The sequence below is a fragment of the Taibaiella chishuiensis genome, assembly GCF_003014535.1.
Classification (GTDB): domain Bacteria; phylum Bacteroidota; class Bacteroidia; order Chitinophagales; family Chitinophagaceae; genus Taibaiella; species Taibaiella chishuiensis.
In genome coordinates, this window is record NZ_PYGD01000001.1 from 230686 (window position 1) to 288356 (window position 57671).

The 57671-nt window shown below is 51.0% G+C and carries 51 protein-coding genes and 1 other RNA gene (1 of these 52 running past the window's edge); 27 read left to right on the top strand and 25 right to left on the bottom strand.

The genetic code is table 11. The features are described 5' to 3' along the window. The first annotated feature begins 34 nt into the window (after window positions 1–34). The 6 genes from B0I18_RS00955 to B0I18_RS00980 all read left to right on the top strand — a co-directional run bounded on the left by B0I18_RS00955 (window position 35) and on the right by B0I18_RS00980 (window position 6489). On the top strand, window positions 35–469 hold the full coding sequence (locus B0I18_RS00955) for a helix-turn-helix domain-containing protein (protein ID WP_106522011.1): 435 nt from the start codon (window positions 35–37) through the stop codon (window positions 467–469). 73 nt (window positions 470–542) lie between these two features. Continuing rightward, window positions 543–1277, top strand: coding sequence for an SDR family oxidoreductase (locus B0I18_RS00960; RefSeq protein ID WP_106520779.1), 735 nt, complete (start codon window positions 543–545; stop codon window positions 1275–1277). 82 nt (window positions 1278–1359) lie between these two features. Next, window positions 1360–1773: a RidA family protein gene (locus tag B0I18_RS00965; protein WP_106520780.1), complete on the top strand. Its 414-nt coding sequence runs from the start codon at window positions 1360–1362 to the stop codon at window positions 1771–1773. 125 nt (window positions 1774–1898) lie between these two features. Then, on the top strand, window positions 1899–2084 hold the full coding sequence (locus B0I18_RS00970; protein WP_106520781.1) for a CsbD family protein: 186 nt from the start codon (window positions 1899–1901) through the stop codon (window positions 2082–2084). Window positions 2085–2102: 18 nt separating this feature from the next. Then, window positions 2103–2843, top strand: coding sequence for a response regulator (locus B0I18_RS00975; RefSeq protein WP_245882023.1), 741 nt, complete (start codon window positions 2103–2105; stop codon window positions 2841–2843). A gap of 166 nt (window positions 2844–3009) precedes the next feature. Beyond that, window positions 3010–6489: a T9SS type B sorting domain-containing protein gene (locus B0I18_RS00980; protein ID WP_181358283.1), complete on the top strand. Its 3480-nt coding sequence runs from the start codon at window positions 3010–3012 to the stop codon at window positions 6487–6489. Between the two features lie 719 nt (window positions 6490–7208). Here the strand turns inward: B0I18_RS00980 and B0I18_RS00985 are convergent. Continuing rightward, window positions 7209–7637, bottom strand: a complete 429-nt coding sequence (locus B0I18_RS00985) for a hypothetical protein (protein WP_106520783.1) — start codon at window positions 7635–7637, stop codon at window positions 7209–7211. A 261-nt stretch (window positions 7638–7898) separates the two neighbouring features. Here B0I18_RS00985 and gyrB point away from each other — a divergent pair, with 261 nt between their 5' ends. The 3 genes from gyrB to B0I18_RS01000 all read left to right on the top strand — a co-directional run bounded on the left by gyrB (window position 7899) and on the right by B0I18_RS01000 (window position 12984). After that, window positions 7899–9881: a DNA topoisomerase (ATP-hydrolyzing) subunit B gene (gyrB, locus tag B0I18_RS00990; protein ID WP_106520784.1), complete on the top strand. Its 1983-nt coding sequence runs from the start codon at window positions 7899–7901 to the stop codon at window positions 9879–9881. 318 nt (window positions 9882–10199) lie between these two features. After that, complete coding sequence (locus tag B0I18_RS00995; RefSeq protein WP_181358284.1) at window positions 10200–12206, top strand: BatD family protein; 2007 nt, start codon at window positions 10200–10202, stop codon at window positions 12204–12206. Window positions 12207–12261: 55 nt separating this feature from the next. Continuing rightward, window positions 12262–12984, top strand: a complete 723-nt coding sequence (locus tag B0I18_RS01000) for a tetratricopeptide repeat protein (RefSeq protein WP_181358285.1) — start codon at window positions 12262–12264, stop codon at window positions 12982–12984. A gap of 135 nt (window positions 12985–13119) precedes the next feature. Here the strand turns inward: B0I18_RS01000 and B0I18_RS01005 are convergent, their stop codons facing one another. From B0I18_RS01005 to B0I18_RS01035, 7 genes are all read right to left on the bottom strand, one after another. Further along, window positions 13120–14802 (bottom strand): NAD+ synthase, encoded by a 1683-nt coding sequence (locus B0I18_RS01005; protein ID WP_106520787.1) that lies wholly within the window; start codon window positions 14800–14802, stop codon window positions 13120–13122. Window positions 14803–14893: 91 nt separating this feature from the next. Continuing rightward, window positions 14894–15472 (bottom strand): anthranilate synthase component II, encoded by a 579-nt coding sequence (locus B0I18_RS01010; RefSeq protein ID WP_106520788.1) that lies wholly within the window; start codon window positions 15470–15472, stop codon window positions 14894–14896. Further along, window positions 15453–16001: a CvpA family protein gene (locus tag B0I18_RS01015; protein WP_106520789.1), complete on the bottom strand. Its 549-nt coding sequence runs from the start codon at window positions 15999–16001 to the stop codon at window positions 15453–15455. The genes B0I18_RS01010 and B0I18_RS01015 overlap by 20 nt, the downstream gene beginning before the upstream one ends. A 13-nt stretch (window positions 16002–16014) precedes the next feature. Beyond that, complete coding sequence (locus B0I18_RS01020; protein ID WP_106520790.1) at window positions 16015–16467, bottom strand: GatB/YqeY domain-containing protein; 453 nt, start codon at window positions 16465–16467, stop codon at window positions 16015–16017. A 92-nt stretch (window positions 16468–16559) separates the two neighbouring features. Continuing rightward, window positions 16560–18062 carry a RagB/SusD family nutrient uptake outer membrane protein gene (locus B0I18_RS01025; RefSeq protein ID WP_106520791.1) on the bottom strand — a complete coding sequence of 501 codons (1503 nt, stop codon included), beginning with the start codon at window positions 18060–18062 and terminating at the stop codon, window positions 16560–16562. A 35-nt stretch (window positions 18063–18097) separates the two neighbouring features. Beyond that, window positions 18098–21325: a SusC/RagA family TonB-linked outer membrane protein gene (locus tag B0I18_RS01030; RefSeq protein ID WP_106520792.1), complete on the bottom strand. Its 3228-nt coding sequence runs from the start codon at window positions 21323–21325 to the stop codon at window positions 18098–18100. A 171-nt stretch (window positions 21326–21496) separates the two neighbouring features. Continuing rightward, window positions 21497–23293, bottom strand: a complete 1797-nt coding sequence (locus tag B0I18_RS01035) for a T9SS type A sorting domain-containing protein (RefSeq protein ID WP_106520793.1) — start codon at window positions 23291–23293, stop codon at window positions 21497–21499. Window positions 23294–23675: 382 nt separating this feature from the next. Between B0I18_RS01035 and B0I18_RS01040 the strand changes: the two genes are divergently transcribed. The 3 genes from B0I18_RS01040 to B0I18_RS01050 all read left to right on the top strand — a co-directional run bounded on the left by B0I18_RS01040 (window position 23676) and on the right by B0I18_RS01050 (window position 26472). Continuing rightward, a complete protein-coding gene (locus tag B0I18_RS01040) occupies window positions 23676–24014 on the top strand; it encodes a PadR family transcriptional regulator (RefSeq protein ID WP_106520794.1) in 339 nt (112 codons plus the stop codon). Window positions 24015–24056: 42 nt separating this feature from the next. Further along, complete coding sequence (locus B0I18_RS01045) at window positions 24057–25922, top strand: PspC domain-containing protein (protein WP_106520795.1); 1866 nt, start codon at window positions 24057–24059, stop codon at window positions 25920–25922. Between the two features lie 121 nt (window positions 25923–26043). Next, the gene (locus tag B0I18_RS01050; protein WP_106520796.1) at window positions 26044–26472 is read left to right on the top strand and encodes a YybH family protein; all 429 of its coding nucleotides are present in this window, start codon (window positions 26044–26046) and stop codon (window positions 26470–26472) included. A gap of 73 nt (window positions 26473–26545) precedes the next feature. Here the strand turns inward: B0I18_RS01050 and B0I18_RS01055 are convergent, their stop codons facing one another. Then, window positions 26546–27853 carry a dihydrolipoamide acetyltransferase family protein gene (locus tag B0I18_RS01055; protein ID WP_106520797.1) on the bottom strand — a complete coding sequence of 436 codons (1308 nt, stop codon included), beginning with the start codon at window positions 27851–27853 and terminating at the stop codon, window positions 26546–26548. A 167-nt stretch (window positions 27854–28020) separates the two neighbouring features. Between B0I18_RS01055 and B0I18_RS01060 the strand changes: the two genes are divergently transcribed. From B0I18_RS01060 to pepT, 5 genes are all read left to right on the top strand, one after another. Further along, on the top strand, window positions 28021–28377 hold the full coding sequence (locus B0I18_RS01060; RefSeq protein WP_106520798.1) for a BlaI/MecI/CopY family transcriptional regulator: 357 nt from the start codon (window positions 28021–28023) through the stop codon (window positions 28375–28377). A gap of 22 nt (window positions 28378–28399) precedes the next feature. Further along, complete coding sequence (locus tag B0I18_RS01065) at window positions 28400–29701, top strand: M56 family metallopeptidase (RefSeq protein ID WP_106520799.1); 1302 nt, start codon at window positions 28400–28402, stop codon at window positions 29699–29701. A 187-nt stretch (window positions 29702–29888) separates the two neighbouring features. Continuing rightward, window positions 29889–30884: a sugar phosphate nucleotidyltransferase gene (locus tag B0I18_RS01070; protein WP_106520800.1), complete on the top strand. Its 996-nt coding sequence runs from the start codon at window positions 29889–29891 to the stop codon at window positions 30882–30884. 57 nt (window positions 30885–30941) lie between these two features. Next, complete coding sequence (locus tag B0I18_RS01075; RefSeq protein ID WP_106520801.1) at window positions 30942–31931, top strand: NAD(P)H-dependent flavin oxidoreductase; 990 nt, start codon at window positions 30942–30944, stop codon at window positions 31929–31931. A gap of 59 nt (window positions 31932–31990) precedes the next feature. Then, on the top strand, window positions 31991–33235 hold the full coding sequence (gene pepT / locus B0I18_RS01080; protein WP_106520802.1) for a peptidase T: 1245 nt from the start codon (window positions 31991–31993) through the stop codon (window positions 33233–33235). Window positions 33236–33319: 84 nt separating this feature from the next. Here the strand turns inward: pepT and B0I18_RS01085 are convergent, their stop codons facing one another. The 3 genes from B0I18_RS01085 to B0I18_RS01095 form a co-directional block, all read right to left on the bottom strand. Then, window positions 33320–34822, bottom strand: coding sequence for a hypothetical protein (locus B0I18_RS01085; protein ID WP_146146623.1), 1503 nt, complete (start codon window positions 34820–34822; stop codon window positions 33320–33322). Between the two features lie 297 nt (window positions 34823–35119). Then, entirely contained in the window at window positions 35120–37057 is a 1938-nt protein-coding gene (acs, locus tag B0I18_RS01090; protein ID WP_106520804.1) for an acetate--CoA ligase, read from the bottom strand. Between the two features lie 175 nt (window positions 37058–37232). Beyond that, window positions 37233–37727 (bottom strand): DinB family protein, encoded by a 495-nt coding sequence (locus tag B0I18_RS01095; RefSeq protein ID WP_181358286.1) that lies wholly within the window; start codon window positions 37725–37727, stop codon window positions 37233–37235. A 209-nt stretch (window positions 37728–37936) separates the two neighbouring features. Between B0I18_RS01095 and B0I18_RS01100 the strand changes: the two genes are divergently transcribed. Next, window positions 37937–38701 carry a DUF4290 domain-containing protein gene (locus tag B0I18_RS01100; protein WP_106520806.1) on the top strand — a complete coding sequence of 255 codons (765 nt, stop codon included), beginning with the start codon at window positions 37937–37939 and terminating at the stop codon, window positions 38699–38701. Window positions 38702–38782: 81 nt separating this feature from the next. On the opposite strand, the gene B0I18_RS01105 is transcribed toward B0I18_RS01100, so the two are convergent. After that, window positions 38783–39805: a homocysteine S-methyltransferase family protein gene (locus tag B0I18_RS01105; protein ID WP_106520807.1), complete on the bottom strand. Its 1023-nt coding sequence runs from the start codon at window positions 39803–39805 to the stop codon at window positions 38783–38785. Window positions 39806–39966: 161 nt separating this feature from the next. On the opposite strand from B0I18_RS01105, the gene B0I18_RS01110 reads away from it, so the two are divergent. The 3 genes from B0I18_RS01110 (at window position 39967) to B0I18_RS01120 (ending at window position 42803) form a co-directional block, all read left to right on the top strand. Further along, window positions 39967–41016 carry a sensor histidine kinase gene (locus B0I18_RS01110; RefSeq protein ID WP_106520808.1) on the top strand — a complete coding sequence of 350 codons (1050 nt, stop codon included), beginning with the start codon at window positions 39967–39969 and terminating at the stop codon, window positions 41014–41016. Further along, the gene (locus B0I18_RS01115) at window positions 41013–41705 is read left to right on the top strand and encodes a LytR/AlgR family response regulator transcription factor (protein ID WP_106520809.1); all 693 of its coding nucleotides are present in this window, start codon (window positions 41013–41015) and stop codon (window positions 41703–41705) included. Before B0I18_RS01110 ends, B0I18_RS01115 begins: the two co-directional genes overlap by 4 nt. A gap of 90 nt (window positions 41706–41795) precedes the next feature. Beyond that, window positions 41796–42803 carry a dioxygenase family protein gene (locus B0I18_RS01120; protein ID WP_106520810.1) on the top strand — a complete coding sequence of 336 codons (1008 nt, stop codon included), beginning with the start codon at window positions 41796–41798 and terminating at the stop codon, window positions 42801–42803. 93 nt (window positions 42804–42896) lie between these two features. On the opposite strand, the gene B0I18_RS01125 is transcribed toward B0I18_RS01120, so the two are convergent. Next, on the bottom strand, window positions 42897–43283 hold the full coding sequence (locus B0I18_RS01125) for a DUF1398 family protein (protein WP_106520811.1): 387 nt from the start codon (window positions 43281–43283) through the stop codon (window positions 42897–42899). A gap of 1 nt (window position 43284) precedes the next feature. After that, window positions 43285–43725, bottom strand: coding sequence for a (4Fe-4S)-binding protein (locus B0I18_RS25260; protein WP_106520812.1), 441 nt, complete (start codon window positions 43723–43725; stop codon window positions 43285–43287). Between the two features lie 225 nt (window positions 43726–43950). Here B0I18_RS25260 and ssrA point away from each other — a divergent pair. Next, window positions 43951–44326: a transfer-messenger RNA gene (ssrA, locus tag B0I18_RS01135) on the top strand. Between the two features lie 79 nt (window positions 44327–44405). Here ssrA and B0I18_RS24890 read toward each other — a convergent pair. Then, window positions 44406–44666, bottom strand: coding sequence for a hypothetical protein (locus B0I18_RS24890; RefSeq protein ID WP_146146624.1), 261 nt, complete (start codon window positions 44664–44666; stop codon window positions 44406–44408). A gap of 283 nt (window positions 44667–44949) precedes the next feature. Between B0I18_RS24890 and B0I18_RS01145 the strand changes: the two genes are divergently transcribed. The 3 genes from B0I18_RS01145 to B0I18_RS01155 all read left to right on the top strand — a co-directional run bounded on the left by B0I18_RS01145 (window position 44950) and on the right by B0I18_RS01155 (window position 47846). Then, complete coding sequence (locus tag B0I18_RS01145; protein ID WP_106520814.1) at window positions 44950–45438, top strand: DUF4822 domain-containing protein; 489 nt, start codon at window positions 44950–44952, stop codon at window positions 45436–45438. 119 nt (window positions 45439–45557) lie between these two features. After that, window positions 45558–46409, top strand: a complete 852-nt coding sequence (locus tag B0I18_RS01150; protein ID WP_106520815.1) for an AraC family transcriptional regulator — start codon at window positions 45558–45560, stop codon at window positions 46407–46409. Window positions 46410–46487: 78 nt separating this feature from the next. After that, entirely contained in the window at window positions 46488–47846 is a 1359-nt protein-coding gene (locus B0I18_RS01155) for an amidohydrolase (RefSeq protein WP_106520816.1), read from the top strand. A 75-nt stretch (window positions 47847–47921) separates the two neighbouring features. Here the strand turns inward: B0I18_RS01155 and B0I18_RS01160 are convergent, their stop codons facing one another. Beyond that, on the bottom strand, window positions 47922–48224 hold the full coding sequence (locus B0I18_RS01160; protein ID WP_106522013.1) for a winged helix-turn-helix transcriptional regulator: 303 nt from the start codon (window positions 48222–48224) through the stop codon (window positions 47922–47924). A 166-nt stretch (window positions 48225–48390) separates the two neighbouring features. On the opposite strand from B0I18_RS01160, the gene B0I18_RS01165 reads away from it, so the two are divergent. Next, the gene (locus B0I18_RS01165; protein ID WP_106520817.1) at window positions 48391–49311 is read left to right on the top strand and encodes a ClpXP adapter SpxH family protein; all 921 of its coding nucleotides are present in this window, start codon (window positions 48391–48393) and stop codon (window positions 49309–49311) included. A 151-nt stretch (window positions 49312–49462) separates the two neighbouring features. Here the strand turns inward: B0I18_RS01165 and B0I18_RS01170 are convergent, their stop codons facing one another. The 4 genes from B0I18_RS01170 to B0I18_RS25015 form a co-directional block, all read right to left on the bottom strand. Then, a complete protein-coding gene (locus B0I18_RS01170; RefSeq protein ID WP_181358287.1) occupies window positions 49463–50344 on the bottom strand; it encodes a T9SS type A sorting domain-containing protein in 882 nt (293 codons plus the stop codon). A 198-nt stretch (window positions 50345–50542) separates the two neighbouring features. Further along, the gene (locus tag B0I18_RS01175) at window positions 50543–52150 is read right to left on the bottom strand and encodes an ABC-F family ATP-binding cassette domain-containing protein (protein ID WP_106520819.1); all 1608 of its coding nucleotides are present in this window, start codon (window positions 52148–52150) and stop codon (window positions 50543–50545) included. Window positions 52151–52327: 177 nt separating this feature from the next. Continuing rightward, window positions 52328–53035, bottom strand: coding sequence for a dioxygenase family protein (locus B0I18_RS01180; RefSeq protein ID WP_106520820.1), 708 nt, complete (start codon window positions 53033–53035; stop codon window positions 52328–52330). A gap of 62 nt (window positions 53036–53097) precedes the next feature. Beyond that, on the bottom strand, window positions 53098–53235 hold the full coding sequence (locus B0I18_RS25015) for a hypothetical protein (RefSeq protein ID WP_181358288.1): 138 nt from the start codon (window positions 53233–53235) through the stop codon (window positions 53098–53100). 118 nt (window positions 53236–53353) lie between these two features. On the opposite strand from B0I18_RS25015, the gene B0I18_RS01190 reads away from it, so the two are divergent. Further along, the gene (locus B0I18_RS01190) at window positions 53354–54394 is read left to right on the top strand and encodes a bifunctional transcriptional activator/DNA repair enzyme AdaA (RefSeq protein ID WP_106520822.1); all 1041 of its coding nucleotides are present in this window, start codon (window positions 53354–53356) and stop codon (window positions 54392–54394) included. Between the two features lie 53 nt (window positions 54395–54447). Here the strand turns inward: B0I18_RS01190 and B0I18_RS01195 are convergent, their stop codons facing one another. From B0I18_RS01195 to B0I18_RS01210, 4 genes are all read right to left on the bottom strand, one after another. Then, entirely contained in the window at window positions 54448–55200 is a 753-nt protein-coding gene (locus tag B0I18_RS01195) for an SDR family oxidoreductase (RefSeq protein ID WP_106520823.1), read from the bottom strand. Between the two features lie 27 nt (window positions 55201–55227). Next, complete coding sequence (locus B0I18_RS01200; protein WP_106520824.1) at window positions 55228–55968, bottom strand: SDR family oxidoreductase; 741 nt, start codon at window positions 55966–55968, stop codon at window positions 55228–55230. An 83-nt stretch (window positions 55969–56051) separates the two neighbouring features. Further along, complete coding sequence (locus tag B0I18_RS01205) at window positions 56052–56984, bottom strand: AraC family transcriptional regulator (RefSeq protein WP_106520825.1); 933 nt, start codon at window positions 56982–56984, stop codon at window positions 56052–56054. 63 nt (window positions 56985–57047) lie between these two features. Then, window positions 57048–57671 carry the 3' portion of a DUF3592 domain-containing protein gene (locus tag B0I18_RS01210; protein WP_106520826.1) on the bottom strand. The gene runs 159 nt beyond the window's last position, so 624 of the gene's 783 nt are visible here — the last part of the coding sequence; its start codon lies off the right edge, out of view; its stop codon occupies window positions 57048–57050.

Consider the following 57671-nt stretch of genomic DNA (forward strand, 5'->3'; position numbering starts at 1 on the left):
GATCCGGTACGTATTGCCCGCTACTTTTGTATGTATGAAACCGCTCAAACATGCATCCGGCGCCAGGCCGGCATCCCGGCCTTCATTCCGCCAGCACCAGATTACCGGCCAGTTCCTGGCCCGGCTCGATCAGCACCTTACCGACCTGCGCAATGGTGTAGCGCAACATAGCCTCGAGATCAGGGAAGTGGCGGCGCAACTCTTTATCCATCCCACACACCTCAGTAATACCATAAAAGAGGTGTTGGGCAAACCAGCATGCCTCGTATACGAAGAGAAACTGCTGCAACTGGCCAAAGAATTGCTGGAAGGCCCGCAGCCCGTCAATCATATTGCCTTCGCACTCGATTACGATCCCTCAAATTTTACCCGGTTCTTTAAGCGTTTCACCGGCATTACCCCCAGGCAGTACCGTAATGAGTTGTTGTACCGGCACGCTGCCGAAAATCCGGAAAAGGATACCATTTAATCTGTAAAACGGACCATTTTACCGCGAGGCGCTCTGCTACTTTTGTCTGGTCAACCAACAATAAAAAAAGAACATGGCAACAACACAGAAAACAGCGCTTATAACCGGCGCCAACAAGGGCATAGGCCTGGAAACCGCACGGCAACTGGCCTTACAGGGTTATTATAGCTACCTCGGATGCCGGGATAAGGAAAGGGCCGAGGCAGCAAAAGCCGGCTTACAGGCCGCAGGGATAGATAATGTAGATTACCTGCTCTTCGATGTAACGGATGCAGCCTCGCTGGCTGCCGCCGCACAGGAGTTGGAGCGCCGGGCAGGCAGCCTGGATATCCTGGTCAATAATGCCGGTATCTCGGGTATCATGCCGCAGCCTTCCAGTACCGTAAGTATGGACAATATGCGCCAGGTATTTGAGACCAATTTTTTCGGTGTTGTGCAGACCACACAATACTTCCTGCCGCTACTGCACAAGTCGGCGCAACCCCGTATCGTCAACGTGTCCAGCGACCTCGGTTCGCTTACCCTCAACCACGACCCGTCCTGGCCTTTCTACGACCTGAAGCTGGCGGCCTACAATGCTTCCAAAACGGCGCTGAATGCCTATACGGTAACCCTGGCTCACGAACTGAAGCAAACGGCTTTTAAAGTGAATGCGGTTAACCCCGGCTTTACGGCTACCGATATGAACCAGCACCAGGGTATCATCGGCGTAGAAGAGGCCGCGGCCGTAGTGATCCGCTACGCCCTGCTGGATGCTGAAGGACCTACGGGTTTATTCTTCAGCGATTACGGTGCAACGCCCTGGTAAGCCGGACGGTTTATATACCTGCCGCCCGGGGAATATACTAGCGGCCGGTGAGTTTTACTGTTTTAACTTTTATCTTTGCGTCATGTCACAAAAAATCTCTACCGATAAAGCCCCCAAGCCCGTAGGCTTGTACCCGCATGCCAGACGCTCCGGCAATCTCCTCTTTCTCTCCGGCATAGGACCGCGTACGGTTACCGACGAAATTCCGGGATTGAAGCTCGACAAGAACGGGAACTTCCTCGAGTTCGATTTCGAAGCGCAATGCCGTAACGTATTCGACAATGTGCGCATCGTACTGGAAGAAAGCGGCAGCAGCTGGGATAAACTGATTGACGTAACCGTTTTTCTCGTAAATATGAAGCGGGATTTTGCAACATACAACAGGGTTTATGCAGAGTATTTTAAAGACAACCAACCTTGCCGTACGACCGTGGAAATCAACTCGCTGCCCACGCCCATCGCCATCGAGCTGAAGTGTATCGCAGAGATTGACTAAGCCGTACCCCGGCGGATTAACATAAGCTTAGCCCCCGCTTTGCCAACCAATTGTTTAAAGGACTGTTAGTATATACCCACGGTGCACCAGGTGGAATACTTTTCAAACTTTAAAAATTTAAAGCTATGAACGCACAGACCCTTAAAGGCAACTGGAACGAATTAAAAGGCAAGCTGAAACAAAAATATGCCGACCTTACAGACGACGATCTGCTCTATGCAGAAGGTAAAGAAGATGAGCTGTATGGCAAACTCCAGCAAAAATTAGGAAAAACCAAAGAAGAGCTGCATAAGGAGCTGGACTCCCTGTAGCGATTCCGGGAAAACGAATTGAGCCTTCCGTTATTTACGGAAGGCTTTTTTATGGGTTGCCCTGCTGCCGTACAGAAATTTCTCGTTAAATTTGAGCATTCCATTCCTGTTTACATCATGAGCCAGCCCGCCCACAATGCAGATATCCGCGTCGTTATTATCGAAGACGACGAAACCATACGCGATGCCTACACCTACCTGATTAACGAAGCGCCGGGATATACCGTTGCCAATGCTTATTCCTCGGCAGAAAATGCGCTGAAAGGCATCAAGGCCGATGATCCGCATGTGGTACTGCTGGACGTGGAATTGCCCGGCATAAACGGGCTGGAAGCCATACCCCGTATCAAGGCACAGGTCGAGGACGTGTATATCATTATGCTGACGGTATATGAACACCAGCAAACCGTGTTCGATGCCCTGAGCCGCGGCGCTGCCGGTTACCTGACCAAAAGCACGCCTCCCGCAAAGATTATCGATGCACTGGGCGAAGTGCTGGATGGCGGCGGCCCTATGAGTGTGAACATTGCCCGTATGGTGGTCAACTCGTTCCAGAAAAGCCAGGCCTCCCCGCTGACGCGCCGCGAGACGGAAATACTGGAGCAGATCGCCGATGGTAAAACCCGCAGCAGGATCGCGTCAGAAATGTTTATCGACCTGGAAACGGTCAAATCCCACCTGAAAAACATCTACTCTAAACTGGATGTGCACTCGCGCGCCGATGCCATCAAAACGGCCAAACAAAATAAATATATATGACCGTGCTGACCAGCAAGGCTTGCAGCCTTATGCCCGGCCCAACATATTTATGTTAGCATCCTGTCTATTATAGGGGATTGGGAGAAAAAAACAGTATCTTCATCTCTCCTTACAGATAAACGATTTCATGCTGATGAGCCGGATATTTATACTTATAGCTCTTTTTTTGCTTCCCTTTACTGCAGGCTTTGCACAGCAGGCCCCCCTGCAGTTTATCGCCAACGAAGGTCAGTGGGAGCAACCCTTTCTCTACAAAGGCCTTTCGGCCAATGCCGATATCTACCTCGAACACGAAGGCATTACCTATGTAGTGGGCGCCGAACATAACTGGGACCTCGTTCACGATTATAAAGACGGGGCAATTACCACGCCACCGGTATTGAAATTCCACGCTTACAAAATGAAATGGCTGGGCGCCAACCCTAATGCGGTAACCCAGACGGCCAAGAAACAGGCTTACTACCACAACTACTACCTGGGCCAGGACCCTAAAAGATGGAAGAGCCGCGTAGGCATCTACGGCAATATCGACTACAAAGACCTCTACCCCAATATCGACCTGCACCTCAGCTCAGAAAAAGGACATCTCAAATACGACTTTATTGTTAAACCCGGCGCCGATCCGCGTTATATACGCCTGGCCTTCGAAGGTACAGACGGCATGAAGATCAGCCAGGGCAACCTGCTGATCCAGACTTCGGTGGGTACCGTTACCGAAATGGCGCCCTACGCCTACCAGTATATCAATGGCGTATTGAAAGAAGTGCCCTGCCAGTACAGCCTGAATGGCCGTGAACTGCAGTTCCGCTTCCCTAAAGGTTTTGACGCCTCTGAAAACCTGATTGTCGATCCGGTAATCACCTTTGCCACACTTACCGGTTCTGTAGCCGATAACTGGGGCTTTACCGCCACCTACGATCACCAGGGCAACTTTTACGCGGGCGGTATCGTTAACGGTGCCGGTTACCCCACTACAACCGGCGCCTTCCAGCTTACCTTTGCCGGTGGCACCCCGGGCACAACCATGCTTTGCGATGTGTCCATTACCAAATTCAATGCAGCGGGTAGTTTACCCCTGTTCTCCACCTACCTGGGCGGCAACCAGAACGATATGCCGCACAGCCTGGTGGTAGACGAATCCAATAGCCTGGTCGTGGCCGGTAAAACGTTGTCGCTCGACTTCCCCGTGGTAACCGGATCGTACGACACCCAGCATAACGGCAGTTACGATATCTTCCTCAGCAAGTTTAATGCAACGGGCACCGCGCTTGTAGGTTCTACCTTCCTGGGCGGCAGTGGCGACGATGGGATCAATGTCGCACCCGGTTTTTCGGCCAACCAGACCAGCCTCAAATTCAACTACGGCGATGATTCCAGGAGCGAAGTAATCGTGGACAGGCTGGGTAATATCTACCTGGCCGCCAGTACGCAATCCAACAACTTCCCCGTAACGTCCAATGCAGCGAAAAGCACCCTGGGCGGTACACAGGACGGTATCTTTGCCAAGTTTAACCCCAGCCTGACCACACTCACCTACAGCACCTTTATCGGGGGCAGCGCCAACGATGCCGCTTATGTGCTGACCCTTGATACCGCCGAGTCGCATGTGTATGTGGCCGGGGGTACGCAGAGCAACGATTTCCATACCGCCGTTACCACCGGCGCCTATAAGAGTACGTACCAGGGCGGCCTGGCCGATGGCTACATCTGCCGCTTTCTCAACACAGGAGCCTATACCCTGCAAAAAGCCACGTTTATCGGCACGGGCGCTTATGACCAATGTTATGGCGTACAGACCGACCACGAGAACCGGGTTTATGCCATGGGCCAGACCCTCGGCGCATTCCCCGTTTCCTCCGGTGTTTATTCCAACCCCGGCTCGCCCCAGTTCCTGATCAAGCTCGACAGCATGCTCAGCACCAGTGTGTATTCAACAGTATTCGGAAGCGGGCCCAGCACATCGCCCAATATTTCGCCGGTAGCCTTCCTGGTCGATACCTGTCAGAATGTATATATCTCCGGTTGGGGCGGTCCTATCACCCCCGGCAGCTCTACCGATAACCTGCCCATCACCACGGATGCCTTCCAGCCCACTACCGATGGCAGCGATTTCTATTTTATCGTATTCAGTAAAAATGCGTTGAACCTGTTGTTCGGTTCGTTCTTCGGTTCGCCCAACAAGGCCGAACACGTAGATGGCGGCACCAGCCGGTTTGACCCACAGGGCGTGGTATACCAGGCCATTTGTGCAAGTTGCGGCGCCGGCTCGGCTTTCCCCGCCACGCCGGGCGCCTACGCCGCCACGAAGGGTAGTACAAACTGTAACCTGGGTGCGGTAAAAATTGCCTTTAACCTGGGCAGTGTAAATGCACAGGCCAACGCCAACCCCAGCCTTACCGGCTGCGCGCCGCTCACCGTTAACTTTGGCAATACCAGCTCTAACGCTACTTCCTATGCCTGGGATTTTAATGATGCGGGCTCAACCTCCACCGCCGCGACCCCTACGCATACCTTTATAAATCCCGGCGAGTACAATGTACGCATGGTGGCCATTAACCCCAATGCCTGTAAAACACACGATACGGTATACCTGAAGATCGTGGTGAGCACCGATACCATCCATGCCAATTTCAATTATAAACTGGCCGATACCTGTACCAATCCCAAGCTGACCCTGATAAACGGCTCGCAGCCAATGCAGGGGCGCACCCTGGCCGATGCTACCTTCAAATGGTATTTTGGCGACAATACTTCTTTTACCGGTCCTAACCCGCCGCCCCATAACTACCCGACCCCGGGCACCTATACCCTGATGATGGTGATGACGGATACCGCGGCCTGTAACTCCCCGGATACCCTGATCCGGACCTTCTCGTTCGAACAACTGTTCGTGAATGCCGCCTTCCAGCTGCCCGACACCTTCTGCGCCGGCGATACCCTGCGTATTACCAACAGTTCGGTAAACGGCACCAGCTATAACTGGACTTTCGGCGATGGCAGCAATTCGACAGATCAGCACCCATCGCATATTTTCCAGAGCCCGGGCACTTATACCATCCGGCTGGTGTCTTCCAATCCCAATTCCTGCAACAAGGTAGACTCGGCAAGCCGCACCATTACCATTAATCCCAACCCTAAAGCCGCCTTCTCGTATACCCCGCTGATACCGGAAACCAATGTCCCCACCCGGTTCGTGAACCAATCGCAGAATGCGGTGCGTTACCAGTGGTCGTTCGGCGATGGCGGCGGCAGCGTAGAGATCAACCCGGAACACCAGTACGCCCGCACCGGCTCGTATACGGTATGCCTTACCGCGTATAATACCGTGGGCTGCTCCGACAAGGTGTGTAAAACCGTACAGGCCGATGTGCTGCCGCTTGTCGACGTGCCTACCGGCTTTAGCCCTAATGGCGACGGTTCCAACGATATCCTCTATGTACGGGGTTATAGCATTGCGACCATGGATTTCAAAATATTTAACCGCTGGGGTGAGCTGGTATTCCAGAGCCAGAACCAGAACAAGGGCTGGGACGGCACCTATAAAGGCAAGGCCCAGGAAATGGATGCCTATGCCTATACCCTGCAGGTTACCTTCCTGGATGGCAGCACCCAGAACAAAAGAGGCAATGTAACACTGCTGCGCTAGCGCTAAAGGACAATACAGGATCAAGTGGAATATCTGGGGGAGCTCCGGTATACTTACCCTGATTTTTATTCTTCTTTGTCTTAATACAAAGAAGCAAAAATCAAGACTGTAGAAAAAGTGCTAAAAATGCCTTGTAAGCCTAAAAGAAATAAGTCCGGGCGGTAGTAAAAAATGGACGAAGGAATGACGAACGAACTAAAGTACAGGGCCAGACTGTGGGAACTGTATTTCTTTCTATACGGCGTCCTGCTGCATTTATTCGCTGTATTTTTTTATTTTCTTATTGGTGCTCATGAGCGCTACGCGGTTTATTAACGCCCTTTTTCTAAAGGTCGGTATGTTTGGCTGTTTCCTGGCTTGACGTCCCGGCAGTGTATGTAACGGGTATTGAGCAAAGCATGCTTACGTGGTTGGTGGCCAGATGTTACGACCAATATACACCCGTTCGCTGCGTCGCCGTATCGCTGCGAGAAAAAACGTATTCCACTGCTGCAAATGGTCGTAACTGCCAAGCTATGTAGATTCGTAGCAAGACACTGCGAATAGCTAAGCAAATAAATAAGGATATGGCAGAATGATGATTCGTTTTAAGAACAAGGCTTTTTATTAATCCCCCAGAAATTCTGCTTGATCCACAATACATCCATACATGACGAAAGCCGGACCTCTGGGGTCCGGCTTTCGTATAATCAGCTTTGTTACAAGCCTGGGAAATTCAATTACATAGCAGCTTTAGCGGCTTCAGCCCACTCTTTGCCTAATTGTTGGAAGTACTCGGTGAATTTCTGAGTTTCTTCTGGTTTCAGTTTTTTCATCCACTCAGGCATGTTAGCGTTTACTTTCTGCGCTTTAGCAGCCAGTTCAGATACTTTAGCCTGGTCTTTATTTTTCAGAGCGGCAACGTAATCAGCGATCAGCGTTTTGTATTCGGCCAGACCTTTGTTTACATCTTCGTTAGAAAAAGAAGGAGTTTCTGCTGCAGGAGCGTTAGCAGCAGGAGCTTCCGGTGCAGTAGCTGCTGGTGTTTCAGCTGGTTTTTCAGTTTCAGTAGCAGCTGTTTCTTTAGCAGCGTCTTTGTTTTCGCCGCAAGATACCATAGTTACAGCGGCAAAAGCCAGGGCTGCACAGGATAAGATGATTTTTTTCATGATTGTAAAATTTTAGCAAAGGTAGAACAGATGAGAATAATTCCAAATAAAGCTCGTGTTTACAGCATATTTAAGAATACTTTAAGAATAATTATACCTGTGATTTTGGCCTTTGTTTTATTAGTTTTTTAAATCATTTCTCTTGCTGATGCCCTTATTTTTTCGTATTTTTGCTCGTTAATAAAAGGCTGTTTTCCTGAGTGCAGAAGCAGCTTTTAAATTGTGTTTTTATCCATAAGGGTTCGTTTCTAAAACGTCATAATGAGTACAGAAAATCAAGAAGTAATTACACCCGCCATACCACCTAATTATGGCGCGGACAGTATCCAGGTTCTGGAAGGATTGGAAGCGGTTCGTAAGCGTCCGTCCATGTATATCGGTGATATCGGGATCAAGGGATTGCACCACCTGGTGTACGAGGTTGTAGATAACTCCATCGACGAGGCGCTTGCAGGGTATTGTAAGAACATTACTGTTACCATCAAACCCGACAATTCGATAATGGTAGAGGATGATGGCCGTGGTATTCCAACGGGTATCAATTCCAAAGAAGGCAAATCGGCTCTCGAGATGGTAATGACCATGCTGCATGCCGGGGGTAAGTTTGACAAAAACACGTATAAAGTTTCCGGCGGTCTGCACGGTGTGGGTGTAAGTTGTGTGAACGCACTCAGCGATCCCCTGCATGTAACCGTACACCGCGAGGGCAAAATATTTGAGCAGGAATACCGAGAGGGCGTTCCCCAGTACGAAGTACGGGAGATCGGAACTACCGACCGTACCGGCACCATCGTACATTTCAAACCCGATGGTACCATCTTTAAAGATACCGTTTACCATCGCAATATCCTGGCTGCCCGTTTACGCGAGCTCTCCTTCCTGAATAAGGGTATCCGTATTATCCTGGTAGACGAACGCGCCGATGAAGAAAACGGTGATGTGCCGCGCGAAGAGTTTTATAGCGAAGGCGGTATCGTAGAGTTTGTACAACTGCTCGACAGCAATGGCAAACGCGAACCGCTTATTCCCAATACCATTTATGTAGAAACGCACGATGCAGACAGCAATGTAGCCGTAGACGTGGCGCTTACCTACAATACCTCTTACAACGAGCATATCTTCTCGTACGTAAACAACATCAACACGATCGAAGGCGGTACCCACGTAGCGGGCTTCCGCAGGGCGATAACCCGTGTGTTCAAAGCCTATGGCGATAAGAACAAACTGTTCGAAAAAGCCAAAGTCGAAATTACCGGCGACGACTTCAGGGAAGGATTGAGCGCGATCATTTCGGTTAAGGTACCCGAGCCTCAATTCGAGGGCCAGACCAAAACCAAGCTGGGCAACAACGAAGTAACCGGCGTAGTGGACGGCTGCGTAAGCCGTGCGCTCGACGCTTATCTCGAAGAAAACCCGAAAGCAGCAAAAGTCATTATCGACAAAGTGATTATTGCCGCCCAGGCGCGCGCTGCAGCCAAGAAAGCCCGCGAAATGGTACAACGCAAAAGCGTACTTACCGGCGGCGGTCTGCCCGGCAAACTGGCCGACTGCTCCGATAAAGATCCCGAGCGTTGCGAACTGTACCTTGTCGAAGGTGACTCGGCCGGTGGTACTGCCAAGCAGGGCCGCGACCGTAGCTACCAGGCCATCCTGCCGCTCAGGGGTAAGATCCTGAACGTGGAGAAAGCACAGGAACATAAAATCTACGAAAACGAGGAGATCAAGAACATGTATACCGCCCTGGGCGTAACCGTTGGTACCCCCGACGATCCCAAGGCCCTGAACCTGACCCGGCTCCGTTACCACAAGGTAATCATCATGACGGATGCCGACGTCGATGGTTCGCACATCGCTACCCTGATCCTTACCTTCTTCTTCCGTTATATGACCACTCTGGTAGAACAGGGCTATGTATACCTGGCCCAGCCGCCGCTGTACCTCGTTAAAAAAGGTAAGGAAGGCATTTACTGCTGGACGGAAGACGAACGTAAAGCAGCAGTGAGCAAACTGGCCAACGGCAAAGAAGACAGCGTAAGCATACAGCGCTATAAGGGTCTTGGTGAGATGAACGCAGAACAGCTCTGGGATACGACCATGAACCCAGAGAGCCGTAACCTGAAACAGGTTACCATCGAAAGCGCTGCCGAAGCCGACATGGTATTCTCCATGCTGATGGGCGAGGAAGTAGGCCCGCGCCGCGAGTTTATCGAGAAAAATGCCAAGTACGCCAAAATCGACATTTAAGTTTATAAAAAGCATAATAAAAAAAGTCCCGGTCGACCGGGACTTTTTTCATAACAGGCGTCTGTAATCCGTCACCCCGTTCTGCTTTTAAACCGTACATTCGGTAGTTTATTACTAACTTTAGACGCCGTCTCCTGCCCGGCAAAGGAAAATGGAACGGATGAGCATAAACAAGATTTGTAAATCAACATGTATATTCGAGGTTAAAATGCCTGAAATCCTTACCAGAAAAGCATTTAACGCTGATTTAACTGCATGCTGATATACAATTTTTATTTTCGTACGTTATTAAAGCACTAGAGTCCCATTATCGATATGATGCTTAAGAAGAGTTTTGCCTGGATCTTTATACTGATTGGCCTGCATATCAGCACCTTTGCCCAGGAAGTTGTTTTTACGGCGCAGGTAAGCAGCCAACGGGTAGGTACCAAAGACCAGCTACAGGTAACCTATACCTTAAGTAATGCCCGGGATGCCGGCAATTTCCAACCGCCTTCGTTTTCAGGATTCTCCATAGAAGGCGGCCCCTACCAGTCCAACAATACCAGTATCAATGTCGTGAACGGGCAAACCCGCCAGACCTCCGCCGTGAGCCTGACCTATGTACTCCGTCCGTTGCGCGCCGGCAGCGTTACCATTCCCCCGGCCAAGGTCGATGTAGGCGGGAAAACAATCTCCTCCAACAGCCTGAAGCTTGATGTGGTTAATGGCGCTATTGCAGGCGGCAGGCCGCAGCAACGCGCCGCCGATCCCTTCGACGACGATCCCTTTGCCGCTATGCGCATGATGCAGCAACGGATGATGCAGCAACAGCAGCAATACCGCCAGCAGCAGAACCAGGCACGCCAGCAGCAAAGCGCTGAACTGCAAAGCATGGACGAGAAAAATATTTCGAAGAACATCTTTATCCGTGTTGATGTCGATAAAACCAATCCTCATGTAGGCGAGCAGATAACGGCAAGTTATAAGTTGTATACCCGGTTGCCGATGACGGTGAACCTGACCCAGCTGCCTTCGCTGAACGGCTTCTGGAGCCAGGACTTCCAGATTCCCAACCCGCCCAAAGCACGCGAAGAGGTTGTAAACGGGCAACGTTACCAGGTATTCCTGCTGAAGCGTTCCGCCCTGTTCCCGCAGCAGGATGGCGCCCTCGAGCTGGATGCCGCCAAGGCCGAAGGTGTGGTAAGGGTATTACAACAGGTTAAAGGCCGCAACCCTTATGCCGACGACCCTATGTTCGGATCTTTCTTTATGGATGATCCCTTTTTTAATGACGATGCCTTTGTTGGCTACAATTACAAAGATGTACCGGTAAAATTATCCAGTCCACCGGTAAAGATCAATGTACGCCCCCTGCCCGCAAAAGACCAGCCGGCCTCCTTTACCGGCGCTGTGGGCGACTTCAGTATACAAGCCAGCCTGGATAAAAAGACACTCAGTACCGATGATGTGGCCACCCTTACCTTTACGGTATCGGGCAGCGGCAACCTCAAGCTGATCAGTAACCCCAAGGTAGCCTTCGCCGGCGAATTGGGCGTAAGCGATCCGCTGGTAACCGATACCATTACCGGTCGCAATCCAGCGATTACCGGCAGCAAGATATTTACCTATACCATCAGCCCGCAAATGCCGGGCGACTTTACCATTCCCCCCATACCCTTTGCCTATTATGATGCGGGCTCGGGACAGTACAAAACCGTACAAACCCAGCCGTTTAAGCTACAGGTGACCAAGGGTAAAAATTATAACCCGGCCATAGCCAGGGACCAGGCCATACCCGGCGATATTCATGACATTACAAAAGGCGAGCTTCAGCCGGATACCGTACAGCGCCCGCTTGCAGGACGTGCAGGCTACTGGGCTCTTTACCTCTTACCCATACTGGCATTTACGGGCCTGCTGATCTGGAAACGCCGCCAGGATGCCTATGCCGGAAACACCGCCTTGTTCCGCAATAAAAAAGCCAATAAGATTGCCTGGAAACGCCTGGCTACCGCCCGTAAACTGCTGCCCCAACAGGAGCACAAGGCCTTTTACGAAGAAGTATCGAAAGCCATATGGCTGTACCTGAGCGACAAACTGGCGATACCCCTGTCCAACCTCTCGAAAGATAATGTGGCCAGCGAACTGGAACATAAACAGGTACCTGCCAGCCAGATCGAGCAGGTAAGCCACCTGATACTCGAATGCGAAATGGCCCTCTACAGCCCTTCGGGCGGGCAGAAACAGCGGCAACACACCCTGAACGAAGCCTCCACAGTGATCGGCGCCCTGGAACAAGTATTGAAAACCAAGAATAATACCACATTACAACATGCCGGCTAATCAGCGTCTGACCACATCGATTTTTAGAACAACGGCGGCCATAATCCTCCTGTTCTTGCTGCATAACATTACTTATGCCGTAACAACAGATAATAAAAGCCTGTGGCAAACCGCCAACACCTTATACGCGCACAAACAATACGATAGCGCCGCAGTATATTATGAAAAGCTTCTGTCCGGGGGCGTTAATAATGCCGATATACACTACAACCTCGGCAATACCTATTACCGGCTCAACAAAGTGGGCGGGGCCATTCTTCATTACGAGAAGGCGCTGCACCTCGATCCGCATAGTAAACAGGTAAGCGATAACCTGGCCCTGGCGAAAGGTCGTGTACTGAACCCCTTACCCGAGTTCCCGCCTATCTTTTTTATACGTTGGTGGAACGGCCTGGTACAGTCGCTGTCTCCGGATGTATGGGCCTGGCTGAGCCTGCTCGCCTTCTGCGCGGTACTGACGGTCATTTATTTTGCCCGTGTCCGTAAGGAGCAATTCAGTCATTCGGGCCGCTGGTTGTCGGTAAGCGTGGTTACCCTGCTGGTTTGCGGCTGTATGGCCTTTTTTACCTACGATGCCCGCCAACACAGTGGCAAGGCTGTAGTGATGCAGGCCGGCATCAGTTTCTTCGAAGGCCCGCAGTCCAACAGTAAAGTACTGGGTACCCTGCCTGAAGGTACCGTGGTACAGATCAACCAGGAGGAGGGCAACTATTACAATGTAAAACTGCCCAATGGCCGGGAAGGCTGGATAGCGGCGCAGGATCTCAGTAAGGTATAACCGGTAAGCAACGATATACGGAGCTGGTCTTTTTTAAGGACCAGCTTTTTTATGTGCTGCCCGGATGGCCGGAGATAAAAAACGGGAGCAAGCCGGCGCCGGCCTGCTCCCGTTGAAGGGGGAATAACGTTATGTTTAGCTGAAATAACGGGCTACAATAGGGATCCTGCGGCCTATACCAAAGGATTTGGAAGACACCCTGATGATCGGGCAAAACTGGTTACGCTTGTATTCGTTCCGGTTTACCATTTGCAGGATACGGTGTACCAATGCCTCGTCGAAGCCCTGGGCCACGATCGCCCCGGCGCCCTGCCTGCGTTCCACATACTGGTACAGGATCGCATCCATAATCGCATAGTCGGGCAGGCTGTCGCTGTCCTTCTGCCCGGGTCTGAGCTCGGCCGAAGGCGGCTTGGTAATAATATTTTCGGGAATAATCTCACCATCTTTATTGATAAAGCGGGCCAATGCAAAAACCTGCATTTTGTACAGGTCGCCCAATACGCCCAGGCCACCAGCCATATCGCCGTAGAGGGTGCCATAGCCGGTAGCCAGCTCGCTTTTGTTGGAGGTGTTCAGCAGGATATAATTAAACTTATTGCTCAGGGCCATAGCCAATGCGCCTCTTATCCGCGACTGGATATTTTCCTCTGCAACATTGAAAGGCCGGTCTTCGAATATGGGTTGGAGCGATAATTCGAACTGGTCGAATATAGGTTTGATCGGTAGAATATCATACCGGTTGGCCAGGTTTTTAGAAAGCTGCTCGGCGTCGCTTACCGAATGATCGGTAGAGAATTGGGAGGGCATCAGCAAGGCATGCACATTTTCGGGCCCGAGAGCCCGGCAGGCCAGGGCCAGGGTCACTGCACTGTCGATACCACCCGAAGAGGCGACGATAGCCTGTTTAAAGCCCATCTTTTCGAAGTACTGGCGAATACCCATTACCAGAGCATCATGAATACGGTCGATATGAAGCAAGGGTTCGAAAACAGGAGTAGTTAAAGCCGTTCCGGGCAATACGGCCGGTGCATGTACAGGCTGTTCCGTAAAGCCGCCCTGCAGGTCCCAATGGACTGCTGCCAGCTCTTCCCGGAAATAGCCCATTTCCTTAACCAGGTTGCCTTCGGCATCGCATACCAGCGAACCGCCATCGAATACAATCTCGGTTTGCGAGCCCACCGTATTACAGTAGATCATGGGCAAGCGGTAGCGGGCCACATTCTTCTTAACCACGGCCAGGCGGTTTTCGGCATGTACATAATCGAAAGGCGAAGCACTGAGGTTGATCATGATATCGGGCTGTTCGGCCATAAGCCGGTCCATTGGCCGCGAACGGTACAGGGGATTGTCCGCTATATCCCAGATATCCTCGCATATGGTAACTGCCAGCTTCTTGCCTTTAAAGGGCACCACGGCCCACTCGTAGGCCGGTTCGAAATACCGGTATTCATCAAACACGTCGTAATTGGGCAATAGCGTTTTATGAATCACTTGCTGGATACGGCCTTCAGCCAGGAAATAAGCGCTATTGAAAAGGTCCTTACCTTCTACCTGCGGATTGCGCGAGGGGGCGCCTACCAGCACGGCAATGCCATTTGCCTCACGACTGATCTCATCGACAGCCTGCAGGCAGGAATCCACAAAATCTTCGAATTCGAGAAAATCCCTGGGCGGATAACCACATACTGCCAGTTCGCTGAATACGACCAGGTCGCCGCCTTGTTCTTTGGCTGCCCGTATGGCGTCGATAATTTTCCGGGTATTGGCTTCAAAATTTCCGATATGGTAATTCTGCTGTGCAAGAAATATCTTCAAGGGTCAATTGATTTTAAAGACAAAGTTAGTGCATATCCCGCAGGCGCTATCCAGCCCGGGGGCAATTAACCAATTTCTAATCCGCATCCGTTTATATGCCCTGGTTCCGGCATAACCGGTCCCAGTTGTACAATAGCTGTTTGCCCTCCGGCGTGAGTATCGATTCGGGATGGAACTGGATACCCGTGCAGGGATAAAGGGCGTGGGTCATCACCATCAGTTCCCCTTCGCCGGTAAAGGCCAGCGGCTGAAGCCCGGTATTTTCCCAGTCTTTGAGCAGCAGGGAGTGGTAACGCATTACTTCGAAAGTACCCGGAATATCCTGGAAAAGCGGGTGCCCGTTATGGCGTACCAGGCTGGTTTTACCATGTACGGGCCTGTGCGCCTTTACCAGGCGGGCGCCGAAAAACTGGCCCAACGCCTGGTGCCCCAGGCAGATACCCAGTATCGGGATACACTGGTGGCAAGCTGCAATAACTTGGTTGGTAATACCGGCAGATGCAGGGGTACGGGGGCCCGGAGACAGGATGATCCGCGCAGGTTGCAGATCCAGCAAGGCCTCCAGGCTGATTTCATCATTGCGGAATACCCGGACATCATCATGCAGCTCCAGCAGGTAATGATGCAGGATATAGGTAAAAGAATCGTAGTTATCTAGCAGTATCCACATGTTGTGCGGGGAGATGATCATTAATACGGTCGAACAGATGTCCCAGATCATCGAATATCGTTTTGGCAAAAGGGAACAGCTTCCCGATCAGGGCGAACAAAGCAGGTGCAAACGGCTCTACCAGGGCATACACCTTAGACTGGGCCTGGGTTTCCGGCCTGATTATCCCCATCTGGTTCAGGAGCCATAACAGCGAACTGAATACGAAGCTAACAATACAGCCGTATAACACAGCGCCGCTCAGGCGGTTCACAAAACCAAGGGCTACAGCCTCCACACTCTTCTCTATAAGTTTGGCGCCCAGGCGTACCAGCCATACGATCAGTATAAACACCAGGATATAGGTAAGGAACACGGCCCATTGGCTGTTATTAAACAGCAGCCCGGATACGGAACCCGAAAGCTTGAGGGCGCCCATTACGCCTGCAATAATTGCAAAGAACGAGAAAAGGGCTACCACAAAACCTTTGTTGTAGCCCCTTATCATAAACAGTACTAAAAATAACAGGTAGATGACATCTATCGCCATGATACAGGAAAAATTAGGAGGCCAGCAGTTTCTTCACGGTATCGGCGATCGCCTTACCATCGGCCTGACCGGCAAGGCTTTTGTTGGCGGCACCCATTACCTTACCCATATCAGCGGGAGAAGTAGCGCCCGTAGCGGCTATAATCTCTTTTACCTTAGCGGTAAGCGCCTCTTCGGATAATTGCTGCGGCAGGAATTGCTCAATAATGGCCAGCTCTTCCTCTTCTATTTTAGCCAGGTCTTCCCTATTCTGTGTACGGAATATATCAAGCGAGTCTTTACGCTGTTTGGACAGCTTTTGCAGCATTTTCAGCTCTTCCGCTTCGGTTAATTCCTCCTTAGCGCCGGTAGCCGTTTTTTCCAGCAGTATGGCTGCTTTAATCGCACGCAGGGTACGCAGCGCCGCTTCGTTCTTGTCGCGCATCGCCTGCTTCAGTTGTTCCATTATTCTTGCTTCGAGTGACATAGGCAAATCATTGTTTTTTTTTGAATAGGCAAAAATAAAATTAGCCGCCCAATTTTCCAATCGGGCGGCTAAAATATAGTCAGTTAACTGAATTATGGATTCTGATCAGACTCGTTCATATTGATGTTAGCATCAAGTTCAGACTGAGGGATCTTCCATACAAACTTGTTATCGCTAGCTGGCAGGGTCATAGTCTGTGCTTTGGCGATATCGTGGTTGCCAGAGCCGCTAGGACGCTCCAATGGTTTTTTCAACCTCTGGATGTCGGAGTAAGACATACCTTCCAGGTACAGCTCGATACGACGCTGCAGGTAGATTTCCTCTTTCAGTTTATTGCCTGTACCGGTATAGTAAGCACCGCCGGCATAGGTATAAGCCTTGTTACGCTTTTGGATCAGTGTTTCCAGGGCAGTAACCGCAGCAGCGTCCTGACCTGAGTTAGCCAGAGCTTCGGCCTTGATCAGGTACATTTCAGCAAGACGCATGTACAGGTTGTCATATACCCATGTGTTCGGAGTAGCAAGACGGAATTTAGTTTGTTTACGGTCGCTTGCGAAAGTTTTCCTACGAACGTCGGTAGTAGGGATTTTATCAAACAACTGTTTTGTGATCTTCCTCCAGGCAGCACCACCACCGGCATAGCTCTGGTTGCTGGTTCCGTCTACGAAAGACATGAAACAAACAATCTGGTAAGCACGGGTCTGGTCGGGAGTTAAGGCAGAAGCCCACATCCACTCAGAGTTGGTAGAAGAGTTGAAGCCTCCGAGGTATGCAGTGGTGTCCATCAGTTTGGATTCACCACCCGTGCTGCTGATCGCAGCAGAAGACATTTCATTTGCTTTAGTCCAGTCTTCCATAGTCAGCGCTACTTTGGCATAGATACCTTGAGCAGTTGCCAGGGAGATGTAAGACTTATTGGTGCTGGTAGTACCTTTTGCCAGCAGATCAACCGCCATTTTCAGATCGGTAGTGATTTGCGTGTAAACTTCGCCAACTGTGCTACGACGCGCACCTTCTGAAGTACCGGAAGTCGGTGTCAGGTAGATAGGCAGACCAGGATTGCTTTGACCCAGGGAGTACGTTTTACAGAAGTAGATTGACAGGCGGTAGTAAGCCCAAGCCCTGTAAGCCAGTGCCTGACCTTTGATGTTGTTTTTATCAGCATCAGGTCCTGCAGCGCCATCGATACGAGCCAGCAGGTTGTTGGCAGCATTCACCACTTTGTAGTAGAACGCCCAGGGAATTGCAATTACTGCATAAGTAGGCCTTACGATACCGGTATAGTCATACCAACCGGTAAACCAGTCAAAGTTGTTCGCGTTACAAACCACGTCGTTACCCATAACGTCGTCAGCCAGATCCACAGTTTTGGCACCGAAGTCATTGTGACGGTCGTTGTCGCCCAGTGCCGGAGCACGGTCAGACATTACACGGTTCATACCATCCAGCACCATATAGGCGCCGGTGGTCGTGGTATAAAGGTTTTCGTCTGTCGCAGCATCAGACGGCTGCGTATCCAGTACGCTTTTTTTACATCCCGCCAGTGTTGTACCCACGGCAAGAGCAAGGATTAAAAATTTATTTGATATACGCATGTTCAATGTTTTTGTTATGAATAATAGCTTAACAATTATAATCCCAGATTCAGACCAAACATGATGGTACGTGCAGGAACATAAACATAAGAAGCTTCACCATCAAAGGTAGCCTGAGGGTTCATACCTTTACGCTTAGACCAGAAAGCAGCGTTATCGACTGCAACATAAGCCCTTAAAGAGCTCAGTTTAGCTTTGCTAGCCAGAGCAGGAGAGAAGGTATAGCTCAGGTTTACGTTACGCAGGTTCAGGTAAGACGCGTCTACTAACCAACGGGAGCTAGCCTGGCCGATGTTCGGGTTGTTATACTCCAGACGTGGCAGGGAAGCACCGGTATTTTCAGGAGTCCAGCTGTTGGCAACAACATCTTTGTGGAAGTTGGTCTCACCAATGTTGATCTGACCACCACCCATCAAGCCAGAGTAAGTACCGTCGTAGTATTTACCACCTACACCATAAGTGAAGAGGAAAGACAGTTCGAAACCTTTGTAAGACAGGGTGTTTGTAATAGCACCAGAGAAGTCAGGCATTGCAGAACCCATGTATTTCCTAGAGTTGATCGCTTCAGAATAAACAGCAGTTGTTTTCCTTGTTCCATCTTCAGCAGTATAGTAGTACAGTTCATCACCATTGGAAGCATCTACACCAGCGCTTTCAACCAGGTAGAATTCATAACGGGAGTGACCAGCTTTCAGCATGATGTTACCAGAGATAACGGAGTCACGGCCCGGAGGCATTTTGCTGATCGCATTTTTGATTTTAGTCCAGTTCAGACCAATATCCCAACGGAAGTCTTTAGACTTAACAGCAGCAATATTCAGGTTGATCTCAACGCCCCTGTTGTACATGTTCGCGATATTCTCAACACGGGAAGAGAAACCGGTAGAACGTGGGAAAGGACGGTTGTACAGCAGGTCGTTGTTACGACGATCGAAATAGTTGAATTCAACATAGATACGGTCAAACAGGTTTGCTTCGAAACCAGCATTCAGTTGTTTCTGTTTTTCCCAGGTCAACAGCGTGTTAGGCAGGGATTTAGGAATAGCAGAAGAGTTGTTACCGTTTGGTTTATCCAGGGCATACAGACCTTGCCAAGCATAGTAGTTCTGAGAACCGTCAGCATTCAGGATCTGGTTGTTACCCTGTGTACCATAGCTTACTTTCAGTTTCAGCAGGTTCAGCCAGGAAACATCTTTCAGGAAATCTTCCCTGCTGATGTGCCATGCACCACCAACACTCCAGAAGGTACCCCAACGGGAATCTTTATAGAAACGGGAAGAACCATCCCTCCTTACGTTTGCACTCAGGAAGTATTTGCTATCGTAATCGTAGTTAGCAGAAGCCAACCAGCTTTCCAGTGTTTCGTCATAAGTCCTGGAGCTTGTAGATACTACAGTAGTTGCTACAGCCAGATCACGGAAGTCAGGGCCAGGGAAACCGGTTTTAACACCTTGTACATAGTTGCTGTTATAGCTATAGAACTCGTGACCAGCAGTTAAAGACAGGTTGTGTGCGCCCATCTGTTTCTGCCAGGACAATAACTGGTTCCAGGTATAAGTGATGTCGTTCTGTGCATATTTGCTCAGGAAGCCTTTTGTACCTTTAGACTGACCGTGCAGCATGCTGCTGTAAGAATAAGCGCTTACACCAACATAGTTCAGGTTCAGGTTGGTAGAGAAGGTAAAGTTTTTCAGGAATTTAGCCTGCAGGTAGGTAGCCAGTACAGAGTTGATAATTTTCTGTTTGGTATCACCCAGGGCCATAGAACCCAGGATGTTGTCACCAGGCAGACTTGGTTTGGTACCGATACTACTTTCAGGATCGTTAGCAACTGAACCCCAGTCATATTTGTATTCGCCGGTCAGTGGATCGATTTGTTTGTTACCTGCGCTATCGCGGTAGTAAACAGGATAGATCGGAGCCATCTGTAAGGCCTGGAAAGAAGGGTTACCACTGCTGGAACCGTCTTGTCCGAAATAACGCTGGTTAGATAAAGAACCAGACAGGTTGATACCGGCTTTCAGCCAGTCTGTAACCTGGGAGTTTACATTGATACGGGTAGTGAACCTGTCGTAGTTGGAGTATTTGATAAAACCATCTTCTTTCAGGTAACCGAATGACAAACGGTAGTCGGAAGTTTCGCTACCACCATCAACTGCCAGGTTATAGTCCTGACGGAAACCGGTACGCTGTAATTCTTTGAACCAGTCATCCTGGTATTTCAGTTTCGCATCCTGGTTGAAGTGACCGAATGTATCGAGCAGTTCGTAGTTTTTCTTATCGAAAGCATTGTAACCCAGACGGTCTACGATACCTTCGCCAGAATAACCGGCAGCCAGGTTCCTGGCATTGCTCTGCCATTTAGGTACCTGGGCAGCGATCTGTGCAGGAGTAGCATTAGGGTTGTTAGTTACGTAGTCGTTCTTGTACGTAGTCATCAGCTGATTGTAGAAAGCCTGCCATGCGTTTACATAGTAATCTTTCTGATCAGTAACGATATCGTAGTTAGGCAGCGCACGCTGAACAATACCCACTTTACCATCTACGGTAATCCTTGGTTTAGAATTCCTTCTACCTTTTTTAGTAGTGATGGCGATTACACCGTTAGCACCACGGGAACCGTACAGAGATGTTGCAGTCGCGTCTTTCAACAGGGTGATAGACTCGATATCCTGTGGGTTCAGTGAAGTGATGTCACCAACATAAGGCGTTCCGTCCAGTACATACAGGGGAGCATTGCTGGAGCTTAAAGAACCAGTACCCCTCATACGTACACCGGCACCGCTACCTGGCTGACCGCCACCGTTGGTAACCTGGATACCGGGAGCCGCACCTTCGATCGCTTTCGTGATGTCAGATACAGGCATTTTATCAATTTGTTTGGAGGTGATACGGTCCGCAGCACCTACATATTTTTCTTTAGTAACAGGAGGGCCGTAAGGTACGGTGATCTCCGCTTCATTCAACATAGTTGAAGATACTTCCAGGTTTACAACGACGCCTTCGCCGCCGTTAACCACTACACGGCTATAACCAGTAGCGCTAATCTCCAGTTTGCCGCTTTTTCCTTCCGGAATTTCCACTTCGAAATTACCATCGGCGTCGGTAACAGTACCAGTAGAGGTTCCCACTACTTTAACTGCCGCTCCGGGTACTGGCTCTTTCTTTTCATCAAGTACCGTTCCTCGGGCCTTGGTCTGTGCCATTACAGCTTGCACGCCACTCCATAGGAAGAGTGCAAACAGAAGTAACATTTTTTTCATACGCTTTGTTATTTGTTAAAAATCTACTTTTAGTTAAAAAATTAATCTAAAAAAACCGTGGCAAATTTAATAAAAAATTAAACTCTACAAAACAGTATTTTAACTATTAGTAAAAAATTGCCATACCATATGAATATGGCAATTTTTTACTGTTCAACTGAGTTAAAATGATTACCTGTTTAAAACAACTTTTTTACTAACTGTTGCTTTTGCTGTAGAAATCTGTAACATGTATACGCCGTTAGCGTACTGGTTCATATCCAGGATAACGTTGCCGTTACGGGTAGCTTTAACAGCGTAGCTGCCAACTTTAGCACCCAGGATATTTACGATCGTTACATTCAGATCCGAAATAGTAGACAGGTTGAACTTCATGTTCACCATACCTGTAGACGGGTTCGGGAAAATAGCAATACCGGAATTCAGTTCTTCCACATCTTTCACATCACTTGGATTCAGAGAGAAAGGAGAATCGTTACAGGTACCGCCGCCTACCAGTTTGGCCATTTCCATAGTGGTAGCGCCGGTGCTGGCAGGATCCAGGTGTGGTTTCAGCTTGGATGCAGAAGTACCATCGCCTTCAGGATATTCCCAGTTGCGGTCCAGCCTGCTGTACAAGGCCCTCCTGTTGGAAGAGCAGGGAGAAGAACCGCTACCGCCGCTCAGGTCGCCGATGATACGGCCGTTGGAAGCATTGAAGATAGAGCTACCGGAAGAACCGGGCTGAGAACCACCTTCAGAGAAAGCTACCTGCCAGTGTGTATTAGGCACGGTGTTCTGGTTGAAAGTACCGCTACCAATCAGTCCTGTCATTTTGGAGAACTTCTTACGGTCGCCTGCAGGATGGTGGAAAGAAACCCATAAGGTATCGCTCACGACCCCGGTACGATCCCAACCACCGAGATAAGTATCCCAACCTGGTAATTGGTTGTTCTGATCCCTTAAGCGCAGCAGCAGCCAGTCACCTGTAAAGGCAGGATTCTGTTTGCCCACTTCGCTGGCAGGATAATCGGAACGGGCCAGGAAATTGGCGCCGGTAAGTACTTTATTGGTAGGAGTACCGCCACCGCCGGCACAGAAACCGGATTGCAGACCGAAGGTAAACTCCCATTGGTTGAAGTAAGAATCTGATTTACCATTACCGTCATCGCAGTGCATCGCAGTCAGGAAAAGCGGGGCACAGTTTTTAGCGGTATTGTTGATCAGGTTACCGGAACAGTAACCGCCGCTGGTACCATCTGTAATCCAGATGTGCGCAGCAGTTTTGCTGATCTGCTCCCAGGGTGCAGCCGTAGGACACGCCGCATTGATCTGGCAGGGATCGGAATCACCGAGAGAATACTGGGTAGGTTTAGCAACTACGTCGCCTTCTTCAGGAGTAACGTATTCGCCGATGAAAGCGGTAGCGCCACGGTACAGGCCGTAAAGCTGGGTAATGTGAAACTCGATGTCGTTTACATTAACACCGGCATCGATATCCATTTCCAGGTTGATGACGTCGCCCTGGATCATTTCATGACCCATGGTTTTTTCCGGAACGTTGGAACGGTAGTCGAAACCGCCTACCAGTTGTTTACCATTTTCGTTGGTAATGTAATAAGTTACACCCTTTGGTACCTGGAAGGCCTTATAAAGGGGTTTGATTGCAACAGAAGTAGGTACTGAGAATTTTGCTCTCCAAACCTTGCTGCCGTCAGGCAGGTAGGTAAACGTACCTGAATTACTCAAAGTAATGTCAGTATTAACTGCTAATGCCACTCTGAACTTCCCTGGCCTGTCGATAAACGCCGCATCCTCCTTCTTGGCACTTTCAAAATCCGGGGTTGCCAGCGTCACCAGCGGAACCTTCTGGTTCTCCAGCGCAGCACGACTGGTCACGCTTTTAGGAAAGCCGCCAATGTTGTACTGTGCATGCACACCGCCCCAAACCGTGAGAGAAAGAAAAAGGGATAAAAATACTTTCTTCATAAATTTTTTATTTAATCCTAAAAATTTTTGAGCGAGTAAATGTAGGGATTATAGCCGCAATAGCCAAAAATTAAATTATATTTTTGTTTGCTTAATTTTTACATTATTGTTAATAATCCTCCCCATCTTCCCCTCTATAACAGACCCTTCAAAACGCAAAAAGTACTAGCAATATCAGGCATTTAAGTCAAAAAAAGTGCGCACTTACTAATAAAGACCATATTACACAAGTACACAATTGGCTAAAAATGTTAAAATAATCATAAATACAGTACTATGTATTGCACAATACCAAGCAATGTATATATCTTTGCATTGTAAAGTTAACAGCGTGATCGGCTGTTAACTTTACAAGCCTAGGTCTTAACGTAAATTATCAGCAATGAATACAGAGAACACACAGTCGCAGATGCGGAAAGGTGTATTGGAGTTTTGTATTCTTTCCATTATCCGGCAATCGGAGGTTTATCCATCCGAAATTATCGAACAGATGAAAAATGCCGGACTGAGCATCCTGGAAGGAACACTTTACCCACTACTGACCCGGCTGAAAAATGCAGAATTACTCAGCTATCGCTGGGAAGAAAGTGCTTCGGGACCACCCCGCAAATACTTTAGCCTTACCGAAAAGGGCGCAGCGTTTTACCTGGAACTGGAAAGTACCTGGAAACAACTCGCCGATGCAGTAAACCAGCTTACCCAGGCACGCCCGGGCAGCTAAATACCCTGGATTGCTACTACTCACAAGCTTAATTCTAAAACAATGAACAAGATAATCAATATAAACCTGGCAGGAAGACTGATCCCTATCGACGAATCGGCCTACGACCTGCTCCGCGATTACCTGAACCGGCTCAAAGCCTTCTTTTCCCGCGAGGAAGGCGGCGACGAGATCCTGCAGGATATGGAAGACCGTATCGGCGAACTTTTCCAGGATAAACTGAAAAAAAACAGCCCCTGTATTACCGCCGCCGATATCAGCGAGATGATTACCATTATGGGCAGCCCCGAGCAGATCGAAAACGAAACCGCCGAAGAAGCGCAACCCAAAAGCGAACAGCGCAAAGCCGGTAATGACCACCAGGCATCTGCCGGACGTACCCGCCAGCGTCATCTCTTCCGCAGCAAAAAGGAACAAATGGTGGGCGGCGTATGCGGCGGCCTGGCCAGCTATTTCAATATCGATCCGTCGATCGTAAGGGTAGCGCTGGTGCTGATTACGCTTGCCTGGGGCACCGGTCTTATCGTTTACCTCATTCTCTGGGCCCTGTTGCCCCTGGCCGAAGAAGAGCCTAACCTGCCCAAGAGAAGGCTCTACCGCAATCCACGCCAGAAAGTGGTGGGAGGCGTTTGCTCCGGTATCGCGGCCTATGCCAATATCGATCCCATTATTCCGAGGGTTGTATTTGCAGCCCCGCTTTTAGGCATTATATTCTTCGGCATACTGGATAACGGGATCTTTTTCTTCCCGGTACTCGTAGGCGGCCTGCCCACCCTGGTTTTACTGTACATCATTCTTTGGGCCTCCTTACCGGAGGCCACTACCGTTGCGGAAAAACTGGAGATGCGCGGTGGTACCGTAGACGTACAGAGCCTGAGCCAGGCCATGAAATCAAACGAAGAGGGTATAGTACCGGTAAGGCGTTCCGGACTGCGCAGCGCCTTTTCCCTGCTGATCAAGATCTTCGTGTTCTTTATATTGGGCATTATCCTGCTGGCCCTGGCCGGTATTATCGTAGCGGTGATCGCCACCTTCTTCGGCCTGGCTACCACCTCCGCATTCCTATTCCCGCTCAGCGGTCTGATTACAGAAAGCGAAACCCAGAAATGGGTACTCTGGATCTCCGTAGTGCTGGCGCTTGTACTGCCTTTTATTACGATCATCAGGTTACTGGTAAGACTGGTAACCGGCCGTAAAAAGAAAACGAGCAAACTCTACAATGCGATCGCAGGCATCCTGTTCAGTGCCGGTGTATTCGGTGTATTCTGGGTGGCCAGCTCCATAGGCCGCGACTTCAAGACCAGCTACCGTAAAACCTATCCTTTAAGCCTGGCACAACCCACCAACGACACCCTTACCATCCGCCAGATGATTATGGACGACGGCGGGGAAGTAGACGGGGAAGAAATGGGCTGGGACCATGAAACAGAGGGTATCCGTTTCCGCGACGATACCACGATTGCCATCAGCAACCTGAGTTTACGCATCCGCAAAAGCCCCGATAGCCTCTATCACCTGGAAGTGCAGAAAAGTGCTTACGGAAAAAACTCGCGCAGGGCGCAATTGCTGGCCGAACCGCTCCAGTTTATCTACAAACAGGAAGGCAATGTACTCTACCTGCCCAAAGATTTCACCCTGCCGAAAGGACATCCTTTCCGCGGCCAGAAAATGCGGGTTGAGCTGCAGGTACCGGAGGGCAAGGTGTTCAGAACAGAAGACCTGGTCGACAACTACTATACCGACCGCTCCTTTGTCGTAAAAAGAGGCAAGTTCCGCTATGAGGCCAACAATTATCCCAGCTGGGACGACGACAATTATTACAAAATGGGCAAAGATGGCCCGGTGGACCAGGATGAGCGGTTTAAGGATACCGACAATAAAGACACCACGGACAACGGAGACCGTTAAGGAACAAAGTTTTTTACGTCTGAAGCTATGTAGTAGTAGTTTTCATAAAATGGGGGTGTATTCTTACACCCCTTTTTGCTGCCCCGCAGGCAGGCCGTATATTTGAACAAACGAAACACTTATGCATCCATTCAGATCCCTGGTTCTTTTTTTACTCCTGGCGCCTATGTTGTGCCGGGCTGGAAACGGCGACGAGCAGGCCGTACGCCGGGTATTGGCACAACAAAGTGCCGCCTGGAACACCGGCAATATAGAAGCTTTTATGGCCGGCTACTGGCGCAGCGACTCGCTCATGTTCGTGGGTAAGAACGGGGTTACCTACGGCTGGACCAATACGCTTAATAATTACAAAAAAGGATACCCCGATACTGCCACGATGGGAAAGCTCGAATTTACCCTCATCAGCGTAAAACAGTTATCGGACCGGTATGTGGAAGTGATCGGGAAATGGCACCTGCAACGCAGTATCGGCGATGTAGGGGGCCACTTCAGCCTGCTGTTCGAGCACATTGGCGGACAATGGCTGATCGTAATCGATCATACCAGCTAAGGGGGTCAAAATCACAAAAAAATAAAGGGGAGCGCATGGCTCCCCTTTATTTTTTATATCCGGTTATCTTAGATTAGATCTCGCGGTTACCGTCGAAAGCCTCCAGTTCGTTGGCCACAGCAGTAAGGAAGCTGGCGCCAAGCGAGCCGTCTACGATACGGTGGTCGTAGCTGAGCGACAGGTACATCATATGGCGGATGGCAATTACGTCGCCGTCTTTGGTTTCGAGTACCATAGGACGCTTCTTGATGCTGCCCACCGCCAGGATCGCCACCTGCGGCTGGTTGATGATCGGTGTGCCCATCAGGCTGCCGAAGGTACCCACATTGGTAAGGGTAAAGGTACCGCCCTGCGTTTCGTCTGCTTTCAGCTTGCTGGAGCGGGCGGCGTTGGCCAGGTAGTTCACATCTTTGGTCAGTCCGAGCAGGTTTTTGGTATCGGCGTTTTTAATTACCGGTACGATCAGGTTACCGCTGGGCAGGGCCGCGGCCATACCGATATTGATATCTTTCTTGATGATGATCTTGTCGCCATCGAGGCTGCAGTTGATCATCGGGAACTTCTTGATACATTTTACGATTGCTTCGATAAAGATCGGGGTAAAGGTGATCTTTTCACCGTTCTTGGTTTCGAATGCTTTCTTGCTTTTATCGCGCCACTTAACCAGGTTGGTCACATCGGCTTCGGTAAAGCTGGTAACGTGCGGCGAAGTAGCCTTGCTGCGTACCATATGGTCGGCGATCAGCTTGCGCATACGGTCCATCTCTACGATCTCTACGTTATTGCCATAATTGCCGGAGGCCTGGGGCACATGGGTTACGGCAGCTGTAGGCGCCGGGGCGGCCTGAGGGGCAGCGGCAGGTTGTGCAGCCTGCGGAGCCGGGGCAGCACCCCTGTTGGCTACGTAATTCAGGATATCCTTTTTGGTTACGCGGCCTTCGTTACCGGTGCCGGGTATGTTTTCCAGCTCAGCCATACCGATACCTTCCTTGGAAGCGATATTGAGCACGAGCGGGGAGTAGAAACGGTTGCCCCCGGTAGTACCGGCAGCAGCAGGAGCTGCGGCTACAGGTTGCGGCTGGGCTGCGGGTTGCGCGGCAGCCGGTTGTGCTGCAGGAGCCGGAGCCGAAGCAGTGGCCGCTGCGCTATCGATACGGGCAATAACGGTACCAACGGGCACAACGTCATTTTCCTTGAATAAAATTTCAGTAATGGTTCCGGCGGCAGTAGAAGGGACTTCGCTATCCACCTTATCCGTAGCGATCTCCAATACGGTTTCGTCCATTTTAACGACGTCGCCAACTTGTTTATGCCACTTTAAGACGGTAGCTTCCATTATACTTTCACCCATTTTGGGCATTACTAAATCTACTATAGCCATAAGATCATTTTTCAAAAAGAATGCTGCAAAAGTAGGGATTTGACTTCGAGTGTGCAAACGTTACCGCAAAACATATTTTTGAGGAAATATATCCCATAAAAAATAATTCTACGAAAAATTCGTAGAATTACGAAAGTTTCGTAGATTTGTATTTCAAACCATTACCAATGGAAAAATTATCTGCCGCCGAAGAGGAAGTCATGCTGGCGGCCTGGCAAACAAAAGGCGGTTTTATCCGCGATTTTATGGCACATATGGACACCGATGTGCCTTATACCACCATCGCTTCTACCGTTAAGAACCTGGAGAAGAAAGGGTATCTCAGCAGTTCGAAGCAAGCCAACAGTTATTATTACGTGCCGGCTATAGCCCAGGAAGACTATAACCGCACCAATCTATCCGATGTGGTCCGGCATTACTTCGCCAACTCTTATAAAGACATGGTCGCATTTTTTGCGAAAGACAAAAAGATAAGTCCAGAAGAATTACAGGAGATCATCAAACTCATAGAAAAGCAACCTTAACCGTTAAGCCCAAGCCTTTGTTATGCCGTTAATCATTATACTACTCAAAGTCAATATCACCCTGGCGCTGTGTTACCTGCTGTATTATGTGCTGTTGCGCAAGCTTACTTTTTACCAGCTCAACCGGGCGTTTTTCCTGGGCAGCCTCGTATTGAGCGGCATCATGCCCCTGATCCGGATCAGGCTGGAAGCGCCTGCAAGCCCCGCGCCGGCCATCCTGGTGGGTACCAGCCTGGATCGCCTCCCCGTCAGTATGCCCGCAACCTACGACTATAGCAGTATCGTACAATGGCTCTTCTTATCGGGTCTTGTTTTTATGGGTTTTGGAGTCGTGTTCCAGTTACTCTCTATAGCCCGCCTCTACAAACGGTCGCGGCGTATCGAATTACAGGGTTTATCGCTCAGGCAATTACCAGAACCGGGTAACCCGTTTTCCTTTTTCCGGAGCATCTTCCTCCACCCCGGCCAGCATTCAGCTACCGAGCTCAATCTGGTCATTGCCCACGAGCAGGTACATGTGCGCCAATGGCATAGTATCGACATCCTGGTAGCCGCCATCGCCAGGGCTTTTTGCTGGTTTAACCCCATAGCCTGGCTCCTGCTGAAAGCCATGAAACAAAACCTGGAATTTATTGCCGACCACGCCGTACTCCAGGAAGGCGCAGCGCCCAAAGCTTACCAATACAGCCTGCTCCGCATCAGCCAGGACGGGCCATCGGTAGCATTTGCCAACAATTTTAATTTTTCTCATATCAAAACAAGAATCATCATGATGAACAAAAAGCGATCCAGCCCGATCCAACTGACCCGTTATATGGCAGTAATACCCCTCGCACTTACACTGGTGTGCAGTTTTGGGATATCCATGGCCCAACAGAAGAAAGTCTCGGTTAAAGATCAACCGGCAACCGAACAACAAACCGTAACCCAAGAAAGGCAGGCAAAAGCCAATGCCCAACCTGCTGCTGCGCCTAAAGAAGCCACCTTCAGCACCAGGACCAACCACGGCGAGGTGACCATACAACGCGTAGCACCGGCTGCAGCCGCAGCACCGGTAAGCGCTGCCACCGTGCAAACCCCGCCCCCGGTAGTAAGCCAGGAAGGTGCCGCATTAGATGCCATGCTCGCCAAAGACCGCCCGGTAGTAGTGTTCGATGGCGCGAGAATATCGTACGATGAGATGAAGCAGATCGACCCGAAAACCCTCAAAAGCGTTACCATACTGAAGGGCGCCGATGCACTGGCGCTCTATGGCGACGAAGCTAAAGGCGGCGTTATCCTGATCACCTCTAACCCGCCAGAGCAGAAACAGTCTGTGAACTAGCCCCTTATCTAACCCTAACCGGCCCTGGCCGGTAATATCCCCGCCGGTGTTATATACCTTGCGGGGATATCCATTTTATACCGGTCGCCAAGGTACCTACAAGGTTTATCTAATATGATATTATTATTTTATTTCCTCCGTAATTCCGTCGGCTCTGCCCGAAAATTTGTACTTTCACGCTTCCCTTATGAAAGTCATTATTCCTGTAGCCGGAGCCGGCACAAAACTGAGACCCCACACGTATACCCAGCCCAAGGCCCTGATGCCCATGGCGGGTAAAACTATCCTGAGTGTAATTGTAGATGCCTTGCTGGACAAGGGTATTGAAGAGTTTATCTTCATTATCGGCTACCTGGGCGACAAGATCCAGGACTATGTGGCCAAAACCTACCCGGACCTGAAATGCACTTTCGTTACCCAAAATGACCGCCGCGGTACCGGGCATGCCATATGGCTGACCAAGGACGTGGTGAACAACGACGAAGTGCTGATCGTATTCGGCGACACGATCTGTGATTTCGATATCCAGACCACCCTGCAAAGCGAAGTATCCCAGATCGGGTTGCGCCGTGTAGACGATCCCCGTGGCTTTGGCGTAGCCGAGATCGACGACCAGGACAATGTGCTGCGCGTGGTAGAAAAACCCCTGATCCCTAAATCCAATATGGCCATGGTGGGCGTCTACAAAATAAAAGAGACCCCGGCCCTGTTCGATGCCCTCGATACCTACCTGCACGACCGTGCCGACGAAGACGGCGAATACCACCTTACCCATGCCTTGCAGACGATGATCGAAAAAGGCGTTAAATTCAAGGGCTTCAAAGTCAACAACTGGTTTGACTGCGGCAAGAAAGAAACCATACTGGAGACCAATGCCATATTGCTCAAATCCCTCAGCGAACAGGCAGGTTATACCGTACCCGAATTTCCCGATACGGTAATTATACCACCGGTTAATATCGCCAGCGGCTGTAAGATCGCACACTCCATCATCGGGCCTTCGGTATCGATCGGGGAGAATACGACCATCCGCTCTTCCATTATCCGCAACAGCATTATCGGCAGCTTTGCCGAGCTTGACGAGGTGGTACTGAAATCGTCCATCATCGGCAGCGACGCCTATGTACACGGTATGAGCCAGAGCCTCAATATAGGAGACAATACGGACATCGACCTCGGCTAAACAGCACAAGGGTCCTGCATCTCCCATCATTTATTTTAAAAATCAGCGGCTACCATTATGTCCTTTACAGAAAATCAAGCTTCGTTTTCCAACCGCGTTACCGACCTTTTCCAAATACAATACCCGCTGGTACAGGCAGGCATGATCTGGGCCTCGGGCTGGCGCCTGGCCTCAGCCGTAAGTAACGCCGGCGGCCTGGGCCTTATCGGCGCGGGCAGCATGTACCCCGATACGCTGCTGGAGCATATCCGCAAATGCAAAGCCGCCACAGGCAAGACTTTTGGCGTAAACCTGCCCTTGCTTTACCCCGATATCGACCAGCATATCAAACATATTATTGCAGAAAGAGTACCGGTTGTCTTTACCTCGGCCGGTAACCCTAAAACCTGGACAGCTACCTTAAAAGCAGAAGGCATTAAAGTAGTACACGTGGTATCGAGCGCAAAGTTTGCCCTTAAAAGCCAGGATGCCGGTGTAGACGCCGTAGTGGCTGAAGGCTTTGAAGCCGGCGGGCACAACGGGCGTGAAGAGACCACGACCCTATGCCTGATACCGCAGGTACGCCAGGCGGTAGAGATACCCCTGATCGCGGCAGGCGGCATAGGCACGGGCCGCGCCATGTACGCCGCTATGGCCCTCGGCGCCGAAGGCGTACAGATCGGCAGCCGCTTTGTATGCAGTCCCGAAGCCTCGAGTCATCAAAACTTTAAAGATGCTATCGTACAGGCCGGCGAAGGCGATACCATGTTGTCCCTGAAACGGCTTACGCCCGTGCGCCTGATCAAGAATCACTTCTATAACGAGGTGCAGGAAGCCGAACTGCGCGGCGCCAGTCCCGAAGAGCTGACGGCCTTGCTGGGCAGGGCCAGGGCCAAAAAGGGCATGTTCGAAGGCGACCTGGAACAAGGCGAGCTGGAGATAGGCCAGGTAAGCGGTTTGATCAACACGATCAAGCCCGCAGCGGATATCGTAACCGAGATCTGGAATGAATTCGCCGCTACAGCCCGCCAGCCTTTTTATACCGCGCAGGCCGCAGCGGTTAAATAAAACCGGAAACCATTACCCACGAGGCAAAGCCCTACCTTTGCCGGCAATACGACACGACAATGACAAATTCAGATTATAAACACTCCGTAGCGGAACGCCTGATGCGTTATGTACAGGTAGATACGCAAAGCGACCCCTATTCCGGCACACAGCCTTCTACCGAAAAGCAAAAGGACCTGAGCCGCATACTCGTTGAAGATCTTAAAGCAATCGGCATTACCGATGCCGAACTGGATGAACATGGCTATGTATATGCCACCATCCCGGCTACGACCGACAAAAAAGCACCCGTACTCTGCTTCTGTGCCCACGTAGACACCTCGCCCGACAGCAGCGGCACCGGCGTAAAACCGATCCTGCATAAAAATTACGACGGCAAGGATATCGTCCTGCCCGACGACAACAGCATTGTTATTTCCACAACCAACCACCCCTACCTCAAACAAAGGATCGGCGACGATATCATTACCGCATCGGGGCTTACCCTGCTGGGCGCCGACGATAAGGCCGGCGTGGCCGTAATTATGGATGCGGCACAATACCTGATGGAACACCCCGAAGTGCTCCATGGTAAAATACGCATCCTGTTTACACCCGACGAAGAGATAGGCCGCGGCGTAAATGCCGTGGATATGGACAAACTGGGCGCCGATATCGGTTATACCCTCGACGGCGGCGAACGCAATCACCTGGAAGGCGAGAACTTCAGTGCCGATGGCGTACATGTTGTCATTCACGGCGTAAGCGCGCATCCCGGTTATGCGAAGAATAAACTGGTGAATGCTACCAAAGTTGCAGCAGCATTTCTCGACCTGATGCCCAAAAACGAATGGAGCCCTGAGACCACCAATGGTAAACAGGGTTTCGTACATCCCGTACATATCGAAGGCGGTGCAGAGCTGACCAAGATCGACTTTATTATCCGCGACTTCGAAACGGCGATGCTGCAGGAGCATGAAAGCAGGCTGGAAGCCTTGCTGAAGGATGCTGTAGCCCAATTCCCGGGCGCACGTTACGAGTTTGTGGTTAAAGAGCAATACCGTAACATGAAAGAGATCCTGGACCATCGCCCCGAAGTGATGAACTATGCCGAAGAGGCTTACCGCCGTACCGGCCTGCAGCCCGAACGCATCAGCATACGCGGCGGCACAGACGGCTCCAGACTGTCGTTTATGGGCCTGCCCTGTCCCAATATCTTTACCGGCGAAATGGGTATCCATTCCAAACAGGAATACGTAAGCGTACAGGATATGGAAAAAGCGACCGAGATCTGCATACACCTGGCACAGATCGTTACGGAATAAAAACACGCATCGCAAAAGCGATAGCGCTGAACATAAAAATGCCGCACAGTTGCTGTGCGGCATTTTCTATACAGGATATACTGATTAGAATTTAAAGCCCAGCGTAAGCGCCACCAGGTTGTTGCCGTATTTGAGATCGGCAATACCTACAGGTACGTCTTTGACAATTACGGGGTAACCAAACTCGCTCGATTTCTGGATCATGTGCACATAGGCCAGGTCCATGAAGAAACCGCCGAACCGTGCACCCACACCGGCAGAGAGGTCCATACGATCGCCCTGGAATTTATCCGACAACTGGTAGGGGTTGGTATGATAAGCAAAGCCCAGGCGGCCCATAAAGTTACTGGCCTTGCCTTCTACACCTACCCTGAAGATATGGCCGCCTTTATACGTGTCTTTAATCGCATTGTTTACATCGCGCTCATAGTCGGCAAAACTGCTTTCGCGGAAATTATAACGCATGGAATTATAGGCTACATACTCATAGTCGGCGGTGATAAAGCCATATTTACCCATAAACACGGCTGCGCTCAGCAAACCGCGCCAGGGCGTACGCAGGCTGTAATCGAACTGGTACGTATTCTGCGGACGGGCGGTTATCTCGGGTCCGTTGCTGGTATAATTCTCGGTATTGGCCTTCATGCTGTAATCCGCGGCATCTGAATAGGCCGCCCAGGTAGGCGTATGCACCGCGGCGCCGATCCTTAAGATGTCATTCACCACGTAAATCGCGCCCAGCTTCAGGTTTACCCCGATACCGGTTGTGGAGAGCTGCTCGTTGAGGTCCAAAAATTTAAAATCATTGTTGGTATTACCGGTGGCATCGTCTTCCGAATACCGGGTAGTGCGGTCATATTTGTACGAAGTGATCCCTACGGTTGCACCCAACAGCAATTTTTCCCGGTAGTTACCACCCAGGCTCAACGTAAACTCGTTGACACCACCCGACGACTGCCAGGTTTTGGTCTGTTGCAGCTTGCCCCCGTTCTTGATAATATTTTCGTAAGGAATCGAATTCAGGTTGTCGGTAAGTACATAGGTCTGGAAAGCCAGGAAACCATAAGGCGGGTTCTGCCCGTTATCGCTGGTACCGCCATTGATGGCCAGGGCACGGAACCCTTCTGTAATCGAACTTTCGCTGTTAAGCCCGGAGTAAGTACCGCGCGAGTTAAAATCCGCCAGCCGGTTAAAACCGACACCAAAAGAGAAAGCCTTCCAGTCGCTTTTACTATACCGGTCGCCGCGGGCGGCGGTAGTAAATACGACACCGAAGTTATTCAGACCTACTTTATTTTTATCGTCCTGCGATTCGCTGCGGAGGTAGGTGCCGGTCATTTTATTGAAGCGGAAGGAGGGCGTGATCATGACTTCTGAATTACGGTATACGCCGATACCTGCTGGGTTAATGCTCAGCGAAGAAAAGTCGCCACCGACAGAGCCCCCGGTACCGCCCAGCCCCAGCGAACGGGCCGTAGCCCCCGAGGATAACTGCCCGTAACGCAGTGCGTCTATTTCATTTTGGGCATCAGCGGAAAAGGGGAGCGATGCACCTGCCAGGATGAGTAAGTTCAGGTATTTCTTCATAACAATGCTATTATTCTTTGCTTGGACAAAGGTACGCCCCATTATGTTTAATCCGGCCAGTAAGAAATTTTAGAATTCGTTAATACCGGGATAACAGGCCTGCAATGCAGTATGGATGCCGCAGCAGCCAGGGGTGTGTACCCTGGCCTGCAAACGCTGTAGGGCGTTGTAATATTGCCCTGCGATACGACGATAGCAGTTTTATAACATTATCCCAACAGTTATTATACCTATGATAAAGGCAGGCCCGGGGCCTGCCTTTATCATTTATTTGCAACAAGTTTCTTACAACAACGATTACAAGCGTCCTGCTTTAATAGCGTCCACCACACCCGGATCGAGCAGGGTAGAGGTATCGCCGATATGATCCAGCTCGCCTTCGGCTATCTTGCGCAGGATGCGGCGCATGATCTTACCACTCCTGGTTTTGGGCAGGCCTTTTACAAACTGGATCTTATCCGGTTTGGCAATAGCCCCGATCAGCCGGGTTACCGTTTGCAGGATGTCTTTACGGGTAAGGTCTTCATCGCCATGATGCGGATCTTCGTGGATCACAAAGGCGTACACGCCCTGTCCTTTGATCGGGTGCGGATAACCTACTACAGCGCTTTCTACCACACCGGCATGCATATTGATCGCATTCTCTACCTCGGCGGTACCAATGCGGTGGCCGCTTACATTCAGCACATCGTCCACACGCCCGGTAATCCGGTAATTGCCTTCTTCGTCGCGGAAGGAACCGTCGCCGGTAAAATATTGATTTTCGTAAGTAGCGAAGTAATTGGTGCGGCAACGTTCATGATCGCCGTAGGTAGTACGGAGCATACCCGGCCAGGGGAATTTAATACAGAGGTTGCCCGATGTGATCATGGCGCCCTGTTCGTTGGCAGCGGGCTGTGCTTCGTTGCCCTGCTCATCGACCAGCATCAGCTGTACACCGGGCAGGGGCAGGGTAGCATACGAAGGCTTGGATGGCGTAATGCCGGCCAGGCTGGAGATCATAATGCCACCGGTTTCTGTTTGCCACCAGGTATCTACGATCGGGCACCGGCCTTTGCCTATATTTTCGTCGTACCAATGCCAGGCCTCCTCGTTGATGGGTTCTCCCACCGAGCCCAGCGTCTTCAGCGTACTCAGATCGTATTGTGCTATCAGTTCGGTACCGAAGCTCATCAGGCTACGAATAGCGGTGGGGGCGGTGTACAGCACATTTACCTTATGCTTTTGCACCACGTCCCAGAAGCGGCCTGCATCGGGGTAGGTGGGTATACCTTCGAAAATAAGCGTGGTGGCGCCGGCCGACAGGGGTCCGTATACGATATAGCTATGCCCGGTAATCCAGCCGATATCCGCGGTACAGAAAAACACATCGCCCTGCTCGTACTGGAATACATTGACGAAAGTGTATGTGGTGTAAACCATATAACCGCCACAGGTATGGACTACGCCTTTGGGTTTACCGGTAGAGCCCGAGGTGTAGAGGATAAACAGGGGATCTTCGGCATCCATTTCTTCGGCAGGACAGTCGGGATTACCCATGGTTTCTACTTTCTTGATCTCGTCTTCCCACCATACATCACGCCCTTTGATCATGCTCACCGGCGTATGGGTGCGGGTCAGTACGATCACCCGTTTTACGAAGGGGCATTGCACCAGGGCGTCGTCGATAACGCTTTTGAGCGGTATGTCTTTATTGCCGCGAAAGGCGCCGTCGCCGGTAACGATATATTCGGCATGCGCATCCTGCAGCCGGTCGGCAATACTCTGTGCACTAAAGCCGCCGAAGATTACGGAATGTATGGCGCCGATGCGTGCACAGGCCAGGGTAGCGATGGCCAGTTCGGGCACCATACCCATATAGATGCAAACCCGGTCGCCTTTCTTCACGCCATTATTTTTAAGCGCATTGGCAAACTGTACTACTTTAAAATGCAATTCGCGGTACGACAATACCCGGTGATGCTCTTCGGGATCGTTGGGCTCCCAGATAATGGCCGGCTTGTCGCCCCAGTTGCCGAGGTGGCGGTCCAGGCAGTTTTCCGTAATATTCAGTTTCGCACCCTTGAACCATTCTATCTTGGGCTCTTTAAAATTCCATTCCAGTACCTTATCCCAACGTTTACGCCACAAAAAATTACCGGCCACACCGGCCCAGAAGCCTTCGGGATCTGTAACACTTTTTTGATATTCCGCATCATACTGGGCTCGCGATCTGATCTGATATGGGTAAGACATATTGTTTTCTTTTTTACACAAGGTAAGTAATCACTCCCTCTTGCCGTATATATTTTACGGTAAATAGGTATAGCTATTATAAAGTGCACCTGGTAGTTAACCCGGGCGGCCGGTCATTTGTTTGCACCAGCCGGGAATATAATGCCAAAGGCTCAATAAGCCCAAGAGACAAGGCTTACAGGCCGTCGGCACTGGGCCCGTACATACCCGGCACCGGTATATCCAGCATACGCAGGAATACGCTGAGCTGGCCACGATGGTGGTAAGTATGGTTGTAACACATGCCCCTCAGCACCGCCACTTTGGGCAATTGAAAAAGCATGACACCATTATTACGCAGGGTCCAGGGTTGGATCAATACCTCGTCGGTAGCGCCCTGCAGGGCTTTAATGGAGCGCAGCACGGCCGTTTCGTGCAGCTTCAGCAGGTCTTCGGTACTGTCTACCGGTGTTTTCGGAAAAACACCCGCGGCAAAATCCAGCTCGTCCCGGTCCACCACAAACTCGGCCCAGCCCGCCAGTTCGGCCACATGGGTCGCCAGTCTTTTCAGGGTCATCGATTTTTCGTGGGGTTTCCAGTCGAAATGGGCGGCCGGCACCTGTGCCAGCATTTTACGGGTACTTGCGGCTTCGAGCTGCAGCTCATTGATCAGTGCCTGGTTCAGGTTCATGAAGATAATTTTATTGCAAGTAAACCATTTTCCGGGAAAATCACATTGCCCCGCCCCGCGCCACAAATATTTGGATTTATCCATTTTATGCTATATTTGCAATGTACAGACAAGCGAATACCCGTTTAACGATCCCTTCCTGTATTACACTCATCCCTGCCAACAGGAATTGACAAGCCGGGAATACCAATCATACTTTTTGCTTTTTAATGGAATATAATACCAACCGAAGTAAGCTGATCATGCCTGAATACGGGCGTAATATCCAGCAGATGGTCGACTATGTGCGTACGATCGAAGATCCTGAAATAAGGCAGCGCAATGCCCGCTCTATTATCGAGCTGATGGGCGTGCTGAACCCGCACCTCAAAAACGTAGAAGACTTCAGGCATAAGCTCTGGGACCACCTGTTCCTGATCGCGGACTTCGATATCGATGTGGCATCGCCCTATCCTTTACCGACGAAGGAAAAACTGTTCCGCAAACCTGACCCGATCCCTTATCCCAAGGTACACCGTAAAAACCGCCACCTGGGCAAAAACCTGGGCGCCGTAATCGACAAGGCCCTGGCCGAGACCGACGAGGAAAAACGCCGTGGCTTTACGCATTCGATCGCGTACTACATGAAGCTGGCCTATACCAACTGGCACCGCGAGCCTGTACATGACGATATGATCAAGGAAGAGCTTTCCGAGATTACCAAAGGCGAGCTGAACTATACCGCAGGCGGTATTAAAGTACGCTTCGACAACAACCGCCAGGGACAGCCGGGCCAGGGCAACGGAAACGGCAATAACGGTGGTGTGCACAAGAAGAACGCCAATGCGCGTAACAACAATTTCAAAGGCAACAATAACAACCAGGCCCGCAACGGCAATAATAATAACAACAACAATAAAAACAACGGGAATAACAACAATAAAAACCGTAACAACAACAATAACAAAAACCGCCAGAACAAGCCAGGCGCTTAACCTCCGGCAGTAACAAGCAAAAAGCAGATCCCCTGGGATCTGCTTTTTTTATGGTCTTTACTTTATTGAAGTATGGAAGCGCTACAGCGTAGCGGCCAGTGCCGGCAACGCCCTCGGGGCAATTTCCTTTACCGCCGTTGCGATGGCACGGATATGATCGGGAGTAGTACCGCAGCAACCGCCCACAACATTGATCCAGCCATTGCGGGCGAAATCGGCGATGATCGCCGCCGTTTCTTCCGGCGTTTCATCGTATTCGCCCATGGCATTGGGCAGACCGGCATTGGGATAAGCGCTTACATGGCAGGCAGCGATCTGGCTCAGTTCCTCTACGTGCGGACGCATTTGCGCACCGCCCAGGGCACAGTTAAGACCAATGCTTACCGGTTGGGCATGTGCAACGGAGATATAAAAAGCCTCCAGGGTTTGCCCGCTCAGGGTACGGCCCGAAGCATCGGTAATAGTACCGGAGATCATGACCGGCAATTCGGTCTGGTATTCGTCGAAGTAGCGCTGTATGGCAAACAGGGCAGCCTTGGCATTGAGGGTATCGAATATGGTTTCCACCAGCAGGATATCCACGCCGCCTTCTGCCAGTCCGCGGATCTGGTCGAAATAGGCGTTGGCTACCTCGTCGAAGGTAACCGCCCGGTAGCCCGGGTTGTTTACATCGGGCGACAGCGACAGGGTTTTATTCATGGGCCCTATGGCGCCGGCTACGAATTTAGGCCCCGAGCCGGGGTTATCGGCCAGGTATTCGGTTACGGCCTGTTTGGCCACCTGCGCCGAGGCTACATTCATCTCGTAGGAGATTTCCTGCATGTCGTAATCGGCCATAGAGATGACCTGTGCGCTGAAGGTATTGGTCTCGATAATGTCGGCGCCGGCATCGAGGTATTCGCGGTGGATCGCCTTAATGATACCGGGATTGGTAATGGAAAGCAGGTCGTTATTCCCCTTTACATCACAATGCCAGTCGTGGAAGCGCTCGCCCCGGTAGTCGGCCTCCTGGAGCTTGTAACGCTGGATCATGGTACCCATTGCCCCGTCTATGATGGCAATGCGTTTGCTTAACAGTTGTACTAATTGCGTTTTGCTGGACATATTTTTGAATTGTATTGCAAGTTAGGCAAATATTAGCTTACGGCTGTAGCGGGAACCGGCACCGGGGCAGAAAAACCGGTAGCTGCCTGCATTCACCTGCACAAAAACGGCGTTAACCGCAAAAAAAGTACCGGGCATGGATCAGCCTTTATCTTTGTACCATGAGTATAAAGACCAACCAGGTCCTGATCCACCTGCTTTGTGGTATCGTATTCCTGCTTTTCCCGGTGTTGTCCTCGCCCGATTTTCCCCATATCGGTATGACCCTGCATAATGTGAACGGGCTGCGGGAAGTGTTTACCCATGCCTTGTTGATCGGTTTCTTTTATCTCAACTATGCCTGGCTGGTACCGCGCTTTTACTTCCGGCAACAATACCGCAGCTTTTACCTGCTTGCCTTTTTATTTGCCCTGTTTACCATACTGCTTATTTACGGCTTATCACAGCTTATGGGCGCAGGACGTGCTCCCTACCCCGGACCGCCGCCAATGCCGCCACCCGGCATGCACCGGCCACTGCACAGCAACCTGCTGCGTATGATCTTCCTGGATTACAACCTCTATCTCTTCGTCATTGTTTTTATTACCGCTATACTGCTCAAGACCAATGAGCGCTGGCGCTGGTTGCAGAAAGAACAGCTGCAGACCGAGCTCGCCTACCTGAAAGCCCAGATCAACCCGCATTTCCTGTTCAATACCCTGAACAGCATTTATGCACTGGCACTCGAAAAGTCGGACTATACCGCTACGGCCGTGGTAAAGCTTTCGGGCATGATGCGTTACCTGATCAGCGAATCGGGCAAAAACTTCGTATCGCTGCAACAGGAGCTGGACTATATCCGCGATTACATAGAGCTGCAGCAATTCCGGCTGGGCGAGACGGCCGGCATCAGCTACCAGGCCTCGGGCAGCGCCAGGGGTTACGAAATCGCCCCGCTCATCCTCATCACCTTTGTAGAGAATGCGTTTAAATACGGGGTCAATCCTGAGCAACATTCGGCGATCGGTATCTCCATAACGATAGCCGAAGATTCCTTAACTTTAACCGTACAAAACAACAAGGTAACCATAAGTGGCGCCGCCACTGCTTCGGGCCTGGGCATCCGTAACGCGCAAAACCGGCTACAGATGCTTTATGCCGATAAACACCGCCTGCAGATCGATGAAGATGCAGCACAGTTCCGGGTAACCCTCGAATTAAAGCTGATATGATAACTGCCATAGCTATAGATGATGAGCCACCTGCCCTGCGGGTGATCGAGGCTTTTTGCGCCGGCTTCGGTTTTATAACCCTGCAAAAAACCTTTACCCGTACCGACGAAGCGCTCCGGCATCTCCGGAAACACCCGGTAGACCTGCTTTTCCTCGACATACAGATGCCTTCGCTTTCGGGCATCGAACTTTACCGTGCGCTCGAACAGCCCCTGGCCGTGATCTTTACTACGGCCTATAGCGAATACGCCGTAGAAGGCTTTAACCTCAACGCCACCGACTACCTGCTCAAACCCTTTACCCGCGAGCGTTTTGCCCAGGCGGTGCAAAAGGCGGAGGAATATATACGCTATACCCGGCAACGACAGGCGCCGGAAAACGATTACCTGCTGATCCGCGCCGACTATAACCTGCACAAGATCGCCATCGGCGATATCGAATATATCGAAGGGCTCGACGATTATATCCGCATACACCTGCAACAGCAAAAGCCGGTAGTGGCCCGCATGACGATGAAACATATACTCGAAAAGCTCGAAGACCGCGACTTTGTACGGGTGCACCGTTCGTATATCGTACCCCTGTCGCGCATACAGCACGTCCGCAATAAAATGATCAGCCTCGGCGATGCAGAGATCGCGATCGGCAGCAGTTACGAGGAAGCCTTTTTTGCACGGTTCCGGTCCTGAGCCGTTTACCGCAGCATTACTTTGCTTTACCGCATTTATTTGTCATGAAGATGTCACCAGGATATTTTTGAATCATAAAAATATACAGACATGGAAAGGAAAGATTTTTTAAAAGGTATCGGCCTGGCCGGAGCGGCCTCTTTTATCCCTTTTTCAAAGGTGCTGGCAGGCAGCGGCAATGCGGGCAAACCGACCGCCTGTACGCTTATCCCGTCAGAAACCGCGGGCCCTTTTCCGCTTGACCTTACCGCCAACACCACCTTCTTCCGGCAGGATGTACGGGAAGACCGGCAGGGCGTGCAGCTCAACCTGAAGCTCAAAGTAATCGGGCTGAACAATTGCGAGGCCATGCCCAATCTGCGGGTCAATATCTGGCATTGCGATAAAGACGGCATCTATTCGGGTTATAACAATGCCCAGAACCCCGGCAGTACTACCACCACTTTCCTGAGGGGTTACCAGATGACCGATGCCAACGGCGAGGTCAACTTCGTGACCATATTCCCGGGCTGGTACAGCGGCCGCATCTGCCATATCCATTTCCAGGTTTTTGTAAGCTCTGTATATGCAGCGGTATCGCAGCTCAGCTTCGATGTAGCGGCCAAAAACGCAGTTTATGCGGCCAATTCCGCCTTATACACCAAAGGGGCCGATCCTATGACCTTTAATTCGGACAATATATTTTCGGACGGCTATGCCCTGCAGATGGCGACACTCACGCCCAACAGCAGTACCGGCGGATACGACGCTTATCTCGAAGTAACGATCCAGGGTGCGGGCACTACCGGCCTTGCCAGCCTGGAACCCGAAACCGGCGGACAATTCAAACTGGGCCAGAACTATCCCAATCCATACCGCGGCACCACCACTATTCCATTCAACCTCGTTAACCGGTCGGATGTAAAACTGGAACTGTTCGACCTCGCAGGACGCAAGGTAGGGGAGATCAGGAGGGACAATATGGCGCCCGGCGATCAGCAGATTGTGGTAAGCACGGCGGATAACGGTATGGCCACGGGCAATTATATTTACCAGCTGCAGGTCGAAAACAGCAATGGCATATACCGCCAATGCAAAATGATGACCGCAGCGCAATAAACCTATACATCCTGCAAGGCACAGGATTAACAAGCATACTTCCACCGCCAGGGAGGTAATGGCCGGCAGTGTAAGCGCTGCCGGCATTTTTTACTACAATGCGGCAGGAATGGCCTCTTCGTACATGCCCCCGATGCCGATATAAGTAACCCGTTTGTGATTGCCTGCCAGGGTAGCCTCGTACAGGTGCACGCCGGCATCGGCAATGGCCTGCATAAACCCCGGGTAATCGATCTTACCGGCCTGGCTGTCGCGTACAGCCTGTATGGTGGCCGCCTCGTCGAAAGCCGGGGCAACGGTCCTGCCCGCATGTGCATCGTGGTGCAGCACATGCGCGCCATCGGGAAAACGGTAGAGAATAATACCGCTGGCCGTATCTACAGTATAAGAACTGATGCCCAGCTCAAGCAGGCGGGCAGCCAGTTCGGGATAACTTTTAGCCGCGCCATAGGCGGCCTGGAGCGCTTCCTGGATATTCATATCAATCGGTAAATTTTGTAGGTATATGACTGCCGTCGCAATACGGTTTGTTTTGCGACTGCCCGCAACGGCAAAAGGCCGTTACTTTACTTTTACGCGTTTCGTCTCCGTTACGGTCTTTCACGGTTATATTGCCATAAACCAATAGTGGTCCGTTGGGCATGATCTCGATTTTCGTTTCCTGCTCCACCAATTCTTCTTCCTGCTCCAGTTCATGATCGTAGAAAAAGCTGAGCGCGCCGCTGGGACAGCGTTGCACCTGTTCGACAATATGCGCCGTATCCGATCCGGCCACTTTGATCCAGGGTTTCTCCTTCGGGTTAAACACCGCAGGCAGGCCCGTAGCGGCTTTCCAGCAAATGGTAGAGTGTATGCAGGTACCTGGTTTCCAGACTACGGTAACCTCACCGTTACTGTAATGTTTTACAATTTCCTTTTCCATAGTCCAAGTATTTTAATCCTATAAAATTAAATGATTTCCCGGTTGTTTCCGCATCGCAGCAGTGCGGACCAAACCCGCTACAACACAAGCGTTTACGAAAGCGGGCAAGGCCCCTGCCTGCCGCGAAAGCGGCCTCAATACTATGCAAAATATTCCGTACCTTTGCATTAAGGTTCTTTGAAAAAACACTTTTTCATTTTACCCTGCAACGTTTGTTGCCAATATGGGGTCGCCCGGTTTTGACAGCATCATGGAGGGGAAGGTGTAAGCATGCAGCGCGTTGTGTAATTAGCGCTTTAATCTGAATACTCAAACTTCAAATGGCAATACTCAGTATGCCATGGCTGCCTAATCAGCGATTAGCGTAGTCATTAGGGCCGCCCGGGCAGGTTGATCTGTTACCAAGCCCCGCCGCCGACTCAAAAATAAATACAGGTTGCTACTGCAGAAGGCTGTGCCTGCAGTTTAAGATCATCCAGCTAAGCTTTGATTTGGTTTGTCCGCTCCCTGATCATTGCCGACAAGTAATAACGGAATAAGCATGTAGAAAGCTTTTTCAACCGGTGTTTGGACGGGGGTTCGATTCCCCCCGGCTCCACAAAAACTACAAAACCCGCTCTGAGAGCGGGTTTTGTAGTTTTAAAAAGATCGAGGACTATCAACTTCTGGCGCAGTACAGCTTATCGGGCTCTTTTTGCCCGTGCCCAACTGAAGCCACCGGTATTGTTTATCCAATAGTATTCGTAATACCTGTACTGAAAGGCCTGTGCCCGCCTTAAATAAAAGAGCTCCGTAATTAAGCCGTCAAGTTCATCGACTATTTGATTCAATTCCTGGTTCCGTTTTTTCTTTTCCTGCCCCAGTGTTTCAACATCCACGCTGCTTTCATCTGTGATAAGCTGTCGCAACGACAGGATATAAAAATCCTTCTGCCTGGCCATGTCGTAGGTTTTCGTGTATTCCTGTTTATCCTTTGGCAACAGGTAGACTGCATATGCTGCATAGCCTAAAATTATACACCACAACGGCAATAAATACGGACCTGGCAGCAATATAAGAACAGACAGGACACTGCATAGCACGGTTCCACTACTGTTTCTCCTCACTATAGCCGTTGTAAACACTTATTATCCCTTAATGATAAATCCTCCAAACAACGGGATAAATCCTGCAACAACCCGGGCGGCGGCTTCAATACTTTTGAAGCATAAAATATTATTCTGTATGAAAATGAAACATGTGAAAGCTATTACAGCGGGCCTTATGATCGCCCTGGGCAGTATCCTGGTCAGCTCCTGCAGCAAAGACGATCCGCAACCGGCGCCGGAAAGACAATTGTCGCCGGCAGAAACCCTGGCCAGCACGGCCTGGGAAACGACCAATGCCAAAAATAACCAGGGCAGCAACGTGCCGCTCTCCGATGCCAACGTCGCCAACTTCGTAGGTTTCGCCTATTTTAAAACCAATGGCACGTTTACGATGTACAACCTCGACAATTCGCCCAAAATGCGCGGCGACTGGTCGGTACCGCCCGATGGCAAAACACGGACGATCGTTGCTAAAAACGCCGCAGGAGAAACCTTGTTTACCCGCGTGGTGGAAATTACCGTACTGACCAAAACTGAATTTACCTACCGCATCTACCCGGACAACAGCAACAAATCGGTATACTACGACATTGTCCATACGCCTACGCAGCATCCAGAGCCATAAAGCACGATACCGGTATCACATCTTATCCTCTTATCGTACAAAGCCAGAACAAATCGTCCCTGGCTTTTTCGCGTTTTTTTTATATTTTTCAGGAGCATTGAGCGCTACCCAATATGAGCATGCAGGACAAAGACGGCCACTATCCTATGCTGGGCATCCAGGAGTTCCGTAAAGGACAGCTGGCCGGGCGGGATGAACTTTTATTCAACGAATTGCATGGCGAGCGGCATATCGACAAACCACATAAACATGATTTCTTTATCATCATGCTGTTCGACCGGGGCAAAGGCATACACCATATCGACTTTACGGCACACCCGGTAGGCGACCGGCAGGTGCACCTGTTGTTCCCGGGCCAGGTACACCGCTGGAACATCGAATCGGTAACGACCGGTTACCAGCTGATGATCGGCCGCAGCCTGTTCGAGCGCTTCTCGCCCTATTTCCGTTTTGCCACCACCAATTACCAGCATCATCCCGTGGTACCACTCAGTGATGCGGCTTTTACCCTGCTGCATTACGAATTCGACGCTATTAAAAAAGAGCTGGAAACCGGCGATTCACTTTACGAACTGCTGGACGCGCGCACGGCCGTGATCGCCGCGCTGGTGAGCAAAGAAGCAGAAAAGGTATTCCCCGACTTTAAGGTATACCAGTCGGAGCCCCGGCTGGTGCGTTTCCTGCAACTGATCGACCTTTCCTTCCGCGAAGAAAAACTGGTTTCCTTTTATGCCCGCCAGCTGCACATTTCGGCCAATTACCTCAATATCCTTTGCCGTAAAAAACTGCATGTGCCGGCCACACAGCTGATCCAGCAAAGGGTCGTTCTCGAAGCCAAACGCCTGCTGCAGGCTACCGGGCAGTCGGTAAAGGAAATAGCCTTCGAGCTGGGTTTTGTCGATCATGCCTATTTTTCCAATTTCTTCAAAGCGCAAACGGGCATTACACCCACTGCTTTCCGGCTACAGTAATAAATACTTCAAGACATCGTATAAATCCTGCACCTGGCCCCGCGCCGGCCTGGGTAATTTTGCACCAAACGACGTACTATGAATAGCAACGAGATATCGCGGAAAGATTTTATCAGGACTTCGGCACTGGGCGCAGCCGGTATGGCTATAGGCGCCTCCCTGTTTTCGGGTGCAGCCGGCGCTGCAGGCATGCCGCAATCCGAGACTGCGAACAAGGGTAAAGCCAGGGCAGGCAACGCTTATACCTTAAAGAATGTACGGCTGGAAACGGGTTTCGAGTATGAAGACGGCGAAGTGGTGCATACCCAAACAGCGTTGTTCTGTGTCAGCATCGCAGATGGAAAGATTAAAGCCATTACACCCAATCAACCCGGCGCCGACGCCGTGGATGCACAGGGCTGGCTGATGCTGCCTGCCTTCCGCGATATGCATATCCACCTCGATAAGACCTTTTACGGTCTGCCCTGGAAGGCCAATTCGGCAAAACGTAAAACAGTAAAGGACATGATCGCTTTTGAACAACAGATCATACGCGAACTGCTGAAGACCTCGATACCCCGTACCGGCCAGCTGATCGAACTGCTGCAATCCTACGGCACCCATTATGCCCGGGCCCACGTTAATATCGATCCCACTTCGGGCTTTAAATCGCTGGAACACCTGCAACAGGCGCTGGAACAGAAGAAGGATTCCTTTCATGCAGAACTGGTTGCCTTTCCGCAACATGGCATTTACTATACCAAAACCGAACCGCTGATGAAAGAGGCGGCCAAAATGGATATCGACTTTATCGGTGGTCTGGACCCCTACAGCATCGACGGCAATATCGAAAAACATATGGACCTGGTGGTACAACTGGCGCTGGATCATAACAAGGGTATAGATATACACCTGCATGAATCCGGACCTTCGGGTATCAGGACCATCGAATACCTTGTGGACAAAGTAAACGAGAGCCCGGTACTGAAAGGCAAATCGTTCGTGAGCCATAGCTTTGCCCTGGCTCATATGGAGCCCAAACAACTGGAGGCGCTTGCTGCAAGGCTGGCCGATGCAAGAATCGGTATTGCCACTACGGTACCCTTCAACGGTACGGTAATGCCGATACCTACGCTCTATAAACATGGCGTGGATGTACTGGCCGGCAACGACTGTATTATAGACTGGTGGAGCACTTTCGGCAGCGGCAGCATCTTGGAGAAGGCGAAACTCGCGGCGCAACTCTATGGATACCGTACCGAATTCGACCTTTCCCGTATCCTGAAACTGGCGACTCACAATATATTGCCGCTTAACGACCACGGCGAACAACAATGGCCCAAAGCCGGCGATGCAGCCAACCTGGTACTTGTTGCGGCCAGCTGTTCGGCCGAGGCCGTGGCACGCGTAGCACCCGTACGGAGCCTGGTGCACGAGGGCAATATCGTTTTCTCTTAATGCCCTTGAATTTATGGCAAGCAAAAGCGCCTGTATGAAAAACATACAGGCGCTTTTACTTTATAACCTATCGCTTCAGGACAGCTGATCCAGTTGTTGCATAACGGGTACCAGCGCCGCTCCTTTTCCGGTAAGATAATACGCGATATGCAGGGGCTTTTGGCGCAGCACTACTTTTTCGAGCAGGCCCGAGGCTTCGAGTTCGTTGAGGGCTACCGACAACGATTGTTTGTTGCTACCCTTAAGCTGGCGCAACAGGCCGCTGAACCGCACCGGGGCATCGGCCGCCAGGCGGAAAATCTCGGGTTTCCATTTGCCCGATAACATTTTTAAAAGCCCCTGAGCAGGGCAGGGCATATCTTGATCGGTAGCGGTCATATTTTCCTGACTTATTGCGGATATTATTTCCTTGTTGAATCTTTGTGCAAAAATAGCCATTATGATGTTACCAGGAAACCGGCAGGCCACCCGCATATTGCGCACGCTACTTGTTGCATGCCTGCTCGTGCCCGCTCCTGGCCTAAAGGCGCAAAACAAGCAAACTATGGAGCAAGCAACGAACCCGCTTTTATGCGATCCGGCAAAAGGCGTTTGTGAGATTCCCGGCACGGATACCGTGGCCCGGCAGCAGGGCATTACCGGTAACAAGCCGGTAGAGATCGTTTACTTTACCGACCCCATCTGTTCTTCCTGTTGGGGTATAGAACCCCAGCTCCGGAAAATGAAACTGGAATACGGCGCCGATATCCGGGTAAGTTACCATATGGGCGGACTGCTGCCCGACTGGAGTTATAACAGCGGCGGTATCAGCAAGCCCTCGGATGTAGCCCATCACTGGGACGAAGTAAGCCGCTATTACGATATGCCTATCGATGGCGACGTATGGCTCGAAGACCCTTTACCCTCTTCTTATCCGCCTTCTATTGCATTTAAAGCCGCGCAATTGCAAGACGAGTATAAAGCCATTGCCTTTTTAAGAAGAATCAGGGAAATGGTGTTTCTCGAAAAGAAAAACATTACGAAATGGGAACACCTGGCACAGGCTGCCCTGCAGACGGGCCTGGATACCGACCGGCTTAAAGCGGACTATGCACGGGAAGCGGAAACCCTGTTCAAAGCCGACCTCGACCTGGCGCGAAAGTCGGGCGTAAGGGGCTTCCCCACCTTACAGATCAATGGTCAAGCGGGCAAACAGGAAATCCTCTATGGGTTCCGGCCTTACGAAGCCTTCGAAGCCGCCCTGGCCAAGGTACATCCCGGTATTACGAAGACACCCTATGTAACAAGCCGCGAAAGCCTCTTTACCCATTACCCCACACTGACCACGAAAGAGTATGCCGTGCTGAGCAACCAAACCACCGAACAAAGTGAAACCCAGCTGGAGCAAGCCTTCCGGCAAGGTATACTCGATAAGGTAACAACCAAGAACGGTCCGATGTGGCAGCGTAAAGACGCGCGGCAATAAAGCAACCCAATCCCTACCCAGTCCCTCACCCCATCTACAGAAAACAAAATCAAGGCATAAGCCTTACCTGTAAAAGCGCCGCAAGCCTCTACTATAAAGACTTGCGGCGCTTGAGCTTACTTCATATGCCTGCCGATACCCGGCCACTGCATTATTGCAGGGTAAGCTTGCGCACCGCTGTACTTTCTGCCGTACGGACCGTTAAGATATAAAGCCCTTTACGCTCTCCGGACAAGTCGAGCACATATTGCGTGGCATCGCCGTTAAGGCCTACCTGGCGTACAATACGGCCGGTTATATCCGTCAGCACAGCCTGCCCTGTCTTCGCCCTGTCCATAGCAATGGTAACCCGGCCTGTGCTGGGATTGGGCGCTACACTAAAAGAAGCCGGCACATCCATAACACCCTGCTGGTCGTTGCGGCCCGGACGGGAACAATAGCCTACCGATACATTGCCGCAGGCATAAAACCCGGTCCAGCTCTCGGAATTATGTACCTGTACCAGGATTTCGTTGGAACCGATAACCAGGTGACTGGGATCCAAATTAATGACGATGTTTTGCGCAAGCGGGTTGAAATCGTTGGCAGTAGCAGGACTCAGCGGATAGCTATGCCCGTTTATACTAAACCCGGTTACATTATTGTCGCCACCCAGGTAGGAAAAGGTAACTTTTGCCCAGGGAAAACAATGGTAGTTCAGCGTAAATGCGGTCCTGTAGTTGTAGGTACCCGCCTGGGTATTGCTCGACGGACCGGTACCGTCGAGATAAGGCGTGATCCAACGACCACAACCATTAACGGCCCAGGAGCTAAGGTTGGTGCATACCGAAGGCGTTTGGAAACCGAGCGGCCGGTCGGGCTTGCCCACCTGCCAGGTATCGTCGGGCGATCCGTAAGCGATAAGGCTGGTACTGCCATTGACCACGCCGGTGGAGAGGTCATGGACAATGATACCGGTTTGGGCATTACCGGTCGCGGGTGTAAGTGCAGCCAGGCCCAACAGGGCTACTGCTGCAATTTTCAGTGTTTTCATACGGTTAATCGGAGTTTGTGTGGTCCCTACTCTATTAGGCGCTTTTCGGGTTTCGCGCAGCATAAAGTTAGGAAAAAGCGTAATTTGTTTTTTAAGCAACAGGCAATAACAAAGCACCGCGAACATACCTGTACCACGACAAAAAACCGGGAGCCTTGGTGATAAAGGCTCCCGGATACCTGATAAAAAATATCCTGTTTATTGCGGCGGGTTAGTTCCCTGCAACGTCATCGTTTCCGAAACACCGATCTCATTTAGAAAAACCGCATCATGCGATACCACGATCACGGTCCCTTTATAGTCCCTGATCGCTTCGGTAAGGATCTCGGTATTCTGGATATCGAGGTTATTCGTCGGTTCATCGAGGATGATCATATCCGGTGCGCGGTTGCCCAAAGTCAGGCAGCAAAGGATCAGGCGCATCTTTTCACCACCGCTCAGCGTGGCACAGGACTTATCCCAGTAGTCGCGGGTAAACAGGAAATTGGCCAGCCGGCTTTTTACTTCATGTTCCTGCCATTGCCCGGTATTGAACCCTTGAGCCTGTTCATAAACATTAAGGCTATTGTCGATCAGCGAATAGTCCTGGTCGAGGTATATGGCGCTGGCTTCGGCCCTTTCCAAATGGCCTGCCGATGGCTGCAGTTCGCCCAACAATAAACGGATAAGCGTGGTTTTACCGGCCCCGTTACCGCCCTTTATGGCCATTCGTTGCCCGCTGGTCAGGGTAAAGCTAAGCGGCTGGGGCCATAGCAGCTTATCGCCATAGCCATAATTGACCGCCCTGGCTAGTACCAGTATTTTACCGTTGTGCAAGCCAGAGTCGTCAAAGCCCATCCGCATCTTATCGCGGTCGGGCATGGTTTTGCGGATCTCGCCCAGTTCGCGGGCTATGGTCTCGGTTTTCTCGGCATGCACGTCCTTTATTTTTGCCGTACTTTTTTCGGCGCTGTTGCGCAGGGTATTCATGGAAATTGTGGGCAAGCCCGCTTTCTCCTGTTTCTTTTTACCCCTGGCATCCAGCTTCTGCTGCCGCTCTATAGCTTCGCGTTCTACCTCGCGGGCTTTACGCAGTGCCTTCTCTTTATTTTTCAGATCATCCTGCAGGGCCTGGGCTTCAATAGCCTTCTGTGCTTTGTAGAAATCGTAGTTGCCGCCGTACACGGTAATACCTTTACCGCTGAGTTCGTAAACGGTATCCAGCAGGTTGAGCAAGGTACGGTCATGGCTTACCACAATGAGTGTTGCCGATGCCGTTCGCACATAGTCGTACAATTGCGCGCGGCTGTCCGCATCGAGGTGGTTGCTGGGTTCGTCGAGCAATACTACTTTAGGCCGGTGTATGGCAATACCGGCCAGGAATACGCGGGTCTTCTGCCCGCCGCTTAGGGAGCCCATTCCCCGTGCCAGGTCTATATCGCCAAGGCCCCAGTGGGCCAGGGCTTCGCGGCTTCGCTCTTCGATGCCCCAATCGTCGTCGAGCAGGGTCATATTGGCTTCGGTAACCTCGCCGGCCAGTATTTCCTGCAGGGCCTTCAGCTTTCCCGAGATCTGCAGGGCTTCGGCAAGGGTATAATCGTTGAACTGCCCGAAAAGCTGCGGGATATAATAAGGCGTATCGCCGGTTACTACGGCGCCGCTTAGTGGCTGCAATACACCAGCCAGTATTTTTAGTAAGGTTGATTTGCCGGCTCCGTTATTGCCGATCAGTGCGATCTTTTCCTGCCTGTTGATGGTAAGATTCAGGTTATCGAACAGCACATCCTTATTGGGATGCGCATAGGTCATGTTTTGTAGCGTCAACATTTTTACTTCCTTTAAAATAGAACAATACGCACAGGCCTTTCGGCGCTGTACCATTTCGTCTTATCGTAAGCAAGTGTTGTCTACATGATCCTTTTTCCTGTTGCGTTGAAGACTGCAAAGATAAACAATATTTATCAAAGGCCCGGAATGCCCTGCCAGGTATTGATCCATACCTGTTTATCGGGGGTAATGAGGAATGTTCTTTCCCAGGATAATGGTATGCTGCGCCACAGGCAGGCCCTTACCCGGCGACACGTTCAGGATACCGCTGCCACCGCGGTTTTCGCGGGGCCGTTGCCGTATAGCCGCAGCCAGCAGGGGATCGTCGTCGAATACGAGTTCGTCGATATAATATTCCTTACCGAGGCCAGGTTCTTTAATAGCGATATGAATATGTTCCGGTTCCGACTGGTCGGGATAAGCGCGGGGCCTGATGGTATACAAGGCATAGCGGCCGGCGCTGTCCGTTTTTAACCATCCCCTGATATGCCCGTGTCTTCCGGCGCGGCGATCCATACCGGGGGTAACGGCGTAGCGGCCGTTATCGTCGGTATGCCAGTAGTAAATGATCACATCCGGGGCGGGGGTATGCCCGTCTTTCTGCACAACAAGCCCTGTCAGCAATAGCTTACGCCCGGGTTCCCGCCAACCGGCGCTGGTATCGGTTGCCCGTATAACGGCGGGCATACCGGCATACATCAGTTCGCAGCCATCGCAGTAGCCCCCCACCGGGGTATCTGCTGCCTGAGGTGCTACAGGGAGACCCGGGGCCGCAGCGGCTTCTCTTCGGGTGTTACAGGCCGCAACAATTACCAGGCCCGCCAACAGCAGCAGGTACAGGCGCCGGTGCGCCGGGAGCAGGAAACAGGTTAATCCGTTTGACATCGCTATACAGGTTAAGCAGTAAAAGAAACGGTTTCGTTATTGTCCTATAAAGCTACCGGTAGTTACCGGGCCGTTGCCGCCGCAGGCTCTTTCCCCATCACCATCTTTACGATATACACAGCCGCACAGGCCGATACGGCCACAGCAAGCAGGATTGCGATGATCATCACGATATTTTTGAGCCGCGAAGGTTTGTCCATATTCCGGGTATTTTGTTGATCGAAAGTACGATAAGGTGCGTAAAAAAATACTTGTCCGGTTTCCGGTTGTACGGCTTGCCGGCATCCGGTAATTTTGACCTGCAAAACACCGATGATTATGGAACTCAGTACAGACCGCATGTACCAGGCGATCCTGGAAAAGGATACCGCCTTCGAGGGTTTGTTTTTTACGGCAGTAAAGACTACCGGTATTTTCTGCCGCCCCTCCTGTACCGCACGCAAACCAAAAAAAGAGCATGTCGAATTCTTCAGCTCTTCCAAAGAAGCGATTACCCGGGGTTACCGGCCCTGCAAAGTATGCCGCCCCCTGGAGCTGCTGCACGAAACACCTGAAGCCATCAAAGCTATACTGAAGGAATTAAGCGATGATCCATCGTGCAAATTCCGGGACGAGGACCTGGAGCAAAGCGGGATAACGCCCAGCGCCATACGCCGCTGGTTCCTGAAACAGCATGGCATTACCTTCCAGGCCTACCAGCGTATGTTCCGCATCAACAGCGCCTTTAAAAAGATAAATGAGGGCGAAGGCGTTGCCCCTGCGGCTTTTGGCGCGGGCTACGAATCGCTGAGCGGCTTTAGCGATTCTTTTAAAAGCATATTCGGCGTATCGCCTGGCAGATCGGGCAAGCACCGGGTTATCGACCTGAAACGCATAGAGACGCCGCTGGGTACGATGATTGCCTGCGGTGTAAAAGAGGGTATATGCCTGCTCGAATTCAGCGACCGTAAAATGCTGGAAACTGAGCTGAAAGCCATTTCCAAGGCGCTTAGCGCAACCATCGTACAAGGCGACAATCCGCACTTTACCCTACTGGAACAACAACTCCGCGAATACTTTGAAGGCAGGCGGCAATCGTTTACCGTACCCTTGCTCAGCCCCGGATCCACGTTTCAAAACCTGGTCTGGCAAGGCTTGCAGCATATTCCCTATGGTGCTACACGCAGTTATAAAGAACAGGCCCTGTACCTGGAGCGACCGGAGGCCATAAGGGCCGTGGCGAATGCCAACGGTATGAACCGCATTTCGATACTGGTGCCCTGTCACCGGGTAATCGGCGCTGACGGCAGCCTTACCGGTTATGGCGGCGGTATCTGGCGCAAACAATGGCTGTTGGAGCACGAACAGCAGCATCGTTAATAAACATAAGGTCCGGCCTGTACCGGGGCCGGACCTTACGAAGCGATCAAATGTTAGTTGGTGGCGCCGCCATTGACCAGCAGATGCTGACCGTTTACAAAAGAGGAGAGGTCACTGGCAAAAAACTCTGCAATATTAGCCACGTCTTCCACTTCGGCCAGCCGGCCCATCGGGCAACTGTCCAGCAGTTGTTTCCTTAATTCAGGGTAGCTACCGGGCTCTACAAAAATACCGGAATGGTCTACGGCAAATGGAATGATCGAATTGACCGTTACCCCGCGGTGGCCAATCTCTTTGGCCAATACATCCACCATATAACGCGGCGTGGTCTTACTACCGCCATATACGGCCATGCCCGGCACGGGGTAAGCCGTGGTACTTGATGCGATATAGATAATACGCCCATTATCCGTGATATGCCTTGCTGCCTGCTGCATGGTAAAATAAGCGCCCTTGGTATTGATGGCAAATAAACGGTCGAACTGCTCTTCTGTAAAATCGGTCACAGCCGTTTCTACCAGTTCGATACCCGCATTCGCCACAACGATATCCAGTTTACCGAAGGTATCCAATGCGGTTGCAAATAGTTTTTCGATTTCACTTACCCGGCTTATATCCGCCTGTACGGCGATGGCCTGCACCCCCATGGCGCGTACATTGCTCAGCACCTCGTCGGCAGCCTGCTTATCGCGGGAGTAGTTGAGCACGATATCGGCGCCCAGCGCGGCATAACGCTCTGCTATAGCTTTGCCCAGGCCCCTGCCGGAACCCGTAACCAGGGCCACTTTATTTTTTAAGCTGTTCATGATCTGTTGTTTTTATTGTTTAAAATTTTAGGCCATAGCGCCGTTTACACCGATATTCTGACCGGATACCCATTTGGCATCATCGCCCGCCAGGAAGGTAATGACCCGGGCTATATCTTCGGGCTCGCCGATGCGGTTAAAAGCGGAAAGGCCTGCCAGCCGGGCGATGAGCTCATCCGGTTTACCATCGGTAAACAATTCCGTATTGGTAGGCCCCGGTGAAACGCAGTTTACATTAATACCCCTGCTGCCCACTTCTTTGGCAAACACGCGTGTCATTTGCTCTACAGCGCCTTTGGTGGCTACATAGGTACCATAAGCAGGCATCATCATACGGGTGGTGGAAGAGGAGAAGTTAATCACACTACCTTTGTCGGCCAGTCGGGTAGCGGCTTCGCGCATGGTATTGAAGGTGCCGCGCACATTGATATCGAACTGCCGGCTAAACTCCTCGTCGGTGGTATCTTTGAGCGTTTTGGTGATCATAATGCCGGCATTATTGACCAGCACGTCGATACGGCCATAACGTGTTATGGCTTCGGTAAACAAACGGCTTACCTCTTCTGAGCGGCTTACATCGGCCTGTATCGCAAAAGCCTCGCCGCCCCCGGCTTGTATGGCCGCCACGGTAGCCGCCGCTGCGCTTGCATTGCCGGCATAGTTAACAATAACGGTGGCGCCGGCACGGGCCAGCTCCTGTGCAATGGCCGCACCTATGCCCCGGGAGGCCCCGGTAACCAGGATTACTTTTTCTTTCAGCGTTTTCATTTTGCGTTGTTTTTTTGACAACACAAAGATGGAACGATTACCGGCCTTAAAATTGCAGGCCTTCTACGAACTGTTGCAAATTCCTAAGATTGGTCGCGCAGGTGCATTTTGCGGTAGGCGAGTGGTGTATCGCCCGTATGTTTTTTAAAATAATTGCTGAAATGGGCGGTTTCCGAAAAGCCCAGCAGGTAAGCGATTTCTTTAACGGAGGTGGTATCGTGCTGTAAGAGCGCGCGGGCTTCGGCAATAGTCTTTTCTGCGATCCAGGTGCCGATGGCCTTACCCGTCTTGGCCTTAATGACGGTGCTGAGGTAATTGGGATGCAGGTGCTGTAAGGCGGCGTAGTCCTGCACCCGGAATACCCGTTCTTCCTTACCGGCTACCAGGCTGCGGTAATGCCGTTCCAGGGCGCTTTTGAAGTTGCGTACGATCTGCGAGCTGCGGTTACCTTCGTATATGGGATTGTAATCCTGCCATACATACTCTTTGATCTTCAGCAACAGGACCACGAACAGGTTGCCAATAATGCGGTCTTTGTACAACGAGTGTCCGAGCTGTTCCCTGCAGATCTGCCTGTAGATATATTCCATCTCTGCAAATTGCTCCGGGCGCAGGTTACAGGGCGCAACCACCTCGGTAAGCAGGAAGGAAAACTCCTTGTAGATATCGGGATGCACCTGCTCTACGAGATACGATTCCCGGAAGGTGATGAGACATACATCCTCCAGCTGTTCCCAGGTAAAGGTGCGGTAGTTACCGGGATTGGTAAAATAAACCATACCGGGTTTGATGGGAAAGGTATGATCGTCGATCGTGTATTGCCCCTGCCCGTTTTTGATGAACAGGAAACTGAAATAATCGGGACGAAAGGCTTCCGAACGGAAAGGAAGTTCGGTAAAGGTATCCTGGAGATAATGCACCGTAAAACCCGAACCCGGGTGTACAGGATCGACGGGCAGGCCCATACTGGCATACAGGTCGTGCAGGTTGCGGGTAATGGCGCCTTTCTGTTGCATAAACAGCCGGGATATTTACTGCAATTTACATTTATCCGGCGGTTATTACGCGCGGCGTAGGGCTTACCATATCCTTTTCCCTTTTTCGAACAGCATACGGATATAACCGATAAAGGCGAGGAATAACACGATGGAGAAGAAGATACAAATAGCCAGGGCCCACATCGGCATATCGGGTTTCTTACCCATAAAATACAAAACGATCGCGTAGCTCATGCCCCCGAGCAGGAACAGCATACCAACGGGGAATACGATATACATAAGCAGCCCCATGCCAAACATACCGATCCGGGCCATAGGCCGGCCCATAGCGTAACTGATGCCGGCTACGAGGAAGTAGCCGATCAGGAGCAGGCCCATAGCTGCGCCCCCCAGCAGGATGTATTTACCACCAGACAACTCTTCGGCCGCCGCCATACCCGGTTCGTACAATACGGTTATGGTAGATCCGATCTCCGGGGCGCCCGTAGATGCGATATCTGTCTTTAACTGCTGCTCCCGGCCCCTGGCATCGGTAAATACAACGACAGGCTGGTACATGGTGACATAACGCCCGCGGCTGTCCTTATCCTGGAAGGCATGATGATCTACAACTTTGGCCTCGTAACGCGGTAGCTTAAGCGCATGGTATACAAAGCCGCCCAGCATACCCGACAACATAGTGGCAAAACTGAGCAGGCAAAACAC

Bases quoted from the DNA above. Each gene is read 5' to 3' on its own strand.
- B0I18_RS01015 (WP_106520789.1), bottom strand. From the start codon at position 16,001: ATGGCGATAGATGTCATCTACCTGTTATTTTTAGTACTGTTTATGATA.
- B0I18_RS01095 (WP_181358286.1), bottom strand. From the start codon at position 37,727: ATGAACCTGAACCAGGCACTGATCAATGAGCTGCAGCTCGAAGCCGCA.
- pepT (WP_106520802.1), top strand. From the start codon at position 31,991: ATGACAAATTCAGATTATAAACACTCCGTAGCGGAACGCCTGATGCGT.
- B0I18_RS01180 (WP_106520820.1), bottom strand. From the start codon at position 53,035: ATGTCAAACGGATTAACCTGTTTCCTGCTCCCGGCGCACCGGCGCCTG.
- gyrB (WP_106520784.1), top strand. From the start codon at position 7,899: ATGAGTACAGAAAATCAAGAAGTAATTACACCCGCCATACCACCTAAT.
- B0I18_RS01150 (WP_106520815.1), top strand. From the start codon at position 45,558: ATGCAGGACAAAGACGGCCACTATCCTATGCTGGGCATCCAGGAGTTC.
- B0I18_RS01100 (WP_106520806.1), top strand. From the start codon at position 37,937: ATGGAATATAATACCAACCGAAGTAAGCTGATCATGCCTGAATACGGG.
- B0I18_RS01045 (WP_106520795.1), top strand. From the start codon at position 24,057: ATGAACAAGATAATCAATATAAACCTGGCAGGAAGACTGATCCCTATC.
- acs (WP_106520804.1), bottom strand. From the start codon at position 37,057: ATGTCTTACCCATATCAGATCAGATCGCGAGCCCAGTATGATGCGGAA.
- B0I18_RS01145 (WP_106520814.1), top strand. From the start codon at position 44,950: ATGAAAATGAAACATGTGAAAGCTATTACAGCGGGCCTTATGATCGCC.
- B0I18_RS00955 (WP_106522011.1), top strand. From the start codon at position 35: ATGAAACCGCTCAAACATGCATCCGGCGCCAGGCCGGCATCCCGGCCT.
- B0I18_RS01065 (WP_106520799.1), top strand. From the start codon at position 28,400: ATGCCGTTAATCATTATACTACTCAAAGTCAATATCACCCTGGCGCTG.
- B0I18_RS01075 (WP_106520801.1), top strand. From the start codon at position 30,942: ATGTCCTTTACAGAAAATCAAGCTTCGTTTTCCAACCGCGTTACCGAC.
- B0I18_RS01070 (WP_106520800.1), top strand. From the start codon at position 29,889: ATGAAAGTCATTATTCCTGTAGCCGGAGCCGGCACAAAACTGAGACCC.
- B0I18_RS01085 (WP_146146623.1), bottom strand. From the start codon at position 34,822: ATGAAGAAATACCTGAACTTACTCATCCTGGCAGGTGCATCGCTCCCC.
- B0I18_RS01010 (WP_106520788.1), bottom strand. From the start codon at position 15,472: ATGTGGATACTGCTAGATAACTACGATTCTTTTACCTATATCCTGCAT.
- B0I18_RS25015 (WP_181358288.1), bottom strand. From the start codon at position 53,235: ATGGACAAACCTTCGCGGCTCAAAAATATCGTGATGATCATCGCAATC.
- B0I18_RS01160 (WP_106522013.1), bottom strand. From the start codon at position 48,224: ATGACCGCTACCGATCAAGATATGCCCTGCCCTGCTCAGGGGCTTTTA.
- B0I18_RS01205 (WP_106520825.1), bottom strand. From the start codon at position 56,984: ATGCAACAGAAAGGCGCCATTACCCGCAACCTGCACGACCTGTATGCC.
- B0I18_RS01020 (WP_106520790.1), bottom strand. From the start codon at position 16,467: ATGTCACTCGAAGCAAGAATAATGGAACAACTGAAGCAGGCGATGCGC.
- B0I18_RS01030 (WP_106520792.1), bottom strand. From the start codon at position 21,325: ATGAAAAAAATGTTACTTCTGTTTGCACTCTTCCTATGGAGTGGCGTG.
- B0I18_RS24890 (WP_146146624.1), bottom strand. From the start codon at position 44,666: ATGGCCAGGCAGAAGGATTTTTATATCCTGTCGTTGCGACAGCTTATC.
- B0I18_RS01190 (WP_106520822.1), top strand. From the start codon at position 53,354: ATGGAACTCAGTACAGACCGCATGTACCAGGCGATCCTGGAAAAGGAT.
- B0I18_RS25260 (WP_106520812.1), bottom strand. From the start codon at position 43,725: ATGGAAAAGGAAATTGTAAAACATTACAGTAACGGTGAGGTTACCGTA.
- B0I18_RS01125 (WP_106520811.1), bottom strand. From the start codon at position 43,283: ATGAATATCCAGGAAGCGCTCCAGGCCGCCTATGGCGCGGCTAAAAGT.
- B0I18_RS01170 (WP_181358287.1), bottom strand. From the start codon at position 50,344: ATGAAAACACTGAAAATTGCAGCAGTAGCCCTGTTGGGCCTGGCTGCA.
- B0I18_RS01115 (WP_106520809.1), top strand. From the start codon at position 41,013: ATGATAACTGCCATAGCTATAGATGATGAGCCACCTGCCCTGCGGGTG.
- B0I18_RS01055 (WP_106520797.1), bottom strand. From the start codon at position 27,853: ATGGCTATAGTAGATTTAGTAATGCCCAAAATGGGTGAAAGTATAATG.
- B0I18_RS01060 (WP_106520798.1), top strand. From the start codon at position 28,021: ATGGAAAAATTATCTGCCGCCGAAGAGGAAGTCATGCTGGCGGCCTGG.
- B0I18_RS01025 (WP_106520791.1), bottom strand. From the start codon at position 18,062: ATGCGTATATCAAATAAATTTTTAATCCTTGCTCTTGCCGTGGGTACA.
- B0I18_RS01155 (WP_106520816.1), top strand. From the start codon at position 46,488: ATGAATAGCAACGAGATATCGCGGAAAGATTTTATCAGGACTTCGGCA.
- B0I18_RS01200 (WP_106520824.1), bottom strand. From the start codon at position 55,968: ATGAAAACGCTGAAAGAAAAAGTAATCCTGGTTACCGGGGCCTCCCGG.
- B0I18_RS00995 (WP_181358284.1), top strand. From the start codon at position 10,200: ATGCTTAAGAAGAGTTTTGCCTGGATCTTTATACTGATTGGCCTGCAT.
- B0I18_RS01175 (WP_106520819.1), bottom strand. From the start codon at position 52,150: ATGTTGACGCTACAAAACATGACCTATGCGCATCCCAATAAGGATGTG.
- B0I18_RS01105 (WP_106520807.1), bottom strand. From the start codon at position 39,805: ATGTCCAGCAAAACGCAATTAGTACAACTGTTAAGCAAACGCATTGCC.
- B0I18_RS01035 (WP_106520793.1), bottom strand. From the start codon at position 23,293: ATGAAGAAAGTATTTTTATCCCTTTTTCTTTCTCTCACGGTTTGGGGC.
- B0I18_RS00965 (WP_106520780.1), top strand. From the start codon at position 1,360: ATGTCACAAAAAATCTCTACCGATAAAGCCCCCAAGCCCGTAGGCTTG.
- B0I18_RS00960 (WP_106520779.1), top strand. From the start codon at position 543: ATGGCAACAACACAGAAAACAGCGCTTATAACCGGCGCCAACAAGGGC.
- B0I18_RS01040 (WP_106520794.1), top strand. From the start codon at position 23,676: ATGAATACAGAGAACACACAGTCGCAGATGCGGAAAGGTGTATTGGAG.
- B0I18_RS01110 (WP_106520808.1), top strand. From the start codon at position 39,967: ATGAGTATAAAGACCAACCAGGTCCTGATCCACCTGCTTTGTGGTATC.
- B0I18_RS01165 (WP_106520817.1), top strand. From the start codon at position 48,391: ATGGAGCAAGCAACGAACCCGCTTTTATGCGATCCGGCAAAAGGCGTT.
- B0I18_RS01120 (WP_106520810.1), top strand. From the start codon at position 41,796: ATGGAAAGGAAAGATTTTTTAAAAGGTATCGGCCTGGCCGGAGCGGCC.
- B0I18_RS00985 (WP_106520783.1), bottom strand. From the start codon at position 7,637: ATGAAAAAAATCATCTTATCCTGTGCAGCCCTGGCTTTTGCCGCTGTA.
- B0I18_RS01050 (WP_106520796.1), top strand. From the start codon at position 26,044: ATGCATCCATTCAGATCCCTGGTTCTTTTTTTACTCCTGGCGCCTATG.
- B0I18_RS00970 (WP_106520781.1), top strand. From the start codon at position 1,899: ATGAACGCACAGACCCTTAAAGGCAACTGGAACGAATTAAAAGGCAAG.
- B0I18_RS01195 (WP_106520823.1), bottom strand. From the start codon at position 55,200: ATGAACAGCTTAAAAAATAAAGTGGCCCTGGTTACGGGTTCCGGCAGG.